Genomic DNA, 56,614 nt, shown 5'->3' with positions numbered 1-56,614 from the left:
GCAGGTCACGCTGCTGGTGCGGGGCAACTCGCTGCTGGAGAGGATGGAGCCCTTCGTCGGCGAGATGGTCGCAGACGCGCTGCGGGAGGCCGGGGTCGACCTGCGATTCGGGGCCAACGTCGGCTCCGTGGAGCGCGACGGCGCCCACGGCGAGGTCAGGATCGGCCTCGAGGGCGGCGCCCGGGTGAGCGCCGACGAGGTCCTCTTCGCCATCGGGCGCGCCCCGCACACCGACGACATCGGGCTGGAGACCATCGGCCTCAAGCCGGGCAGCTGGCTGCCGGTCGACGACACCTGCCGGGTCACCGGTGTGGACGGCGACTGGCTCTACGCTGCCGGCGACGTCAACCACCGGGCGCTGCTCACCCACCAGGGCAAGTACCAGGGCCGTATCGCCGGCGCGGTGATCGGCGCCCGGGCCAAGGGCGAGCCGGTGGACGACGCGCCGTGGGGCGCGCACGTCGCGACCGCCGACCACTCGGCGGTGCCGCAGGTGGTCTTCACCGACCCGGAGGTGGCGGCGGTCGGCGTGTCGGCCGCGGAGGCCGAACAAGCCGGCCGGCGGACCAAGGTGGTGGACTACGACCTGGCCCAGGTCGCCGGTGCCAGCCTGTACGGCGACAACTACAACGGCCGGGCCAGGATGGTCGTCGACCTGGACCGCGGCCACCTGCTGGGCGTCACCTTCGTGGGCCCCGGCGTCGGCGAACTGCTGCACTCCGCGACGGTGGCGGTCGCGGGCGAGGTGCCGGTGGAGCGGCTGTGGCACGCGGTACCCGCCTACCCGACGGTCAGCGAGATCTGGCTGCGGCTGCTGGAGACGTACCGCCAGTAGGGGTGGACGGCGCGCTCGTGCGGAGCGCAAAGGGCGGGCGCGGCCCGCAGCGCATCTCCGCGGGGCCTTCGCAGCGCTCGGGGCACCCTGTGCTTCAGGGGAGCCGCATCCCCTGAAGCACAGGGCGGCCACCGGCTGCCTCGGGTACCGTGACTCGGCATGATCGAATCCGAGATCACGATCAGCGAGGATCTGGTCCGCGACCTGCTTCGGGAACAGCATCCGGACCTGGCGGAACTCCCCATCCGCGAGGTGGCGGGTGGCTGGGGCAACCAGATGTGGCGCCTCGGGAACGACCTGGCCGTCCGGATGCAGCGGATGGACAAGAGCCCCGAACCGCAGCTCAAGGAGCGCCGGTGGCTGCCGACCCTGGCCCCCCGCCTGCCGCTGCCGATTCCTCTTCCCATCCGGGACGGTGCGCCGTCCGCGCGCTTTCCCAAGATCTGGACCGTCATGACATGGGTCCGGGGCACGCCGCTGGACCACGGCGCGATCACGCGCGGCGACCACGCGGCCGAGACGCTGGCGGCCTTCCTCAGGGCGCTGCACGTCGAGGCGCCCGCCGACGCACCGGCCGCTTCGGACTTCGGCGAGCACCCCAAGGACTGCACGGAAGGCTTCGAGCACTTCTTCCGGGCCGTGGCCCCCGCCGGTCTCGCCGACGAGATCCGTGACGTCTGGGACGAAGCGGTGGCCGCCCCGGGGTGGGAGGGCGCACCGGTGTGGGTACACGGCGACCTGCATCCCGCGAACGTCGTCGTGGCGGACGGGACGTTGGCAGGTGTCGTCGACTTCGGCGCGGTCTTCGCCGGCGACCCGGCGTGGGACCTCGCGGCCGCCTGGCTGCTGCTCCCCGCGGGCGGCGCCGCACGGTTCTTCGACGGCTACGCGCGGGCGGACGGGGCGGCGGTGCGACGCGCGCGCGGACTGGCCGCGATGAAGAGCCTGTTCCTGATGTCGATGGGTGAGAACGGGGACCGCGGTCTGCCCGGCGGCAAGTCGAACTGGGGGCCCGCGGGCAGGTCCGCACTCGATCGTGTCCTGAAAGGCCTTTGACGCCGGCAGTGAGGGATCGACCGGACCTCCCTGACGGCGACGAGGACGTGGCCCGTCCGAGGGATGTCGTGGCCGTCCGAGGGATGTCGTGGCCGTCCGAGGGATGTCCGCCCGTGTGACCCGGCCGGGCGACGGCACCGCAGGCACCGGCGGCGGCAGCGGAGTTCAGTGCTCCCGCCGGGTCGGCTGCTTCGTGACGGCCTGGCGGGGCGCGGTCATGTCGAGCAGCACGACGGCGTCGTGTTCCGGGGTGCCCGGGGTGGTGACGTACACGCCGAGGCGGTGCCCCGGGCTGCCTTCGAGCTGCATGCCCTGGAAGTCGAGGGTGATGTCGCCGACCTGGGGATGGTGGAAGGTCTTCGGCTTGCGGGCGTGCAGGCGCCGGTTGACCTCGTAGCGGTCCCAGAGCTTGGCGAAGTCGGGGCTCTTGAGGAGGAGTTCGCCGACGAGGCCGGCCAGGTCCGGCGCGTCGGGGTCGGTGCCGGCCAGGGCGCGCAGCCGGGCGACGCAGCCGGCGATCTGGGTGTCCCAGTCGGCGTAGAGGTCGCGGGCCGCGGGGTGGAGGAAGAGGAAGCGGGCGAGGTTGCGCTGCTTGGCGGGCCAGTCCTCGATGCCGGCGTAGAGGGCGAGCGCACCGGGGTTGTGGGCGAGCAGGTCCAGGGTGCGGCTGGTGACGTAGGCGGGGCTGGGGCGCAGGCTCTCCAGCAGCAGCCTGGCCTGGGCGCTCACCGTGCGGCTGGGGGCGGACGGCGGTTCCGGGGCGTGCCGGGCGGCGCGGATCACCAGGTCCCGCAGATGGTCGCGCTCGTCGGTGTCCAGCTTCAGGGCCCGGCCCAGTGCGTCGACGACGGCGAGGCTGGGGCGGGTCTCCCTGCCGCGCTCCAGGCGGGTGTAGTAGTCGATGCTCACACCGGCCAGCGCCGCGACCTCCTCGCGGCGCAGGCCGGGGGTGCGACGGACACCGGCTCCCGGGCTGAAGCCGACCTCGGCCGGGGTGATCTGCGTGCGCCGGGCGCGCAGGAACCGGCCCAGCTCGGTACCGTCACCGTCGTTGCGCTGCTGCTCTGCCATGACCACCAGTGTGGCCCCGGGGCGCCCGGTGTGCTCGCGCCGAGAGGGGCCCTGCCACACCCCCGCTGCCGCTCCCCGGAACAGCCCGCCCTGCCGGGCAGCAGGCGGATCAGGGACGGTGGAGGAAGGGGACGTCCGCTTCCTTCGGGACGAGGCGCGGAGGGCCCGGCCGAGGTCCGCGGGCCGACCGGCGGCCACGGCACCGAGCCGGGGCGCCGCACGCCGGACGACAATGACCAAACAGAAAAGAACAGAACGGATGCAACAGGTATGAAGCACATCACACTGCGTGACCTGGAAGTCTCCCGTATCGGGCTGGGGGCGATGGGCATGTCCCAGGCCTACACCGGCGCCGGCACCGACGACGCGGAGTCCGTGCGCACCATCCACCGGGCCCTGGAGCTGGGCGTCACCTTCATCGACACCGCCGAGATCTACGGCCCCTACACCAACGAGGAACTCGTCGGCCGCGCCCTGAAGGGGCGGCGGGACCAGGTCGTCCTGGCCACCAAGTTCGGCCTCGTCTCCCACGCGGGCGACGGTCCGCACCACGCCGACTCCCGCCCGGCCAACATCCGTACCGCCGTCGAGGGTTCCCTGCGGCGCCTGGGCACCGACCACATCGACCTGTATTACCAGCACCGCGTCGACCCCGGCACCCCGATCGAGGAGACCGTCGGCGCGCTGGCGGAGCTGGTCGCCCAGGGCAAGGTCCGCCACATCGGCCTGTCCGAGGCGGGCCCCGACACCATCCGCCGCGCCCACGCCGTGCACCCGATCACCGCGGTGCAGTCGGAGTACTCGCTGTTCACCCGCGACCCCGAGGCGCGAGTGCTGCCGGTGCTGCGTGAGCTGAACATCGGCTTCGTGCCCTTCTCGCCACTCGGACGCGGGTTCCTCACCGGCGCGATCCGCTCCACGGACCAGTTCGATCCGAGCGACTTCCGCGCCGACAACCCCCGCTTCGCCGAGGAGAATTTCGCGCACAACCTGCGGCTGGCCGACCAGGTCGCAGCCGTCGCCGACCAGGTGGGTGCCACCCCCGCGCAGGTCGCGCTGGCCTGGCTGCTGGCGCAGGGCGGCGACATCGCCCCCATCCCCGGCACCAAGCGGGTGCACCGGGTCGAGGAGAACGCCGCTGCCGACGCGGTGGAACTCAGCGCCGACCAGCTCGCCGAACTCACCGGTCTGCCCCCGGCCGCCGGTGACACCCACAACGAGGCCGGTATGCGGATGATGGAGCGCTGACCGGGCCCTCCTGCGGCCTTTTCGCACCTCACGACCTATCGGGAGAACCCGTGCAGCACGTCACCTTGAACAACGGCGTCCGGATGCCGATCCTCGGCTTCGGCGTCTACCAGATCCCGCCCGAGCAGACCGAGCAGGCCGTCACCGACGCCCTCGCCGCCGGCTACCGCCTCCTGGACACCGCCGCCTCCTACGGGAACGAGGAAGCCGTCGGCCATGCCGTCAAGGCAAGCGGGATCCCGCGCGAGGAGCTGTTCGTCACCACCAAGCTGTGGGTCCAGGACGCCCCCGCGCAGGACAACACCCGCCGCGCCCTGGAGACCTCGCTGACCAAGCTGGGCCTGGACCACATCGACCTGTATCTGATGCACCAGCCCTTCGGTGACGTCTACGGCCAATGGCGTGCCATGGAGGCCGCGAACCGCGAGGGTCTTGCCAAGGCGATCGGTGTCGCCAACTTCCACCCGGACCGCCTGCTGGACCTGGTCTTCAACAACGAGATCACCCCCGCGGTCAACCAGATCGAGACCCACCCGTTCTTCCAGCGCACCACCGACCACGACCTCATGCGCGAGCACGGCGTCCAGCACCAGGCATGGGGCGGTTTCGCCGAAGGCAGGAACAACCTGTTCACCCATCCCGACCTCACCGAGATGGGCGAGGCGCACGGGAAGTCCGCGGCCCAGGTCGTGCTGCGCTGGCTGATCCAGCGCGACATCGTCACCATCCCCAAGTCGGTCAGCCCCGACCGGATGGCGCAGAACATGGACGTCTTCGACTTCAGCCTCACCGACGGCCAGATGGCCCGGATCGCCGCCCTGGACACCGGCACCACGCTGTTCTTCGACCACCACGACCCCGAGATGGTCACCTGGCTCAGCAAGCGCCGCCTGGCCGGTTGAGCCCGCACATCCACAGGGCCCCGGCCCCGGCGCCGGACGGCGGCCGGTTCCGGGCCGGTCGTGCCGCACCCGGGGCGCCGCCGGCGCCCCGGGACGTGCGGCGTCAGCTCGCGGCGAGCTGCGGGTAGAGAGCGGACGGGTCGGCGGCGAGACCTGCCTTGACCTGCTTGCTGAGGTCGTCCGCGAGCACCTCGTGCAGCCCGGCCTCGACGCCGTCGAGCGCGGTGCGTGCCACATCCGCCGGGTCCAGCTTCGGCGCGGTGACCGCGGCCGTCATGTCGGTGTCCATGTAGCCGACGTGCAGCGACGTGACCTGGGTGCCCTGCTCTGCGAAGGCCACCCGCAGCGCGTTGGTCACCGACCACTCGGCCGACTTGGCGGCGGAGTAGGCGGCACTGCCGGGCAGCGTGACCCAGGACAGGACGGACAGCACGTTGAGGATCGCGCCGCCGCCGTTGCGCGCCAGGGCGGGCGCGAAGGCCCGGCTGACGTCCAGGGTGCCGAGCACGTGGGTCTCGAACTCCGTGCGGTAGGCGTCCAGTTCGCCGTCAAGGATGGCCGCCCCCGTGGAGCTGCCGGCGTTGTTGATCAGCAGGGTGACGTCCTGGGCCCGCGCCGCCGCGGCGCGCACCGAGCCGGGGTCGGTGATGTCGAGGGCGATCGGTACGGCGCCGGGGACGCGTACCGAGTCGGGGTTGCGCGCGGCTGCGTAGACCTTGGCCGCGCCGGCGTCGAGCAGCGCCTTGACGAGCTGCTCTCCGAGGCCGCGGTTGCCGCCGGTGACGAGTGCGACTGCACCGTTGATCTTCATGGGGGAGGTCCTTCTTCAGAGGTGTGGCCGTGCGGCCGAGCGGTAGGAAACCGATCGGTTTCCCCGAGCGTAAACCGATCGGTTTCCTTTGTCGAGTCCGAGCGGTACCCTCGACGCATGGCCACCACAAGGGAGCAGTCACCGCCACGCGCGGAGCCTTCGGCCGCCGCGAAGGCGTCGTCGCGGGAGCGCCTGCTCGACACCGCGTCCGCGCTCGTCTACCGGGAGGGCGTCGGCACCGGCATCGACGCCCTGTGCAAGGCGGCGGGAGTCTCGAAACGCTCGATGTACCAGCTCTTCGCAGGCAAGGACGACATGCTGGCCGCCGCACTCGACCGCGCGGCGCCCGGCTACCAGGCGCTGCTGCTGCCGCCCCCCGACGCCCCGGTGACGGCCCGTGCCCGGCTGCTGTACGTCTTCGAGCGGCTGGAGGAGGCCGCGCTCTCGCCCGACTACCGCGGCTGCCCGTTCCTCGCCGTGCAGGTCGAACTCAAGGACCCTGAGCACCCGGCGAGCGCGGTGGCCGCCCGCGGCAAGCAGGTGCTCACCGACTTCTTCCGCGCCGAGGCCGCCCGCGGCGGCGCCGCCGACCCGGGCATGCTCGCCCGCCGGCTGACGCTGGTCTTCGACGGCGCCAGCGCCAGGGGCGGAATCGGCGCCGACACGCTGGAGGGCCTCGCGGTCACGACGGCCGCGGCGCTCATCGATGCGGCAGGGATCACAGGCTGAGGTTCCCCTCGGGGCCGCGGACGGGGTCGGCCGCGGGATCCGAGGGGCGGCGAAACGGGCGGAAACCAGCCCGAGCCGGTCGTAAGGTACGCCCCCCCCGGCGGACCCGGCGTCCAGCATGCGGTCAGCCGTTTGACCGGCTTCGGCCGCGCCGGTTACGTTGCGCGGCATGCAGCGGACCACACACCTGACGACGCGGGGTCATGTCGACCTCAAGCGCGTGTGCTCCGCCGCGTGTCACCAGGTCTGACAGCACCGCTCCCGCGAGGAGCGCCAACGGGGGTGCCCGCCCCGCCGGTCGAGCACCGGTGCGGCTCCCGGTAGGCCCCGCCGCCGTCGAAGACCTGGAAGGCAACCGTGGTAGTCCTGCCACCGTCCGACCGCCGTGACACCGCCCCGCCGCCCCCGACCCCGCTGCGCCGCGCCGATGTCCGGCACCCCGCCGGCCGGCCCCGCCGCCACTCGGCGGCCGGCGCCGTGCTCAGCGCCATCCTCGACCACGGCCCCGTGGCCCGCAGCACCGTCGCCCGGCTGACCGGCCTGTCGCCCGCGGCGGTCAGCGGGCACTGCGCCCAGTTCCTGGCCCGCGGGCTGATCGGCGAGAGCCGGGAGACGGCGGGGCCGAGCGGCCTGGGCCGTCCGCACATCCCACTGGAGATCGAGACCGGCCGCTACCTGGTGGCCGGCGCGCACATCGCCGTCGCCCACTCCACCCTGGCGCTGATGGACCTGCGCGGCCGGATCGTCGCAAGCGACCGCAGGCCGCACCACGGCACCGACCCGCAGCAGGTGCTCGGCGCTCTCGCGGCCCGGCTGCCCCGGCTGCTGGCGGCGCACGCCGGCGGCCGTACGGTGCTGGGGCTCGGCGTCGCGACGGGGCAGTGGGTCGACCCGGACGCCGGGGTGATCGTGGACCATCCGCGCCTCGGCTGGCGCGATGTGGCGGCCCGTGAGTTCCTGACCGCGGCCACCGGGCTGCCCGTGCACGTCGACAGCCACTCCCGGGCGCTGGCCAGGGCCGAGCAGCTGTTCGGCGCGGTCGCCACCCGGGGGAGCGCCGTGCTGCTCTTCGTCGGGGCGGTCGTGGACGCCGCGTTCGCCACCACCGACGGGGTGCACCGCGGTCCGCGCTCTGCGGCGGGCAGCGTCGCCCATCTGCCGGTCGGCCCGGACACGGACGGCGGTGCGCGCCCCGCAGAGCCCTGCGCCTGCGGCACGCCAGGCTGCCTGCAGTCCGAGGTGTCGGAGCCCGCGCTGGTGCGGCAGGCCGCGGCCCGCGGCCTCGTGGTCGCCGACTTCCGTACCCTGCTCGACCTGGCGCTGGCCGGCGAGCCGCGTGCGGTCGGGATCTTCCGGCGGCGGGCGCTGCTGGTGGGCAGGGCGGTCGCCCTGCTGCTCGACATGTTCGACCCTGAGGTCGTGGTCGTCGTCGAGCCGGGCGCCGGGCGGCTGACGGAGTGTCTGGGCGTGCTGCGTGCCGAGGTCGCCGCCCGCTCCTGGGTCTGCGACGACCCGGCGCGCGCGGTGGTGCCGAGCAGCTTCACCGGCTCGGTGCTGCCCGTCGCGGGCGCCGCGGTGGCACTGGGCGCGCTCTACGCCGATCCGCTCGGCCCGTGGCCCGCGCTGCCCGCCGTCTGCTGACGAGCCGTCAAAAGGCGGCCACGCGCCGATATCAGACTTAATTCAGGCAGTTGCATTGTTGACCCGGACAGAACCCGGACGCGAGAATGGAATCATGAACGGTAAGCAGCGGAATCCGGAGCAGGCGCCGACCCAGGCGCGTTCCTTCCGCACGCCCACCGTGCCGGCCCGCGACACCGCCCGGCACGCGTGTTGTCGTTGCCGCAGCGCCTCCGAGTCGTGTCGCCCCTGCCGAATCCGCAAGGGTGCCCGCCGGGCCTTGTGATTTCCGCCGGATTCCTCCGGCCCTTCGTTCCACCTCTCATTCCCACAGTGATCAGCCGCGCCCGCAGAGCGCCGCACAATGCCGTGCGGCCCGTCGACGCGGTGCTTTGTGCTGCGCACGCCGGGATACCACCCACGCAGATCGGGGGAGACGTTGACCATCACCGTGCCGTCGCTTCCCGCAACGGGCATCGCCCCTGAGCGGTTCAAACAGATATTCCGCAACCACCCCGCGGGCGTGGTCGTCGTCACCGTGGACGCCGGCCGCGGCCCCGCCGGCTTCACCGCGACCTCGCTCACCTCGCTTTCCCTCGAACCGCCGCTGGTCTCCTTCGGCATCGGCGCCGGCGCGTCGTCCTGGCCGCACGTCGAACGGGCAACGGGCGCCGTCGTCAACTTCCTGGGCGCCGACCAGGAGGAACTCGCCAGGACCTTCGCGACCAGCGGCATCGACCGCTTCGCCGCGCCCACCCGGTGGCGCCGGCTGCCCGGGGGCGACCCGGTGCTCGACGGGGTGACCGGCTGGCTGCGCATCGACATCGAGCAGATCGTGCCGGCCGGCGACCACCGGGTGGTGATCGGCCGGGTCCAGGAGTCCTGGTCCGCCGGCGCCCGCAGCCCGCTGCTCTTCCACGACGGCGGATACCACTCCCTCTGACCGGTCCACACCCGCCACCACTTCACCCGACCAGCGACCGGATGACGATTCCGGCCTCTCCCCAGGAATTCACCATGACCACCAGCCCAGCCGCCCGCACGGTCCCACGCCGGTCCTTTCTCGCCCTCGCGGGCGGCGCCGCTTTCCTCGCCGCCTGCTCCCGGAATTCGAGTGCGTCGATCGACAGCGTCCCGACCCGCGCACTCCCCTCGGGTGCACCACCGCCCGGCACGAAACTCGCGATATCCATTCACACCTCGCAACTGCAGCTGGCCGAATCAGGGCTGGACAGAAAACTGCCGTTCACGGTCTCCAGCTGGCCGAATCTCACCGCGGGACCCGATGTGATCCAGGGATTCCGCGCCCATTCCATCGACCTCGCGAGCAACGCCGGAATTCCGCCGATCCAGGCCGAGGCGATCAAGGTCGGCGCCAGGATCGTCGCGGTCCAGAGCCGCGACCACCCGATCTACAGCTTCGCGACCGCTCCCGGCTCCGGCGACGCCATCGCCTCGGCGAAGGACTTCCGCGGCAAGAAGATCGCCTTCTCGCAGGGCCAGGCCCAAGGCGTGGTGGTGCTGCGCGCCCTCAAGGAGGCGGGCCTGAAGAACTCCGACGTCAAGCTGATCGCGCTGCCCAGCACGCAGTTCCTCACCGCACTCCAGTCCCGGCAGGTCGACGTGGCGCCGCTGGGCGAGCCGTCGCTGACCAAATACCTCGGCCAGTACGGCAAGGACGGCGCCAGGGCGGTCACCACCGACGTGGTGGACCTGCTGGCTGTCCTGTGGGCGCCCACCGAGGTCCTCAACGACGACGCGAAGGTCGCCGCCATCCGCAGCTTCATCCCGTTGTGGGCCAAGGGCGTGGTGTGGGCGTGGGAGAACACCGACCAGTGGATCAAGACCTACTACGTCAAGGACCAGGGCGTGACCACGGCGGACGGTGAGCGCATCGTCTCCTCGCTCTCGCAGCCGCAGTTCCCGCGCAGTTGGGACAAGGCCATCGCCTGGGAGCAGGAGACGGCCGACCTGATGGCCGAGGGCGGCTTCGTACCGAAGATCAAGGCCGAGACGTTGTTCGACCGCCGTTTCGAGGGCCTGGCGTCGCAGGCGGTACCGGCGAAGTACCAGGTGGCGTCATGACCGACATCCTGTCCAGGGCGCCGGCGGCCGAGCCGGCCGTGAAGGACCGCGTCCTGCCCGCGAAGGCCGCACCCGCCGGGCGTGTCGCGACCGCCGCGACCGGCACCAGGCGCCGGCTCGGCCCGGGGAAGGCCGTACCCTTCGCCCGGCTGACCGGCCCCGTGCTGGTGGTGGTCATCTGGTGGGCGGCCTCCGCCACCGGCTACCTCGACCCGCGCATCCTGTCGGGACCCGGCACCGTCGCCTCGACGGCGGTCGACCTGATCAGGAGCGGCCGGCTGCAGAGCAACGTGGCGGTCTCGCTGCAACGCGCCGGTTTCGGGCTGCTGTTCGGGGTGCTCGCGGGCGTCCTGCTCGCGGTGGCCGCGGGCCTGAGCCGCGCCGGCGAGTACCTGCTCGACGGCACCCTCCAGGTCAAGCGGGCGATCCCGTCGCTGGCGCTGCTGCCACTGATGATCCTCTGGCTCGGCATCGGCGAGCAGATGAAGATCACCGTGATCGCCCTCGGTGTCGCGGTCGTCATCTACATCAACACCTACGCCTCGCTCACCGGTATCGACCGCAGATACGTCGAACTCGGCGAGAGCCTCGACCTCACCCGGGTGCAGTTCGTCCGCAAGGTGGTGGTCCCCGGCGCGCTGCCCGGCTTCTTCGTGGGGCTGCGCCTCGCGGTCACCGCGTCCTGGCTGGGCCTGGTGGTGGTCGAGCAGGTCAACGCCACCAAAGGCCTCGGCTACATGATGTTCCAGGCGCAGCTGTACGCCCAGTCCGACGTGATCATCGTCGGCCTGGTGGTCTACGGAATCTTCGGCTTCGTGTCGGACGCGCTCGTGCGCGCCGCAGAACGGAGGGTGCTGTCATGGCGACGCACGCTGGCGGACTGATCGCGGAACGCCCAAGGCCGCGTGCCGAGGCCGCCGTCCGCACCACCCGTCTGGTGCGCTCCTTCGGCGACCGGGACGTCCTGCGGGAACTCGACCTGACCCTGGGGCAGGGGGAGTTCACCGCGCTGCTGGGGCGCAGCGGGTCCGGCAAGTCCACCCTGCTGCGCGCGGTCGCCCGGCTCGACCACGGGGTCGCGGGGTCCGGCGAGCTGAGCGTGCCCGAGCGGGTGTCGCTGTCCTTCCAGGACTCCCGGCTGCTGCCCTGGCTGCGGGTGCTGGACAACGTGGTGCTCGGCGTGCGCGGCAGGGACGCCAAGGAGCGCGGTACGAAGGCGCTGGCCGAGGTGGGCCTCGAAGGTCGGGAGCGCTCCTGGCCGCACGAGCTGTCCGGTGGCGAGCAGCAGCGCGCCGCACTGGCCCGCGCCCTGGTACGCGACCCCGAACTGCTGCTGGCCGACGAGCCGTTCGGCGCTCTGGACGCGCTCACCCGGATCAGGATGCACGACCTCCTGCGCGAGCTGTACGAGCGGCACCGTCCCGCCGTGCTGCTGGTCACCCATGACGTGGACGAGGCCGTGGAACTGGCCGACCGCGTCCTGGTCCTGGAGGACGGCCGGATCGCGGTGGACCTGGCGATCGACCTGCCGACGCCGCGCAGCCGCCGCGACCCGCGCTTCCAGGAGTATCGCGACACGCTGCTCGCCGCGCTCGGCGTGCACCACCAGGACACCTCCGCCCTGCCGCACCGCGAGGTCCCCTCCACCGACCCCGTGCATCCGCATCCGGGACCGGCCCCCGTCCCCGCCGCCGCGCCCACCGGCCTGCCGTACAAGGAGAAGAACCCCCATGACCCGCAGGACTGACCGCAAGCCGATGCACCTGAACGCGTTCCTGATGTCCGTCGGGCACCACGAGGCGGCCTGGCGGCTGCCGGAGAGCCCCGCCTCGGGCGGCACCGACCTCGCGCACTACCGGAATCTCGCGCGGATCGCGGAGCGCGGCAAGCTGGACTCCCTCTTCCTCGCCGACAGCCCGGTGCTGATGGGGGACCCGGGCCGCCGCCCCGCCAACAAGCTGGAACCCACCGTGCTGCTCACCGCGCTCGCCGGCGTGACCGAGCACATCGGCCTGATCGCCACCGCGTCCACCAGCTACAACGAGCCGTACAACCTGGCCCGCAGGTTCGCCTCCGTCGACCATGTCTCCGGCGGGCGGGCCGGCTGGAACATCGTCACCACCGCCGGCGCCGACGCGGCCCGCAACTTCGGCCTCGACGACACCCCGCTGCACCGCGACCGCTACCTGAGGGCGGCCGAGTTCGTCGACGTCGCGACCAAGCTCTGGGACAGCTGGGCCGACGACGCGGTCGTCGCCGACAAGGAGTCCGGTGTCCACGCGCTGGCCGACAAGGTGCGGAAATTCGACCACCGGGGTACGTATTTCCGGGTGGACGGACCGCTGAACGTGCAGCGCTCCCCGCAGGGCTACCCGCTGCTCGTACAGGCAGGCTCCAGCGAGGACGGCAAGGACTTCGCCGCCCGCTACGCCGAAGCGGTCTTCACCGCCCAGCAGACGCTGGAGGAGGCCGTCGCCTTCTACAAGGACGTCAAGCAGCGCGCGGTCGGCTTCGGCCGCGACCCGGAGGGCATCAAGATCCTGCCCGGCATCGTGCCCGTCATCGGCGACACCGAGGAGCAGGCGCGGGCGCTTGACGACGAACTCGACCGGCTGATCAGGCCCGAGTACGCGGTGCGGCAGCTGTCCAAGACGCTGCGCGTCGACCCGGCGAAGCTGGAACTCGACAAGGAGCTCCCGGCGGAGATCCCCACCGAGGACGAGATCGAGGGCGCCAAGAGCCGCTTCACCCTCATCGTGGAACTCGCACGGCGCGAGCGGCTGACCGTACGGCAGCTGATCGGCCGGCTCGGCGGCGGGCGCGGCCACCGCACCTTCGCCGGCACCGCGGAGCAGGTCGCCGACACCATCGAGCACTGGTACGACGCGGGCGCCGCCGACGGCTTCAACATCATGCCCGCGGTCCTGCCCTCGGGGCTCGAACTGTTCGTGGACCGGGTGGTGCCGATCCTCCAGGAACGCGGCCTGTTCCGCACCGAGTACACCGGAAGCACCCTGCGCGAGCACTACGGCCTGCCGCGCCCCGCCAACCGCCTCTTCGACACCGCGGACACCGCCGATACCCCCGGCGCCGGCCACCTGGGCATCGCACTCACGGAGGTTTCGTGACGGACTGTAGAACGACGACCTCCGGGCCGGCCGCCGCGGCGGCCGGCCCGGCCGTGCCGCCGCCCGGCTGGGTGCGCAGGCTGGGCGGCTACTGCCTGCGGCACCGGGGCGACCTGCTCGCCGCCTTCACCGGCGCGGTCGTCGCCGCGGTCGCCACCGCCGTGCTGCCGCTGGTGCTGCGGCACGTCGTCGACACCGTCGCGAGCGGCGCCGGCGGCTCGCTCGGCTGGTGGATCGCCCTGCTCGCCGGGCTCGGGGTGCTGCGCTTCGCTGCCGGCCACGCCCGCCGCTACCGGGCGGGCCGGCTGTCGCTCGGGGTGCAGTACGACCTGCGCAACGACGCGTTCGCGGCACTCCTGCGGCTCGGCGGGTCCCAGCAGGACGACCTGCGCACCGGGCAGATCGTCAGCCGCTCGATCTCCGACATCACGCTGATCCAGACGCTGCTCCAGTTCCTGCCGAACATGACGGGCAACGCCCTGATGTTCCTGGTCTCGCTGGTCTTCATGGCGCTGCTGTCGCCGCTGCTGACCGTGGTGGCACTGGTCGTCGGCCCGCTGCTGTGGCTGATCGCCATGCGCAGCCGCAAGGACCTCTTCCCGGCGAACTGGCACGCCCAGCAGGAGGCCGCGGAGGTCGCCTCCACCGTCGAGGCGGCCGTCACCGGGGTCCGGGTCGTCAAGGGCTTCGGACAGGAGCAGCGTGAACTGGCGGGCCTCGAAGGCAAGGCCCGCCGGCTGTTCTCCTCCCGGCTGCGGGTGGTGCGCTACACCAGCCGCTACACCCCCGCGCTCCAGGCAGTCCCCGCGCTCGGCCAGGTCGGGGTGCTGGCGCTGGGCGGCTGGCTCGCCCTGCACGGCAGGATCTCGCTCGGCACCTTCCTGGCCTTCACCAGCTACCTCGGCTCCTTCGTCACCCCGGTCCGCCAGGTCGCCACCCTGCTCACCGTCTGGCAGCAGGCCAGGGCGGGCACGGAACGCGTACTCGAAGTCATCGACGAGGCCCCGGTCATCACCGACGCGCCGGGCGCCGCCGACCTGCCCGCGGGACCGCCCGCACTGAGCTGGCAGGACGTCACCTTCGGCTACGGCAAGGGGCACGAGCCGCTGCTGCGCGGCTTCACCCTCGACGTCGCGCCCGGCGAGACCGTGGCCCTCATCGGACCGGCCGGCTCGGGCAAGTCCACCGCCGCCGCCCTGCTGCCGCGGTTCTACGACGTCGCGTCCGGCTCGGTGCGGGTCGGCGGCACCGATGTACGCGACCTGCGGCTCGACTCGCTGCGCGGCGCCGTCGGCTATGTCTTCGAGGAGAGCCTGCTGCTGTCCGACACCGTGCGGGCCAACATCGCCTACGGCGACCCCGATGCCAGCGACGAGCGGATCGTACGGGCCGCGCGCATCGCCCGCGCCGACGAATTCGTCGAGGGGCTTCCGCACGGCTACGACACCGTCGTCGGCGAGCAGGGCCTGACCCTCTCCGGCGGTCAGCGGCAGCGGGTCGCGCTGGCCCGCGCGCTGCTCGGCGACCCCGCCGTGCTGGTGCTCGACGACGCCACCTCCGCGATCGACGCCCAGGTGGAGTCCGAGATCCACGCGGGGCTGCGGACGGCGACCCGCGGGCCCACCACGCTGATCGTCGCGCACCGCAGATCCACCCTCGAACTCGCCGACCGCATCGCGGTGCTGGACGGCGGCCGGGTGGTCGACACCGGGACGATGGACGAGCTGCGGTCGAGGTCCGCGCTCTTCCGCAGCCTGCTGTCCGCCGCCGACGTCACCGAACAGGCCGGCGGCGCAGAGCGGCCCGCCGTCCAGGACCGCGACCCGGCCGAATACCTGCCCGCGGCCGACGACGGCACCGCGCCGCCCGCCGTCACCGCCGGCCTGTGGCGGCGTACCGGCGCGACCGCCGACCTGCGCAGCGACGACGCCGACCTCAAGGCCGCGCAGGCCATGGCGCTCAGCTCGGCCACCGCGGGCCGCGGCCGCGGCGGACCCGGCGCCGGGGTGCTCAGCTCGGCGCCGCCCACCCCCGAACTCCTCGACGGCCTGGCCAGGATGCCGCTGCCGGACGGCGACCCCGATGTGCCGGCGGCGGAGACCAGGGCCGCCGACCCGCGCTTCGGACTGCGGGCGCTGATCCGCCCCTTCCGGCTGCCGCTGCTGCTCGGGCTGCTGCTGGTCGCCGCGGACGCCGTCGCCCAGATCGCGGTGCCGATCCTGGTCAGACACGGCGTGGACGACGGTGTGGCCCGCCACTCCGGCACGGCCCTGCTGGCCGCGGCCGGCGCCGCCGCAGCCGTCGTCGGCGCCGACTGGCTCATCGGTGTCACCCAGACGCGCACCACGGGACGTACCGGCGAACGGCTGCTCTACACCCTGCGGGTGAAGACCTACGCACAGCTCCAGCGGCTCGGCCTCGACTACTACGAGCGCGAGCCCGGCGGCCGGATCATGACGCGGATGACCACCGACGTGGACGCGCTGTCCGGCTTCCTCCAGACAGGCCTGATCACCGCGGTCGTCAGCCTGCTGACCGTCGTCGGCGTGCTGGTCACCCTGCTGGTCGTCGACGCAGGACTGGCCGTGGTGCTGCTGTGCGTACTGCCGCTGCTGATCGGCGCCACCGCGCTCTTCCGGCACCACTCCGTGCCCGCCTACCACGAGGCCAGGGAGCGCATCAGCGCCGTCAACGCCTGCCTCCAGGAGAACGTCACCGCCATCCGCGTCACGCAGGCCTTCCGCCGCGAGGACCGCAACACCCGTGACTTCGCCGCGCTCGCCTGGGCCTTCCGCGACTCCCGGCTGCGCGCGCAGCGCTACATCGCCACCTTCTTCCCCTTCGTGGAGCTCCTGGGGGTCCTGTCGACGGCAGCCGTCCTCGCCGTCGGCGCGGGGCAGGTGCGCTCCGGGGCGCTGACGGCCGGCACCCTGATCGCCTTCCTGCTCTACGTGGACCTGTTCTTCTCCCCGATCCAGCAGCTCTCCCAGGTCTTCGACGGCTACCAGCAGGCCGTGGTCGGCCTCGGCCGGCTGCGGACGCTGATGCAGACCCCCACCGGCACGCCCGCGGCCGCGTCCCCGCTGCCGGTCGCCGAGCTGCGCGGCGAGATCGCCTTCGACCGGGTGTCCTTCGGCTACACGGGCGGCGGCGGCCAGGAGGTCCTGCACGGCGTCTCGCTGCGCATCGCGCCCGGCGAGACCGTCGCCCTCGTCGGGGCCACCGGCGCAGGCAAGTCCACGGTGATGAAGCTCATCGCCCGCTTCTACGACCCCACGTCGGGCGCGGTGCTCGTCGACGGGCACGACCTGCGCGTCCTCGACCTCGCGGAATTCCGCGCCAGGCTGGGGCTGGTGCCGCAGGAGGCACACCTGTTCAGCGGCACGGTGCGGGACGCCATCGCCTACGGCAGGCCGGGCGCCAGCGACGCCGAGGTGGAGGCCGCGGCCCGCGCGGTCGGCGCGCACGACATGGTCGCCGCGCTGCCGCTCGGCTATCTGCAGCCGGTCGGGGAGCGCGGCAGGAACCTGTCCGCCGGGCAGCGCCAACTGCTCGCGCTGGCCCGCGCGGAACTGGTCGACCCCGACATCCTGCTGCTGGACGAGGCCACCGCCTCGCTGGACCTGGCCACCGAGAGCCGGGTCGCCGCCGCGACCGAGGCGCTGACCCGGCGGCGTACGACGCTGGTCGTGGCGCACCGGCTGACCACCGCCGCCCGCGCCGACCGGATCGTGGTCATCGACCGCGGCACCGTCGTCGAGACCGGCACCCACACCGCGCTGCTGGCCGCCCAGGGCCCCTACCGCATGCTCTGGGACGCCTTCCGGCAGACCGGCGCGTCGGCGACCGTCGACGAGCTGGCGCCCGCCGCGGCACCGCACACCGACCCCATCACCGACCATCTCGTCAACGGGAGAGCACGATGACGCAGTACCGCCCCTTCGGACGCACCGGCGTCAAGGTCAGCCCGCTGTGCCTGGGCACCATGATGTTCGGCCCCCGGGGCAACCCGGACCACGCCGACGCGATCCGGATCATCCACCACGCCCTCGACTCCGGCATCAACTTCGTCGACACCGCCGACGTCTACTCGGCGGGCGAGTCGGAGACCATCGTCGGCAAGGCGCTGGCCGGCGGCCGCAGGGACGACGTCGTGCTGGCCACGAAGTTCCACGGCAGCCTCGGCAGCGACCCCAACGAGCAGGGCAACTCGCGCCGCTGGATCGTCCGCGAGGTGGAGAACAGCCTGCGCAGGCTCGGCACCGACTGGATCGACCTCTACCAGGTGCACAGGCCCGAGCCCGGCACCGACTTCGACGAGACGCTCGGCGCGCTGTCCGACCTCGTCCACCAGGGCAAGATCCGCTACATCGGCACCTCGACGTTCGAACCCTCGGCGATCGTGGAAGGGCAGTGGATCGCCGAGCGCAGGGGCCGCGAGCGGGTGGTGGCCGAGCAGCCGCCGTACTCGCTGCTGGCCCGCGGCATCGAGCGCGAGGTGCTGCCGGTGGCCCAGCGCCACGGTCTGGCCGTGCTGTCCTGGAGCCCGCTGGCCGGCGGGTGGCTCTCCGGCCGCTACCGCAAGGGTGTCGCGCAGCCGGTCTCCAGCCGTTCGGAGCGGCAGACCGCCCGCTTCGACATCGCCTCCGCCGAGAACGCGGCCAAGCTGGCGGCGGCCGATGCGCTGGCCGCGCTGGCGGAGGAGGCCGGGCTCACCCTGGTCCAGCTCGCGCTGGCCTTCGTGCTCCAGCATCCCGGCGTGACCTCGGCGATCATCGGCCCGCGCACCTTCGATCAGCTGGAGGGCCAGCTGGGCGCCGACAAGATCACGCTGGACCGGGAGGTGCTGGACCGCATCGACGAGATCGTGCCGCCGGGGGTGAACCTGTCGGCCCGGGACGCCGGTTACGTCCCGCCGGCCCTCACCGACGCCGCGCTGCGGCGCCGCTCGGCCTGATCCGCCGGCCCGCCCCGCACGGCGGGCCGGCCGTCCGCGTCCGCGCCCGTGTCGTGGGCGGGCGCGGACGGCGGAGCGGCAGGAAAACGCGGGCCTGCGGGCCCACGGTCAGGCCTGCGGGCCCACGGTCAGGCCTGCGGGCCCACGGTCAGGACGATCTTGCCGCGGGTGTGGCCCTCCTCGACCGCGCGGAGGGCGGCGGGGGCCTCGGCGAGCGGGAAGACGCGGGTCACGTGCGGGTCGAGGGCGCCCTCGACGACGAGGGCGGCCACCGCGCCGAACACCTCGCCCGTGCGGACCCTGACGATCGCGCTCCCCCCGAGGTCGGCGGCCAGCGACTTGTCCGCGCCGCTGACCAGCCGCGAGCGGTCGGTGAGCAGGTCGGCCACCTCGCGCAGCGACGCGCCGCCGACCAGGTCGAGCACACCGTCGACACCGGCGGGGGCCACCGCGCGCACCCGGTCCGCCACGCCCGCGCCCGAGGCGACATGGACCGCCCCCAGCGACTCGGTGAAGTCACGCTTGCCCGCGCTCGCCGTACCGATCACGGTCAGGCCCGCGTGCCGGGCGATCTGGGCCGCGGCCACGCCCACCCCGCCGCCGACGCCGTTGACCAGGAGCGTGGCCCCGGCCGGCAGCGAGAGCTGGACGAGCGCGTCGTACGCGGTGGCCGACGCGACCGGCAGGGTGGCCGCGTCCGTCCAGGACAGGGCGGCCGGCTTGTGCGCGGTGCCGTCGGCGGGGAGCAGGGTGTGCTCGGCGTAGCCACCGGTGTCCGTGCTGCCGAAGACCTCGTCGCCGACCGCGAAGCCCTCGACGCCTGAGCCGACCTCCTCCACCACGCCCGCGGCCTCGCTGCCGAACACCGACGGCAGGTCGGTCGGCGGACCGCCCGCCCGCCGGTAGCCGTCGCGCCGCTTCCAGTCGACGGGATTGACGCCCGCGGCCCGTACCGCGATCAGCAGTTGTCCTGGACCCGGCACCGGCCGGGGCAGGTCGGCGAAGCTCTCGGTCTCCGGGCCGCCGAAGGCGGTGTGGACGTAGGCGGTGGACATGGCGTGCTCCTCGGATGTGCGGGTCAGCGGTCGCCGGGGACCTGGAGGAAGTGGAAGAGGGTGTCGCGGCGGCGGGTGAAGCCGAGCGTCTCGTACAGCCGTATCGCGCCGGTGTTCACCGCGGCGGCGTGCAGGAAGGCGGTGTCGCCGCGGGCCGCGATGCCTGCCGCGGTGTGCAGCACCAGCCGTGTCGCCAGGCCCTGGCCGCGGTGCTCCTCGTCGGTGCACACCGCGCTGATCTCGGTCCAGCCGGGCGGCCGCAGCCGCTCCCCGGCCATCGCGACCAGCCTGCCCGCGCGGCGGATGCCGTAGTACGCGCCCATCCCGATCGTGCCGGGCAGGAAGGGGCCCGGCTTGGCCCGCTCGACCAGCTCCAGCATCTCGGGTACGTCCGCGGGCCCGAGCCGCACCGCCTCGGGGTCGTCACCGGCTTCCACCGCTGTCGCGACGAGCTGCACGCCCTGCCCGGACTGGCCGGTCGCCCAGCCCGCGGGCAGGGTCGGCACCCCGGCGATCGCGAACGGGTTCCCCGGGCCCACCAAAGTGGCCAGGTCGGCCCATGACCGCGGGTCCGCCGGGTCCGCGATCGCCACGAAGGGCGACACGTCGGCCCGGTAGCGGGCGGCGGAGCCGAACCTCTCGGCGAGGTGCCGGTGCGGGCCGGTCAGTGCCGCCCAGGCGGCGTTGTCCAGGACGTGCGGGTCGGCTGCGTCCCCGCCGGGACGCGGGTGCGGAGGTTCAACAAGGGTCGACATGGTCGGGAGGCTGCTCCGTTTCTGCGCCGGCCGTGTCGGCGCCCACCCTTGGCAACCCGCGGGGGGCGCGGGAAAATCCCGCTCGCGCGATCTTCCGCCGGTCAGAACCGCAGGCCCTCGGCGAGCAGGGCGAACTGCCGGTCGTAGAGCGCGACCAGGTCCACCTTGCCGTCCCGCTGCACCCAGTGCCGTACCACCGCCGTGGACACCGCGATCAGTGCGGCGGCGGCGCAGTGCACGTCGAGGTCGTCGGGGTCGCGGCCGGTGCGCTCGCTGATCACCGCCGCCACCACGTCCTGGCTGCGCTGCATCTCGTCCCAGGAACGCGCCCGGATCGCCGGGTCGGTGAAGCCGAGCCTGGTCCGCAGCAGCAGTTCGTCGTGGTCGGCGGCGATCAGCTGCCCGAGCGAGTCGGTCAGCGCGTGCCGGATCGACTCGATGATCGGCTCGCCCGGCGGGCGGGCCCGCAGCGCCTCGACGAGCGCGGGGTCGTACTCGTCGCTGAGGACCACGTCCTCCTTGGTGGGGAAGTAGCGGAAGAAGGTGCTGGGGGAGACCTCGGCCGCGTCGGCGATCTGGTCGACGGTCGTCGCCTCGTAGCCCTGGGCGGCGAAGAGGCGGTAGGCCTCGCGCCTGATGGTCTGGAGGGTGCGCAGCTTCTTGCGCTCCCGCAGGCTCAGTTCCGGCGCGGCCGGGGTCTCCTTGGTGGTCATGCGAGAGATTGTCCGTGGTCGGCGGTGGGTGTGGCGACCTCCCGCGCGGACGGGACGGTGCCTGCGGGCTCCGCCGCCTTCTCGCCGTGCTGCGTCCGCGCCGCCCTGGCGGGCAGGAAGAACCCCGCGAGGACGGCCGCGGCCAGCGCGATGGCCGCGCACACCAGCAGCGCCAGGCTCATGCCGTGCACGAAGGCCCGGTGCGCCGAGTCCAGCAGGTCCGGGTCGCGCAACCGGGCCGCCACCGCGTCCGCGGCGCTCACCGAGTCGCGTGCCTCGGCCGCGGCCGGGCGGGGCAGGCCGTCCGTGCCCAGCCTGGCCAGGTAGCCGGCGCTCAGCAGGCTGCCGAGGCCGGCCACCCCGAGCACGCCGCCGACCTGCTGCACGGTCTCCAGCAGGCTGGTGCCCCGGCCCGAGCGTTCGGCGGGCAGTACCGCCATCACCAGGCTGGTCGCGGGCACCACGGCGAGGCCGAAGCCGAAGCCCGTCATGGTCAGCCACAGCGCGGCGTAGCCGTACCCGTCGCTTGCGCCGGTGGCCGCGCCGGCCACGGTGCCCGCGGCGAACACCAGCAGCCCGCACGACACCACGACCCGTGTGCCCAGCCGCGGCACCAGCGTCTCGCCCAGCGTGGCGGCGGCCATCAGCCCGCCGATCAGCGGCAGTATCCGCAGTCCGGTGCCGAGCGCGTCGTGCCCGAGCACCGCCTGCAGGTACTGCGGGACGACGAAGAGGATGCCCATCAGCGCGAAGTTCACGAACACCGCGATCAGGGTGCCCCAGCGGAAGCGCGGATCGGCGAAGAGCCGCAGGTCGACCAGGGGGTGCGCGCACCGGCGCTGCCACAGCGCGAAGGCTGTGAGCAGCACGGCGCCGCCGCCGACGCCGCCCAGCACCTGCGGGCTGCCCCAGCCGTCGTCCGGGACCAGGATCGTGCCGTAGACGAGTGCGGTGATGCCGAGTGCGCTGAGCACGGTCCCCCCGATGTCGAACGGTACGGCCGCGGCGCGGTCCCTGGTCCGGTCGGAGGGCAGCAGCCAGAGGCACGCGGCGAGCGCCAGCACGACCACCGGCACGTTGAACAGGAACACCGAGCCCCACCAGAAGTGGCCGAGCAGCCAGCCGCCGACCAGCGGTCCCACCGGCAGGCCGATCGCGGTGGCCGCCGTCCACACCCCGATGGCCTTGGGGAGTTCGGCGGCGCCGAACACCCGTGGCAGGACGGCCATCGACACCGGCATGATCATCGCCGCGGCCAGTCCGAGCACGGTCCGCACCGCGATCAGCTGTCCCGGCGAGTCCGCCTGGGTGCCGGCCAGTGACGCCAGGCCGAAGAGCGTGATGCCGCCGACCAGGACGCGCTTGTGGCCGTAGCGGTCGCCGATCAGCCCGACCGGCAGCATCGCCACCGAGAGCGCCAGCAGGTAGCCGCCGTTGATCCACTGCAACTGGGCGCTGTCGGCGCCCAGTTCGCCGGACAGGGTGGGCAGCGCGACGGTGATGACGGTGCTGTCGAGGCCGATGATCAGCACGCTCAGCGTCAGGGCGGCGAGCGCCCACCAGCGGCGCGGGGAGTGGGCGAGCGGGGGAGGGGCGGGCACGGGGACGGGCATGACTGCCTCCTGAGAGTCGACTCGTTAAAGACAGTAACTCCCAGGAGGTGCTCGTCTGTCAAATGAAAGTAAGCTTTCAGTTTGCCTTGCGGTGCCCCGACGCCTTCTTCGCCGCCGCCGTCCCCGTCTTCTTGGCCGCCGACTTGGCCGCGGTCTTCTTGGCGGTGCTCCTGCCGCCGGTGGTCTTCTTGGCCGCGGTCTTCTTCGCGGCCGCCTTCTTCGCCGGGCGCTTCCCGCTCCCGCCGCCGCGCTCGCCCTTCGTGCCGAGCTCGGTGACGGTCGCGTGCCGCCCCTCGTCGCCCCGGCTGTCCTTGGCCTGGTCCACCGAGGCCTGGAGCGCCGCCATCAGGTCGACCACCTGGCCGCCGCCGCCCTCGCCGGCCGCCGCGGGCGGCTCGGCGCCTTCCAGCTTCGCCGTCACCAGCGCCTCGACCGCGGCCGCGTACTCGTCGTGATAGGCCGACAGGTCCGCCTCGCCCAGCGCGTCGATCAGGGTGTCGGCGAGTTGCAGCTCGTTGTCGCTGATGTTGACCTTGCCGCGCGGGACCGCGTCGGCCGCCGAGTTCAGCTCGTCGGGCCAGCGAAGCGTCTGGAGCAGCAGGATGTCGTCGCGTGCCGTGATCAGCGCCAGGTGCTCCGAATTGCGCATCGCGAACTTGCCCACCGCGGCCTTGCCCGAGCGGGCCAGTGCCTCGCGCATGAGGACGTACGGCTTGTTCGCGGTCGGTGAGGACGGCGCGAGGAAGTAGGGCGTGTCCAACTGCATCGCGTCCACCGAGGCCGCCTCGACGAAGCCGCTCACCTCGATGGTCTTGGCGGTCGGCAGCGGCAGTGCCTGGAGGTCGGCGTCGGTGACCTCGACCAGCTGGTCGTCCGGGGTCTCGAAGGCCCGGCCGATGTCGGAGGAGGTCAGCACCTCCTCGTCCAGTTCGCAGGTCTTCTGGTAGCGCACCCGGCCCTGGTCGGCCAGATGGATCTGCCGGAAGCTGATCTTGTGGCTGGACACCGCGGATCCGAGCTTCACCGGGATGGAGACCAGCCCGAAGGCCAGGGTCCCGCTCCAGACGCTGCGCATAGCATGTCCTTTTTGTCAGGCTATGGGATCTTTATCGTATGCCGATCACCGAGATCGAGGGCCGCAAGATCAAGCTCAGCCACCTCGACCGGGTGCTCTGGCCGGACACCGGCACCACCAAGGGCGAGCTGCTCCACTACTACGCGAGCGTCGCCGAGGTCCTGATCCCGCACTGCGCGGGGCGCCTCGCCAGCTTCGTCAGGACGCCTGACGGAGTGCAGGGCCAGCGCTTCTTCCAGAAACGGCCGCCCGCAGGTACCCCCGACTGGGTGACGACCGCCGAACTGCTCAGGAGCAGCGGCGAACTCATGCCGCAGGTCCGGGTCGACGACCTCGCCACCCTGATGTGGGCCGCGAACCTCGCCTGCGTCGAGATCCACACCCCGCAGTGGAAGGCCGCGTCGCCCGGCACCGCCGACCGCCTGGTCGTCGACCTCGACCCAGGACCGGACCGTACCGTCGTCGACTGCTGCCAGGTGGCGCTCCTGCTGCGCGAACGGCTGGCCGCCGACGGCATCGAGACCTGGGCCAAGACCAGCGGCTCCAAGGGCCTGCACCTCTACGCGGCGCTGCGGGACGCCGACTCGCGCCAGGCCTCCGCATACGCGCGGCGGATCGCGCAGGAACTCGAGCGCGCGCACCCCGACCGGGTGGTCTCCCGGATGGCCAAGGAGGACCGGGCCGGGCGGGTCTTCATCGACTGGTCGCAGAACTCGGCGAAGAAGACCACGGCGACGCCCTACACGGTGCGGGCGCGCCCGGAGCCGACGGTCTCCACGCCGCTCGCCTGGTCGGAGGTGGCCGACGCGGCCGGCCCCGCCGACCTGGCCTTCACCATCGCCGACGTCCCCGGGCGCATCGCCGCCCACGGCGACCTCCTGGCCCCCCTGCTCGCCGGGTCCGCGGCGGCGCCGCTCCCCTCATGAGGCGTCCGCCGCCCTCCGGCACCGCGGGAGCCCGCGGCGGCCGCGGGCCGTGACGGCATGTCACCCACCCGCCGCGGGCGGCACTCGACGTCACCACGGCCGGGCTACCCGCGCGGCTCCCCGTACCAGCGCCAGCCCGTCAGCCGCTCGCGGCCCGGCAGGGCGGTCCGCCCGGTCGACCACAGCAGCCCGGGCCACGGCTCGGCGTCGGCGGGCGCGTCGGGGAAGAGCCGGTGCAGCGTCCTGGCACACAGGCCTGCGGGCGGCTCGAAGGGCAGGCCGAGCCCCGCGGTGATGTCGCGGGTGTGGACCAGCGTCTCGACCACGCCCATCGCCGCGAAGCCCTCCGGGTCCGATGCGCCGAAAACGTGGTGCGCCCGTGCCTCGGGGGACGCGGTGCGGACCATGGCGGTCAGCAGTCCGCCGCAGCCGTCCAGCACCTGCATCAGGCCCGCGACTCCCTCGCCGCGGTCCACGAAGATCGTGGACGCGGGCCCGCCCGGGGTCTCCCGGCGCCAGGTGACCGGCACATGGGTGGTCAGCGGGGGCACCCGCGGGGCGAGTTGGAGCGCGTACGCGAACAGGTCGTCGGCCAAGTGCTCCGCGGTCTGCCACCCGGTCCACTCCAGGTCGCCCGCCGCCGAGTCCCAGGCGCTGTCGGGGACTTCGCGCAAGGCGGTCACCGACAGGTGTACGGCCAGGTCGACGTCGTCGGCGGTCACGGGCCCCGGGGTGTGCTCAGCTGCGGATGTCATGCCCGGCACCGTACAACCCGCGGCGCCACCGGCCGCCGGTCAGTGCCCGGTGGCGAAGACCCGCCGGGCCGCCACCGCCGCTCCGCCGCGCGCCCACGCCTCGAAGGGCAGCGGCCGCACGACGAGGTCGCAGTCGGCGGCGGCGCCGAAGGCCTGGGCGCGGAAGGCCTCGCGGACCGCGTCGGCGAACAGGTCGTAGGAGGCCACACCCTCACCGGAGATGATGATGCGCTGCGGGCCGACGAGGTTGGCGACCGAGGCCATCGCGAGGCCGAGCGCGCGCCCGGCGCGTGCGAAGACCTCGCGTACGGCCGGGTCGCCGGCGTGCGCGCGCCGGACCGCCGCCGCCATGGTCAGGTCCGGGTCGCCGGTGGCCTGCCTGGCCTGCTCGGTGATCGCGTGGGTGGCGGCGACGGCCTCCACGCACCCGGTGTTGCCGCAGGTGCAGACCCGGTCGCCGCCGACCGGCAGATGCCCCGCCTCGCCGGAGACGCCGTACGCCCCCGACAGCACCCGCCCGTCGACGGCGATGCCGCAGCCGATCCCGGCCCCCACCGTGACCAGGGCGAACGACGAGAGACCCGCGCCGGCACCGAACCACTGCTCGGCCACGGTCAGCGCGCGCACGTCGTTCTCCACCACCGCGGGCACGCCGGTGGCCGCCTCGACCAGCCGGGCCAGCGGTACCTGCCGCCAGTCCAGGAACGGCGAATACTGCACGATCCCGGTCCGCGGGTCGACATCGCCCGCGAGGGTGACACCGATGCCGTGCACCCCGCCAGGCGACTCGGCGCCTGCCGCCGCCTCCGCCCCGCCGGCCCCGCGCAGCCGGCCCACCATCCGGGCGACCGCCCGTACGGTGCTGTCGACGTCCCGCGAGGTCAGCGGGGCGCGGCGGGCGGCGATGGGGGCCGCGGTCAGGTCGGTGAGGACACCGATCAGCTCGTCCGCGGTCACCTTGACCCCGACGAAGCGCGCGCGTTGCGCCCGCACGGCCATCGGCGTCGCGGGCCTGCCACTGGTCCGCTCCCCCTCCGCACGGCCCAGTTCGGCGATCCAGCCGTCGGCCAGCAGGGGAGCGGAGACCTTGGTGACCGCCCCGGGGGACAGGCCGGTGCGCCGCCCCAACTCCGCGCGGGTGAGGGGGCCGTGCACCAGAAGCGTCCGGAAGACCAGGGCTGCGGCGGGCGGGCGGCCGACGGGCGTCATGCCCGCGACCTTACCTTTCCACCGGAAACCGAGAGGGTCCGCCACGGCCTGCCCGCAAGACCCGGATGCCGCGCAACCTGCGGGATCGCCTCCAGGCATATGTTGACCATGGAAGGAAAGTCCGCCTAGATTCGGCCGAACCCGAGGAAAGGACTGCGCCATGCAGAACGCCACCGCACGGACCGTCTCCCTGCGTGCGGCGGGCACCGCCCTGGTCGTCGAGTTGACGGAGCCGGTGCCGCGTGTCCTGCACTGGGGCGCCGACCTCGGCGAGCTGTCCGACGCCGACACCGCCGCGCTCAGCCTCACCGCGGAAGCCGCGGTCCTGAACAACTCCATCGACCGGCCGCGCCGCTTCACCGTGTGGCCCACCGAGGCCGACGGCTGGTCCGGCACCCCCGCCCAGGAGGGCCACCTCGCGGGCGGCGCCGCCGCGCCCGGCCCCGTGCTCACCGGCAGCACCCACCGGGAGTCCGCCGCGGGCGGCGGCGAGATCGTCCTCGCGATGACGGACGGCACGACAGGACTCGACATCACCGTCACCTACCGCCTGGAGCCCTCGGGCGTGCTCGGCGTCACCGCGGACCTCACCCGCAGCCCTGACGCCGGCCCCGAACCGTACGACCTGACCCGGGTCACCACCCTGCTGCCGCTGCCGGCCAGGGCCACCGAGGTGCTGGACTTCACCGGCAAGTGGAGCCGGGAACGCCAGCCGCAGCGCCGCCCGCTCGGCCACGGCAGCCATGTCCGCGAGGTCCGGCGCGGCAAGCCGGGCCTGGACTCGCCGTACCTGCTGACCGTCGGCGTCCCCGGCTTCGGCTTCCGGGACGGCGAGGTGTGGGGCGTGCACGTCGCCTGGAGCGGCGACCAGCGCTACCTGGCCGAACAGCTCCCCGAGGGCGCGGGCGTCCACGCGTCGGTCCTCGGCGGCGGCGAGCTGCTGCGCTCCGGCGAGATACGCCTCGCCCCGGGCGCCACCCACCGCACCCCGGTCTGCCACTTCGCCTGGTCGGCGGACGGCCTCGACGGTCTCGCCGACCGCTTCCACACCCTGCTGCGGGACCGGCCGGGCCATCCGAGCACCCCGCGGCCCGTGGTGCTCAACAGCTGGGAAGCGGTCTACTTCGACCACGACCTCGACCGGCTGCGCAGGCTCGCCGACCGGGCCGCCGAGGTCGGGGTCGAACGCTTCGTGCTGGACGACGGCTGGTTCACCGGCCGCCGCGCCGACGACGCCGGGCTCGGCGACTGGCACGTCGACCCCCGGGTGTGGCCCGAAGGGCTGTCCCCCCTGGTCGACCACGTCCGCGCCCTCGGCATGGACTTCGGGCTGTGGGTCGAGCCGGAGATGATCAACCCCGACTCCGACCTGGCCCGCGAGCACCCGGACTGGATACTCGGCCCCGCCCGCGGGCTCGGCCCCTCCTCCCGCAACCAGTACGTGCTGGACATCTCGCACCCCGGGGCCTACGCCCACCTCCTGGACCGGCTCGACACGCTGGTCGGCGAGTACGGCATCGCGTACCTCAAGTGGGACCACAACCGCGAGCTGCACGAGGCGGTGCACGCCCCCGGCGACCGGCCCGCGGGACACGCCCAGGTCGAGGCGTTCTACCGGCTGCTCGACGCGCTGCGCGAGCGGCACCCCGCACTGGAGATCGAGAGCTGCGCCTCCGGCGGCGGCCGGATCGACCTGGGCGTGCTGTCCAGGACGGACCGGGTCTGGACCTCCGACTGCAACGACCCGGTGGAACGCCAGGCCATCCAGCGCTGGACCGGCCAGCTGCTGCCGCCGGAACTCATCGGCGCCCATGTGGGAGCCGCCGAGAGCCACACCACGGGCCGGGTCACCGCCGACACCTTCCGGCTGGCCACGAGCCTTTTCTGCCACCCCGGGATCGAGCAGGACCTCACCGCGTGCTCCCCGCAGGAGCTGGCTGCGATCACCGCCTGGACCGCCCTCTACCGCGAACTGCGCCCGCTGCTGCACACCGGCAGGCAGGTCCGAGCCGACCTGCCGGGCGACGCCACCCTGCTCCACGGTGTCGTTGCCGCCGACTCGTCGGCCGCGCTCTACTGCTGGGCGCGGGTGGCCACCTCCCCCGAGGGGCAGTCGGGCCGGGTGCGGCTGCCGGGTCTCGCGCCCGACACCGGCTACCAGGTCCGGATCCGTACCGACCTCGGACTGCCGTCACTGCACCAGACCGCGGGGCCCGCGTGGTTCACCGCGGCCCTCGAGGACTGGGTGCCGCTGCCCGGGGCGGTGCTGGCCGGGGCGGGGCTGCCGATGCCGACGCTGAACCCGGGGCACGCGCTGCTGGTCGAGGTGCGCGAGGCCTGACCTGGCGGGGCGGGTGCGGGGGCCGGACCGGCCGGGCCCGGCCCGGGGGCCAGGTCCGGGTCCCGGCACCGTCCCGTATATGGTCCGTTCGGCCCACCCTGGCTGCGGTGGCACAGCGCACTGGCCAGGGTGCTGAACCAGGGATCCGTGCCGGGGGTCCCGACCGGACGACGGGACCAGGAGCGCACCCGATGGACCTCAGCAGCACCGTGGACAGCCTGATGGACGGCCTCACCGCCGACCTCGTCCGGCTGGCCTCGATCCCGTCGATCGCCTTCCCCGGCCATCCGCGCTCCGAGGTCGTCAGGGCGCACGACCTGCTGGTGGAACTGCTGCGGGACGCGGGGGTCGGGCACGTCGAGAGCCTCGACCTGCCCGACACCGCGCCGGTCATCTACGCCGAGGTCCCGCCGCCTGACCCCGGTGCCCCGACGGTGCTGCTCTACGGCCACTACGACGTCCAGCCGCCCGGCGACGAGTCGCTGTGGCTGTCCCCGCCCTTCGAGCCGACCCCGGTCGAGGGCGGGCTGCGGGCCCGCGGCATCGCGGACGACAAGTCCAATGTCATCGCCCACCTGGGAGTGCTGCGGGCCTACGGCGGCCGGCCGCCCACCGGGCTGAAGATCGTGCTGGAGGGCCAGGAGGAGTACGGCAGCGCCTTCGACGACCACCCGCCCACCGACCCCGAGCGGTTCGCCTGCGACGCCATGGTGATCGCCGACATGGGCAACCTGCGGCCGGGCACCCCCACCTTCACCACCGGGCTGCGCGGTGTCGCCGAGGTCGTGGTCGAGGTACGCACCCTGGCCGAGGCCCGGCACAGCGGCGGGTTCGGTGGCGCGGCCCCCGACGCGCTGCTCGCCCTGGTCCGCGCGCTGGCCGGGTTGCACGACGAGCACGGCGACGTGGCGGTGGCGGGTCTGCGCCGCGACGAGTGGGGCGGGGTCTCGTACACCGAGCAGGAATTCCGCGAACTGGCAGGAGTGGCCGACGGGATGCCGCTCATCGGCAGCGGCGGTCTGGGGGAGCGGCTCTGGAGCGGGCCGGCGATCACGGTGATCGGCCTCGACGCCCCGGCCGTGGACGGTGCCGCCTCCGCGGTGGTCCCCTACGCACGCGCCAAGCTCAACCTGCGCGTGCACCCGCGGCAGGACCCGCGGCAGGCCACCGACGCGCTGGTCCGGCATTTGCGTGAACACCGGTCGTACGGGATCGAGTTGACGGTCACGCCGATCGACGCCGGCCCAGGCTTCGAAGCGGCCGTCGAGGGTCCCGCCTACCGCGCGGCCCGTATCGCGCTGCGTGAAGGCTGGGGCAGCGAGCCGCAGTTCGCGGCGAGCGGCGGCTCCATCCCGCTGGTCAACGGGCTCGCCAAGGCCGCGCCGCGGGCGGAGGTGCTGCTCTTCGGCGCGCAGGACAGCATGTGCAACCTGCACGCCCCCAACGAGCGGGTGCTGTTCTCGGAGTTGCGCGGCGCGGTGATCGCCGAGGCGGCCTTCCTCCGCGAATACGCCACGGCTTTCCGCGCGGCGGCCGGCCCGCGGTGAGCGGCCGGTGATCCGGCGGGGGCGGACCCTCCGTCCGGCGGCCGCTTTCCATGCTTTTCCTCCCGTTGTGCGGATTTGTCGCACGCTCTGCAATTGCCACCTGCCCGTGCACGCAACGAATGCAATTGCATCGGGAATTGCAGCCGCAGTTGCCGGGTAGAGGGGTGTGTGAGCGCCGCGATCCGCGGTGCCGAAGCGACTGATGTGCCGGGTGGCTCAGGAAGAGGCGATGCCCCGTGGAGCAGCGGATCGTCAATGGAGTGCAGGCCAGCAGTATTTCAGGGGTGGAATGGATCAAGAGTGGCCGCAGCAACCAGAGCGGCAACTGCGTCGAGGTGGCCCGACTGCCCGGCGGGGGCGTGGCCTTCCGCAATTCCCGCCACCCCGAGGGCCCGGCTCTGGTATACACGCAAGCAGAGATGACCGCATTCGTCGAGGGCGCCAAGGACGGCGACTTCGACGCTTTCACGGTGTGAAGCCCGCCGTTTGACGTCCAAGGGGCGAAGTGCGGGCTTCGCGGTGCAATACTGGCCCGGCCAGTATGACTCGGGAGCCCGCATGTCCGCTCAAGCGCAGCCCGTATCGCCGTTACCACTGTTCGAACGCCGCCCCGACATGGGAGCGCGGGCCATGTCCCGGGTGCTCGGCAACTACCTGCGGGCCCTGCGCGAGAGCCGCGGGTGCAGCCCGGCCACCGCGGGCAGCCACATCCGTGCCCACGCCTCGAAGATCAGCCGGATGGAGACCGCCCACGTCTCCCTCAAGGCACGCGACGTCGACGAACTGCTGCAGCTCTACGGTGTCTCCGAGGTCGAGCGCGCCGAGATCGCCGGCCTGGTGCAGCGCGCCGCGGGCCCCGACTGGTGGCAGCCCTACGGCGAGATCGTCCCCGACTGGTTCCAGGCGCTCATCGGTCTTGAGCGGGACGCGCACCTGGTGCGCACCTACGAGACCCAGTTCGTACCCGGCCTGCTCCAGACGGTCGCCTACGCGCGGGCGGTGGTGCAGAGCGGGCACCGGCTCGCCCCCGCCGAGGAGAACGCGCGGCGGGTCGAGCTGCGGCTGGAGCGGCAGCGCCGGATGGCCGAACCCGGCGCGCCCGTGCTGTGGGCACTGATCGACGAAGGAGTGCTGCACCGCCCGGTCGGTGGCAAGGCCGTGATGCGCGAGCAATTGCAGCACCTGCTCGACGTCCTGCGCCGGCCCGGCATCCGGCTCCAGATCGCCTCGTACTCCGCGAGCGCCGCCGCCACCCCGGGGGCCGCCGTGACCTATCTGCGATTCGCTCAGGGCTTCCTGCCCGACGTGGTGTACCTGGAGCACATGACGAGCGCGGTCTACCTCGATCGCCTCGACGACGTCGACCGCTACCGCGCCGCACTCGACGAGCTCAGCGCGCTGGCGGCGACTCCCGCCGAGAGCCGGTCACTTCTGGAAGACGCCCTGCGCCGCTACCAGTGACACGCGCGCGGGCGGAGCCCCGGCCGGCGTGGCGCCCGCCGGGGCGGCGGCAGGTGGTCAGCCGACGATGCGGCCGACGCCGCCGAACTCGATCCACTCCATGCTCGGCTGCTTCGGCACCAGGTCCGTGTCCGGGCGCCAGGTGGAGACCTCCACCAGGCCGGGCTCCAGGATCTCGGTGCCGTCGAGGAAGCGGGCGACGTCCTGCTCGCGGCGGACCTCGCCCCAATTCCCGCCGGTGCTGCGGTCCATGAACTCGGTGACGCCCCGCCGGGTCTCCTCGTCCTCGCTGACCAGCTGGCACACCACGAGGAAGCTGCCGGGCGGCACCTTGGCCGCCGCCCGCCGCACCACGTCCGCCGGGTCGTCCCTGTCCGGGATGCAGTGCAGCACCGAGACGAAGAGCACCGCGACCGGCTCGTCGGTGTCGATCAGCCGCTTGACCTCGGGGTGCGCCCAGATCGTCTCGGTGTCGCGCATGTCCGCCTGGATCACCGCGGTGTTCTCGTTCTGCTCCAGCAGCGCCCGGCCGTGCGCCAGCACTATCGGGTCGTTGTCGATGTAGACCACCCGGGAGGCGGGGTCGATCCGCTGGGCCACCTCGTGGACGTTGTCCTGTGTCGGCAGGCCGGACCCGTGGTCCACGAACTGCCGTATCCCGTAGTCCTCGGCGAGGCGGCGTACCACCCGGCGCAGGAACGACCGGTTGTTCAGGGCGAGGATCTTCGTGCTCGGAACCTGCTTGAGCAGTTCTTCCGTGGCCGCGCGGTCCGCGGGGTAGTTGTCCTTCCCGTCCATCAGGAAGTCGTACATGCGGGCCACGCTCGGCACCGTCACGTCGATCTTGTCCGTCAGTGGTGCGTCCCCGTCGTCCATCGGGTTCCTCACGGCATCGTCGGCCAGGCTCAGGCGAGTTGGGAGTGATCTGGAGCACTCCATCCTAGGCACCCCGAGGGTCACGGTCGAGACCGCGACCGGCAACACCGGCCCCAGCCGCCCCGCCGCCGGATAGGCGCCGGTCAGCGCCCGGCGGCCAGCCACCCCTCGAAGGTGGTCGTGCCGCGCGGCCCGTCCGCGGTGGGCAGCAGCCCGCCGCCCGCCATCGCCCGCCCGGTCGCGCCCGGCATCCGCAGTGGCAGCACCAGCCGGCGGCTGCCCCTCGCCTTCAGCAGCTGCCGCGCCATATCGGCCATCTGCTCCTCGCGCGGCCCCGCGAGTTCCGGGGCCATGCCCTGCGGCGGCGCCACCGCAAGCCGGACCAGCTCCGCCGCCACCTCCGCCACCGCGACGGGCCGGGTGAGCATCCTCGGCACCACCGCGACGGGCCCTGGCGCCAGTGCGAGCACCTGCCCGGCGAACTCGTGGAACTGCGTGCACCGCAGCACCGTCCACGGCACCCGGCTCGTCGCGAGCAGCTCCTCCTGGCGGCGCTTGCCCTCGTAGTAGCCGAGGTCCACCCGGTCGACGCCGACGATGGACAGTGCCACGTGGTGGCGCACCCCGGCCCGCTCCTCGGCGGCCAGCAGGTGGCGGCCGACCGCGTCGAAGAACCTGAACGAGGCCTTGCGCCTGGCGGTCTGCACATTGGTCACGTCGATCAGCGCGTCCACCGACACCAGGGCGCCGTCGAGGTCGGTCGCGGTGGCCAGGTCGACACCGCGGGAGCGGGCCAGCACCACCGGCTCGTGCCCTGCGGCGACCAGCTCGTCCACCACGTGCCGCCCGGTCAGCCCCGTTCCGCCCGCCACAGCCACTCGCACAGTCCCGGCTCCTCTCGCCGTACCGGCCGCGTCGGTCACGGCCTCGACGGGCAGGGCGGGGGCCCGCCGCAACAGGGCGGGCAGGCATCCCGTACGGCCCCTTACGGCAGCATAAGCACGGATTCCGCCGGTGCGGGATTCCCGGCACCGCGGCATACGGGCGGCAACGGGAAGCCGGACAGCGGCCGCACCGGTGGCGATCGTGCGATGCCCGCCAGGGCTCAGCCGGTGACCGGCAGCGCGTTGTACGCCCGCGCCACCACCGCAGGCGCCTGCGCCGCACGGGCTCCGGCAGGCCACCGCAGGGTCACCTCGCGCGACTCGCCCGGCAGCAGCCACAGGCAGTTGTCGTCGGCCAGTGCGGGGAGGGCCGGTCCGCCGGACCGCGGTGCGGCGAGCGACAGCCCTACCATCGCGGCCGGCGATGTGCCGGTGTTCGCCACCGTCGCGGCGACCGCCGCGGGTCCCGCCGGGCGGGAGTCCACCGACAGCCGTACGTTCGGCAGGCCGTTGAGCGAGCGCATGTCCGTCGGTGTGCGGTAGCGCCAGTAGTCGTTGGCCGACAGCAGGGCCCCGTCGGCCCCGGTCAGCCGCAGGCGCAGCAGGTGGGTGGCGGGCAGGGCGCGGGTGAAGGGTACGGCGAAGGCGTCGGTGACGCTGCCGGCCGCCAGGTCGGCGGCGCTCAGGGAGGGGCCGCCGATCGGCCGCCCGCCGAGGTCGTACAGCTGCGCGGCGACCGTCGCGCCGCGCAGCGCCGCCCCGGTGTGGTTCGCTGCCAGCACCGTGCCGTCCGCCGGGTCCGCCTGGACGTGCACCGGTTCGCAGCCCTTGCGGGCGCCGTAGTAGGCCCCGCTCATGTCGAGGCCGTGCCCGCAGACGGGCCACACCGCGGTGTGCAGCGCGGGATGCGGCAGCGCGGGGGGCAGGGCGCCCGCGCCGCGCCACATCCGGTTGTTCCAGGCCTCGAACATCGCGCGCATGCTCTCGTAGTCGACGAACTGCCCCTTGCGGCACAGTTCCTCCGCCGACGCCGAGGTGCCGAGGCGGTCGCCGACCGCCCTGTGGTAGGTGTCGCCGTGCCGTCCGCCCGTGCCGCCCAGCCCGCCCGACCTGCCGCTGCGCGGACTGACCCGGGCTGTACGCACCGGGACCGCCGCGGAACCGGGTCTGCTGAGGGACGTCGGGTTCTTCGGCATGTGCACCGCTCCGTTCGGAAATGAGAATGAGGGTGGTGAAGGGGACGGGACGACGGGCAGGGACGGCTGTGACAAGGGGGGATGACACGGAATGTGCTGGACTCCGCCCGCCCCGGGGGATGGGCGCGGGCGGAGTCTGACAACGTTGCCACATCGTATTGACAACGTTGCCAACGCGCAGTCTGCTCTGCCACGCGCGACAGTTCAAGCCGATCAGGTGAATTTACCCCGGTCCGTGACCGGTCCGACACGGACATGACGACGGGGGCCGACGGCCGCCGCCGCCGACCCCCACCGCGGGTGGGCCTCCCGGTCAGCCGACCGGGTAGCTCACCACGTCCACCGGCACCGTGGCGGTGCCCTGCGCCGCCGCACCATGGTCGTTGATCACATGGTCGATCACGCCGGCGCCGTTCAGCGACACCGTCAGCAGGTCGTGGAAGAGCACGCCCTTCCTGACCGGCGCCTCGAAGCTGTGCGACACGTGGATCGTCGGGTCGACGTTGAAGAAGCAGTAGCTGCCGAGACCCCAGCCCTCGTGGTGCCGGACCGAGTCCGCGACCTTGTACGCCGCGTAGCCGTCGACACCGTGGTGGCGGTAGGCCGCCTGGTTCGGCGGGTCGTACGGCAGCTCGTTCTGGAACATGATCGTCCGGCCGCGGTCGCCGTTCCAGACCACGTTGTACTTCTGGAAGTGCTCCACGAACAGGCCGGTGGCCAGCACGTTTTCCCCGTTGACCACGACGCCGGACTCGGCGGTGTTCACCGTCCAGCCCACCCCGCTGCCATGGTCGGCCCGCCACGCCCAGATGTGGTCGAGCAGGACGTCGTCGCTGTCGACCACCAGCGCGGTGCCGGTGCGGCCGGGGCCCGCGCCGCCGATCCGGAAGAAGACGTCCTGCACCGACGTCGGGTCCTGCGGGTCGCTGCGCCGCCCGCGGCCGCTGCCGATCTCCAGCAGCGACCGCGACTCGGTCTCGCCCGCGTCGAAGAGCAGGCCGGCGATCCGCACCCCGCGCACGTCGTCCACCCGCATGGCCACCGCGCCGCCGACCGGGGTGAGGGTGGCGAAGCCCAGGCCGAGCACCACGGTGCCGGCCCACTTGACCTTGATGGTGCCGGTCAGCTTGTAGATGCCCGGTGTCAGCAGCAGGTGCTTGCCCTGCGCCAGCGCCTTGTTGATGGTGCGCACCGAGTCGGACGGCTTGGCGACGAAGAACTGCTCGATCGGGATCGAGCTGCCGGGCGTGTGGCCCGCGCCCCAGGTCGTGCCCGCGCTGTCGTGCCGCAGCGCCGGCAGGAAGACCCGGTAGCGGCCGGTCGCGTCGACGTAGAGGAAGGGCTTCTCACGGCTGACCGGAGTGGTCGGCAGCGTGGTGTACGGCGGGTCGGGGAAGGACTGCTCGGGGGCGCCGGTCACCCCGGAGAAGACCTGGTTCCACACGCCGTTGGACCAGCCGCCCACCGAGCTGTCGCGGGTCAGCCACTGCTGCTGGGAGGCGTTGACGACCTGGCCGTCGACCATCGAGTCGGCGATGAAGCCGCCGCTGGAGAAGCCGCCCTGCCGGGGGAAGAGGAAGAGCTGCCCGCGGATGTGCACCCGGCGCAGCGGCGCCGCCTGGGACACCGCCCACCAGCTGATGCCGTCGGTCGGTTCGACCGCGAGGTTCTCCGCCGAGCGCCAGAAGTTGGTCAGCGCGCTGTCGCCGCCGCCCGGCTGCGGCTGGCCCTCGACGCGGACGGCGCCCCTGACGGTCACGTCGTCGGGCGACAGGCCGAGGCCGGCGATCGAGGTGTAGTAGCCGAGCTGCGCGTCGACGTCGTAGCTGCCCGGCTTGAAGAGGAACGCGAAGCGACCGGTGCCGAATTCGCTCGTGACCTGCTGCTGGGCGGCGGCGTCCAGCGCGGCCTGGATGTCCTCGGCCGGGGTGGTGGGGTCGAAGACCCGGACGTTGGGCCCGAAGTCCGGCTCCGCGGGGGCGTGCGCGCGCCCCGGCCCGCCGCTCGCGGCCGCGGGGCTCGCTGCCGCCGCGAGCGGTACCGCTGACGCCAGGGCGGCCGTGGCGATGAACGAACGCCGGCTCAGTGCGCTGTCCGCGGGAGCGGCTTGCGTTTCCTGGTCGGGGAGTTCACTGCCTGCGGCCCTGAACGAAGACATGAGCGATGACCACCTTCTACCACCTGAAGCCGGTAGCCCTACGGTTTGTGGGCGACGTGAGAGCGCTCTCTCGCAGACGTACCCTGAGGCTGTCCGTGGCGTCGTGTCAATATCTGTGAGAGCGCTCTCTTCCGGTGCTGGCCACGCCCCTCCCAGTCGCAACATCCGCCACGGCGCGGCCTGTCCGCGACTCTCCCGCCGAGCCTGCCGCGCACTCGCCCCGGAGCCCGCGGTGAAGGCTTCGCGAGGCTGTGAACTGCGGCGATGCGACGGCAGGGACCGGCGGCGCGAGCGCGGCGAGCGCCGCAGGAAGGGCGCGCGGCGGGTGGGCGGCGCGCGATTACGGTGTCGTAACTGTTGCGTGTGCGTCAGGTCGCGGCGTGCGGCGGGGGAGTCGCGCGGCTGCCTTCAGGCGCCCGCGGTGACGGCCTTGAGCTCGGCGAGCGACCCGCGGATGAGCTGCGTCAGGTCCTCGTCCTGCGGGCCGTCGACCCAGCGCTCGAAGGCGATCCTGAAGACCGCGGTCCCGGCCTCCGCGGCCAGGCTCGCGGCCGGCTCCGGCACCCCCCGCGCGCGGAGCGCGCCGGCCGTCGCGGCGGAGAGCCTGGCGAGTTTGATCAGCTCGCGCTCCTGGAGTTCGGGGTTGGCCGCGATCACGGACTGGCGCCGCAGCGAGTGCGGGCGACGGTCGCGGAAGAGGTCGCCGACGGTGTCGAGGCCGGCGGCGACCGCGTCGATCGGTGCCGCCTCGCCGGGGGCGCCGGCGACCGCGTCGACCAGGGCCTGCTGGAGCATTTCCGAGCCGGAGAACAGCACTTCGCGCTTGTCGGCGAAGTGCCGGAAGAAGGTCCGCTCGGTGAGCCCCGCGCGTTTGGCGATCTCCGTCACCGTGGTCGGCGCGAAGCCCCGCTCCAGGTAGAGCTCCAGTGCGGCCTGCTCGAGGCGGCCCCGCGCGTTCGGCTCCCATCGACCCATGGCGCCGATTCTACGTGATGGCAGTGGCTGACATCGCCTGCTACGGTTGATGTCAGTAGCTGACATCAACCGTCCGTGCGGCAGAACCGCGGCCCGGGCGGCCGGCTCACCCATTGCCCGCAACCGGAGGTCTCTTCCCATGCGTGTTCTCGTCACCGGCGCGTCCGGCTGGATCGGCTCCGCCGTCGTACCCGAACTCATCAGCGCCGGCCACCAGGTCGTCGGCCTTGCCCGCTCGGACGCCGCGGCCGACACCGTCGCCGCGGCAGGGGCCGAGGTGCGGCGCGGCACCATCGACGACCTCGACACGCTGCGGCGTGCGGCGGACGCCTGCGACGGCGTGATCCACCTCGCGTTCCAGCACGACATCGCCTTCTCCGGGGGCTTCGAGGCCGCGGCCGAGACGAACCGGCTGGCCGTCGAGGCCTTCGGAGAGGTGCTCGCGGGCTCCGGCCGGCCGCTGGCCATCGCCTCGGGGACGCTCGGGCTCGCACCCGGCCGGGTGCTGGTCGAAGGCGAAGGGCTCGGCGCAGAGGCGCCGGAGGTGGCCGGCGGCCCCGGCCTCCGGCTGGCCACCGCGCGGGCGACCGTCGCCCTCGCGGCTCGCGGGGTCCGCTCCTCCGTCGTGGGCCTCGCGCCGTCGATCCACGGCGAGGGTGACCACGGCTTCGTGGCGGCCCTCGTCGCCATCGCCCGCGACAAGGGCGTCGCCGGCTACGTCGGCGACGGCTCCCAGCGCTGGCCCGCGGCCCACCGGCTCGATGCCGCACGGCTGTTCCGCCTGGCGATCGAGGCGGCACCCGCGGGATCGGCCCTGCACGGGGTCGCGGACGAGGGGGTGCCGATGCGCGCGATCGCCGAGGTGATCGGCCGCCACCTCGGCGTCCCCGCCGCCTCCGTCGCGCCCGAGGACGCGGCCGCGCACTTCGCCTGGCTGGCACACTTCGTCTCCCTCGACAGCCCTGCGTCGAGCGCGCACACCCGCGAGCTGCTGGGGTGGCAGCCGACGCAGCCGGGACTCATCGAGGACCTCGAGAAGGGTCACTACTTCCGGTAGGCGGCGGCCGATTCCGGCGGCGGGCCGTCAGCGCCCCGCGGCCTCCGGCGGGCGGGGCGCCGCGGCGGCGCGCCACGGGTGGTGGCCGGGTGGCCCGTGGTGGGGTCGGTGTCCTCCGGGCGGCGGCGTCGTCCGCGCGGTGGTGGCCGGGTGGCCCGTGGTGGGGTCGGTGTCCTTCGGGCGGCGGTGTCGTCCGCGCGGTGGTGGCCGGGTGGCCCGTGGTGGGGTCGGTGTCCTTCGGGCGGCGGTGTCGTCCGCGCGGTCGGGCAGCGGTCCCCGCCGCGGCGGTCAGGGACCGGGCGGCCTCGTGCAACCCGCGGGGAACGGCCTGACCCGCCGGGCGCGATCCACCGGGGGACCCGGGCCGCGCGGACCCCTCCGGGCGGCGATCACCCGCCCTCCGGGCGGGCAAGCCTCACGGCCGGTCGGGCGGCTGCTCGCTGTGCGCCTTGATGCCCTGCGCCTCCAGTGTGAGGTAGCGGCGGATGGTGCTGCCCGCCAGCAGCCCGATCGGCCAGGCGAGGACACCGGACTGCTCCATCGTCAGGGTGAGCCTGGTGCGCTCCCCGTCAGCTTCCAGCAGGTGCGAGCCGGTGGAGACGACACCGGGCGCCCGCGACTCCCAGTCGAAGGCGACGCCCTCGTCCAGCCGGGTGACCGTCCACACCGCCTTGCGGAGCCTGGGCTGGCGGATCTCGAAACGCGCGCCGACCGCGGGCCGCGGGCCGTCGAGGCCCCGCACGGACGTCATGGAGGCCGTCAGGTCCGGCCACTTCCCGACGTCGGTGAGCACCTGCCACACCCGCGTGGCGGGAGCGTCGACCGTCAGTGCGTACGAGTAAGTCGGGGGCACGATGCACTCCTTCGAACCGGTGCCGGGTCACCCTACTGCTTGCATACCGTCGGAAGGTGGGCTCCGGCGGCGGGCACCGGCCGCGCGTGGGCCCGCCGGTAGCGGCCGGGCGCCATGCCGCACCACCGCTTGAAGGCGTGGGCGAAGGCGAATTCCGAGGTGTAGCCCACCTGTTCCGCGACCGAGGCGAGCGGCAGCGTGGAGTTCGCCAGCAGCCTGGCCGCCAGCGTCATCCGCCACCAGGTCAGATAGCCCAGCGGCGGCCGCCCGGTCAGTGCGGCGAAGCGGCGGGCGAAGGCGGCCCGCGACAGGCCGGCCTCCCGTGCCAGCCGCTCGACGGTCCACGGCGCGGCGGGAGTGCGGTGCATCGCGCGCAGGCCGGCCGTCACGGGCGGGTCGTTGAGCGCTGCCGCCCAGCCGGTGGCCGCGTCGCCCCGCAGCGGCGCGTCGTCGTACCACGCGCGCAGCACGTAGGGCAGCAGCGCGTCGAGCAGCGACGGCACGATCGCGTCCGTGCCCAGCCGCGTCCGCTCCAGCTCGCCGGCCAGCAGGCGTACGACCGCGGCGGGTTCCGGGTGTCTGGCGGGAGCCGCCCGCAGGTGGACCAGGTCGGGCAGCTCCGCGAGCAGCGGGTGGGCGCGCTGCGGGTCGAACCGGTAGGCCCCGCACAGGACCAGCGTCGCGGGGCCGTCGCCAGGCGCGGCCGGACGCGGTCGTGAGAAGGGCGGTGTGCCGGGCTCGCGGGGCGCCCCCGTCACCGGGGTGCCGGGGCTGTCGGCCAGCACATGGCCGGTGCCGTGCGGCAGGAACACCACGTCGCCAGGACCGACGGCCACGGCCTGCCGCGCATCCGCGCCCGGCCGCAGCACGCATCCGCCGCGCAGCACCACCTGGATGCCGGCGGCCCCGTCCGCCGGTGCGAACTCCTGCGCCCAGGACCCGTGATGGCGCACCGGCACCGACCGTGGTCGTCCGGTACGCATCGCCGCGATCACATCGCTGAGTACGTCCACGCAGTGACGCTACCCAGGGACAAGACGGACACGCATGAGGGCGGCACGGAGGAGTACGGCCCGTCTCCCGCGGCGGCCCGGTGCCGCCCCGGGCCCGGTGCACGCGGCCGGCCTGGCGGCTGTCGCGGCCCAGCTCTTGACTTTGCGTCAACCGCCGGTAGCTTCTTGGTGCTTAACCGGTACAGCGATCGGTCGCCATCCGGCTCCGCTGTCGCCTTCTCAGCCTTCCTGTCAGGGAACGTCCGGACATTCCGAGGAGAATGCATGAGACTCCCAGCACGACGCACATGGCTGGCGGCCCTCGCCGCGGTGACCACGGCACTGATGATGGCCCTGCTCGTCGTCGCCGCCCCCGGCCCCGCGCGGGCCGCGGGCACAAGCTTCGTCCAGCGCTGCGGCACGCACTTCTGCGTCGGCGGCAAGACCGCCTACTTCGCCGGCGCCAACTCCTACGACCTGTTCACCTTCGGCAGCGGCTCGGGTGACACCGAGACGCAGTACATGGACAAGGCGGCCATCGACAGCGAGATGGCGAACATGGCATCGGACGGCGTCACCGTCGTCCGCACCTGGATGTTCGACCACGAGAGCTGGCACGGCTTCGAGCCCGCCAAGAACACCATGAACGAGCAGGAGTGGGCCGAGTTCGACTACATCCTGTACTCGGCGGCGCAGCACGGGCTGCGGGTCGTCCCCGCGATGGAGAACTACTGGACCGCCTACGGCGGCATCAACACCGTGCTCGGCTGGGAAGGCGTCTCCACCGCCAACCCGGGGAACTTCTTCGACCCCGCCAAGTGCGCGGGCTGCCTGGCCGACTACGAGTTCTACGTGGGATACGCGCTGAACCGGGTCAACCACTACACGGGCGTGGCGTACAAGAACGACCCGTCGATCTTCTCCTGGGAGCTGATGAACGAGCCCCGCTACCAGGACGAGACCCCGGCCGAGAACACCGCGGGCACCGTCTTCCGTGCCTGGGAGGACAAGGTCGGCGCCTACATCAAGAACATCGACCCCAACCACATGGTCGACAACGGCATCGAGGGCCAGGGGAGTTCGTACGGCTACGGCAGCGACAACGGAGTCCCGTACACCTACGAGTGCCAGTCGCCGGTGATCGACTTCTGCTCCGCGCACATCTACCCGACCGAGGGCTGGGCCAACCTGTCGGTGAGCGCCACCCAGGCGCTGGTGGCCAAATACATCACCGACGCCCACACCGGTGCGGGAAAGCCCTTCTTCCTGGGGGAGTTCAACACCTCCGCCGGCACCCGCACCACCTACTGGCCTGCCATCTACAGCACCATGGAGGCGGGCAACGGCGACGCCGACGCCTTCTGGTGGTACATGAACAGCGGCAAGGACGGCAACTACGGGGTGATGCACGGCGACGCGGCGCTGACCTACTTCACCGCGCACTCCAACGCCGACAAGGCCAAGAGCGGCGGTACGACGACACCGACCACGCCTCCGACCACCCCGCCCACGACGCCTCCCACCACGCCCCCGACGACCCCTCCGACCACGCCTCCCACCACCCCGCCGACGACCCCTCCGGCCGGTGCGTGCTCGGTCCACTACGACATCAGCGACTGGGGCAGCGCCTTCAACGCGAACGTCACCATCACCAACGGCGGCGCCGCGCTCAACGGATGGTCCCTGGTGTTCGGCTTCCCCGGCGGCCAGAAGATCACCAACATCTGGAACGCGGTGCAGACCCAGAGCGGCAAGCAGGTCACCGCCACGAACGCTCCATACAACGCGGTCGTCCCGGCCGGCGGCACGGTCTCCTTCGGATTCAGCGCGAGCTCGACCGCCGGCACCAACGGGGTGCCGGCCGCCTTCACCCTCAACGGCAAGGCCTGCACGGTGTCCTGACTCCAGGGCGGCGCCGGACGGCGCGCCACGGCCCCCCGCTGCCGTCCGGCAGCGGGGGGCCGTACGTATGGACGGGCGGACGGCAACGCACCCTGCGGCAGGGGGACTTACCCGGTTCAGCTTCCCGATATCCGCGGGCGACCGCCCGTTGACGCCGCCGACTCGGCGCCGGGAGTATGGGAGCGCTCCCATACCCCCCACGTCAAGGAGCCTTCCATGCGCCGACCCGCGCACTCCCCACGACCGCCGCGCAGACTGCTCGCGGCTCTCGCCACCGCCGTCGCCGCGCTGCTCGTCGGAGTGCTGACGATGCTTCCCGCACCCGCGGCCACCCCGAACGCGGCCCAGGCCGACGTCGTCGGCAATGCCACCCACTTCGACGGCCTCGGCCAGCCCTACGGCGGCTGCGGCATGCCGCAGTCCGAGCTGGACTCACCGGACTTCGTCGCGCTCAACGTCTTCGACACCCCGGGCGACTACGCCGCCCACTCGCGTCCCGTGCCCCCCGCGCAGAGCTCGATCATCGGCGCGTGGGACAACGGCCACAACTGCGGGCGCTGGGTGCAGGTGACCATCGGCGACTACTGCAACGGCACCAACGACGGCGCCCCCGGCCAGGCCTTCTGCCGCAACGGCGGATGGACCCAGGACTCCTACAACGGCGCCACCCTCACCATGCTGGTCGCCGACAGCTGCGCGGACGCCAACGCCTGGTGCAGGGACGACCCGAACCACCTCGACCTCGACACCGCCTCGCTCGGCCACTTCACCCGCAACGGCACCGCGGTGACCGGGCTCGCGGACCACTGGAACAACCGGCACGTGTCCTGGAGCTACGTGCCCGCCCCCGGCTACACCGGTGACATCAAGATCGGATTCCTCCAGGGCGCCCAGCGCTACTGGGGCGCCATCTCGGTCTCCCACCTGCCCGACGGTGTGCACGGCGTGGAGTACTACTCCGCCGGCGCCTGGCACGAGGCCCAGATGAACAGCGACATGGGCCAGTCCTTCATCCTGGTCCCGACCACCGAGGGCGGCACGGACTTCCGCATCCGGGTGCGGGACGTGAACGACAGCTACGTCTTCGGCGGCCGCACGTACGACTTCTCGCTGCCCTCCGCCTGCTCGGGCACCTGCTCGCAGCCGTACACCGGCGTCACCTACACGACGTCGGGCGGCGGTACGACGACGCCGACCACGCCCCCGACGACCCCGCCCACGACGCCTCCCACCACCCCGCCGACGACACCCCCGACCACCCCGCCGACCTCCGGCACCGGCGGCTGCACCGCGGCCGTGCACGTCACCAGCTCCTGGTCGGGCGGCTACCAGGCCGATGTGACGGTACGCAACACCGGCACCCGGCAGACCACCGGCTGGGCCGTCAAGCTGACCCTTCCGTCGGGTGTGCGGATCAGCAATGTGTGGAACGCGGCGGTCGACTCCTCGGCACCCGCCACCACGCTGCGCAACGTCGCCTACAACGGCACGCTCGCCCCGTCGGCAAGCACCTCGTGGGGCATGACGCTCAGCGGTTCCGACCAGAATCTCGGGACCCCGGCCTGCACCGCGTCAGGGTGACGGTCCACGGACCGGTGTGAACCGCGGTACCTCTTCGGCGCGCCCCGTGCGATCACCTTCCGTGATCGTCACGACAGGTGACGCCGGACGGCCGTCCCGGCGCTGCGTACGGGACGGCCGTCCGGCGTGCGCCCGTGCTCCCGCGCCCCGCCCTACCCGGGCCGCGACCTCCGTTCACGACCGGGCGATCGGTGGCCGGCCGGTCGAGGGCGTCCACGGATGACGGAGCAGAAATGGCGGGCTGCCCAGGCCGACCATAGCTTCGAATCGCGCGTGCACCGCCCCCTCGGGGAAGGGGCGTTGGCCGGCGCAATCCGAATCAGGTACCGGGACCCGTCAACGGCGCTGTCGCTCTGCGGGTCGAGAAAGGCAGGTCAGGGCGATGCTCGTTCGTCACAGCAGGTACATCGCGGGAGTCATGACGGTCGCTGCGCTCGGAACGGGGGCCGTGATGGCTCCCGCGGCCCACGCGCAGCAGGGTGTGCAGCCGGTACGCGAGGGTGAGTCGATCCAGGCGGCGGTCGACGCGGCCGCCGAGGGCGGCACGGTCCTGGTCATGCCCGGCACCTACCGGGAGAGCGTGCAGATCACCAGGAACGTGACCCTGCGCGGCATGGGCGCCGGCCGGGTCACGATCACCGCCCCGGCCGGCCAGGGCGCGCAGGCGGCCCCGGCCGCCCCCGGCACCGCACCGGCCGCGGCGCCCGCCGCACCGGACCCCTCCGCCCCTGCGGCCGGCAGGCCGATGGCCCCGCAGGGCAGCGCGCCCGCCGCCCCCGAGGCAGGCAGGCCCGCGGCCCCCGCCGCCACGCCGGACGGCACGGCGCCGGCCGCCGCGCAGGCCGAGACGGGCACGACGGCCATGCCGGCCCAGACCGGTACGGCCACCACGCAGGCGGCCGCGAACGCCGACACCGGAACGGCCACCACCGCCACCATGACCCAGGCGGCGTGCGCGGCGGCCGGGCACGGCATCTGCGTCACCGGCGCCGACGGCCACCCGCTGACCGCGGTCCGCATCGAGTCGATCTCCGTCGTCGGCTTCCGCAAGAACGGCATCGACGTGTCGGGGACCGACCGCATGGTCGTCCGCCGGGTGGAGGTCAAGAACAACGGCGAGCAGGGCATCAGCCAGGAGAAGTCCACCCGTGCCGTGCTGCGGGACAACGAGGCGGTCGGCAACGGCCAGTCCGGCATCTTCGTCGCCAACTTCGTCAACGCGGAGGGCGGCGCCCTCGACACCCGCGGGACGGTGGTCGCCGGCAACACCCTGACCGGCAACCGCATCGGCGTGACGATCCGCCGGGCGCGCGTGCTGACCGTCGAGAACAACACCGTCACCGGCAACTGCGGCGGCGTCTTCGTCGTCGGCGACGAGAACAGCCCGAAGGCCGGCGACCTGGACATCAGGCAGAACCGGATCACCGACAACAACAAGTTCTGCGCCTCGAACGGCCGGCTGCCGGCCATCCAGGGCACCGGCGTGCTGCTCACCGGCGCCGAGGACACCCGGATCACCGGCAACACCATCACCGGCAACTCCGGCACCTCGCCGATGTCCGGTGGAGTCGTGCTCTTCCCGAGCGAGGTCGGCGTGGCCAACCAGCGCGACCAGGTCAGCGGCAACACCCTGTCGGGCAACAGCCCCGCCGACCTGGCCGACCGCGACACCAAGGGGTCGGGCAACACCTTCAGCGCGAACTCCTGCAGCGTCTCCGAGCCGGCCGGCCGGTGCTGACCGGACGGTACGCCGGCCCGCCGCGCGCACCCCGGCCCCGTCCGATCCCGCCCCCGACCCGGCATGACCAGAAGGGCCGAGCATGACCATGACCCAACCGGCCGCGGCGCCCGCGGCCACCATGCCCGCGGCAGCCCCCGCGCCGCCGCCCCACGCTCCCGACCAGTCCGCCATGCGGATGCGCGAGCTGGTGTTCGGCGCGGCCTGCGCGGCCGCGATCCGTGCCGCCACCCGGCTCGGCGTCGCCGACGCGCTCGGCGAGGAGCCCGCCACGGCGGAGGAGCTGTCCGCCGCGGTCCGCGCGGAGCCCCGGCCGCTCGACCGGCTGATGCGGGCCCTGACCTGCTACGGCGTCTTCGCCGAGCAGGCCGACGGCCGCTTCGTGCACACCGGCATGTCCCGGATGCTGCGCGAGGACGCACCCGACTCGCTGCGCAACATCGCCCTGTGGTGCACGGAGCCGTGGACCTGGGAGGCCTGGCCGCGGCTCGACGACGCCGTCCGCACCGGTCAGGACGTCTTCGCCGACCTGCACGGCAAGCGCTTCTTCGACTACCTGCACGACGACGCGCCCGAATCGGCCGCGGTCTTCGACAAGGCGATGACCCGCTCCAGCATGCAGTCCGCCCGCGATGTGGTGGACAGCCTGGACATGACCGGCATCGCCACCGTCGCCGACATCGGAGGCGGCCAGGGCCACGTGCTGGCCGGCCTGCTGGACAGGCACCCGGCGCTCCGCGGCACGCTGCTCGACCTGCCCAAGGTCGTCGCGAACGCCGACCCGCGGCTGCGTGAGGGCGGTGCGCTTGCCGAGCGCGCCACCCTGCTGCCGGGCGACTGCCGGCGGGAGATCCCGGTCGACGCTGACCTCTACATCATCAAGAACATCCTCGAATGGGACGACGACAGCACCCGCAGGACGCTGCGCAACGTGGTCTCGGCGGCCCGACCCGGCGCCCGGGTGCTGGTCATCGAGAACCTGGTGGACGACAGCGTGTCGATGAGGTTCACCACCGCCATGGACCTGCTGCTGCTCCTCAACGTCGGCGGGCAGAAGCACACCAGGGAGAGCCTGGTCGCCCGGATGACCGAGGCGGGCCTCTCGGTCGGCGAGGTGCGCCCGGTCAATCCGTACCTGCACGCTTTCGACAGCACCGTCCGCGGCACCTGACGCCGCGACTGCGGTACGCAGCCGACGGCCGGCCCGGTCATCCGGGCCGGCCGTCGCCGTGCGTGCGAGGTGCCCGGCGCACCCTCAGGCGCGTCGGGAGGAGGTCAGATGGGCGAAGACCACCACGTTGTCGGTGTAGTCCTTCTTGGACCTGTCGTAGCTGCCGCCGCAGGTGATGATCCGCAACTGGGGGTCGGGGGTGGGGCCGTAGACCCGCTGGTCGGGGAACTTGCCCTTGGAGAACATCTCCACCGAGTCGACGGTGAAGGTCGCCACCGTGCCGTCCGCTCGGGCGATGTCCGCGGTGGCACCCGGCTTCAGCAGGCGCAGCAGCAGGAAGACCGCGGGGCCCGTCTTGGTGTCGACATGTCCCGCCACGATCGCCGGGCCGCGCTCGCCGGGCGTCGGGCCCTCGGCGTACCAGCCCACGAGGTTGGTGTCCGCGGCGGGAGGCGCGTTGAGATTGCCCGCGGCGTCCAGGTGCAGCGGAGTGAAGGGGGCGTCCACGGCGAGGCTCTTGATGGTCAGCCGGGTGGGGTTGGAGTGCGGCAGGCCGACCGGGGCGGTGCTCGCGGGCGCCGGCCTCACGGACGGCGCGACCGCCGCTCTGTTCGGCGGGTTGCCCGGTACGGTGCCGGTCGCGATGGCGCTCGGCGGCGCGGCCGCGGAGGGCGGCGGACCTGGCAGGCCCGTACCCGAGGAGTCGACCGAGTTGTAGATCATCAGGGCGCCGAGGGCCGCGGAGGCGACCGCCCAGCGCAGCACGCGCGTGCGCGGGTCGGACCTGGCCTCCGCCGCGCCGGCGGGAGGCGGCGGGTACTGCTGCGACATGGGGCGATGCCTTTCATCGGCTCGCGGACAATGCGGGGCGGCACGGAAGCCGAATCCGCCGTGGCCACCGCCGCGGGAAGCGGCGGTGGCCACGGCAGGAGACAGCGTGGAACAGGTTCAGCGGGCTTTCAGCCGTTCACCGAGCGGATCGGTGTCAGACCGCGAGGCCGCCGGCCGGGGTGCGGCGACGGCGCATCGCCACCGCACCGGCGCCGAGGCCGCCGAGCAGCAGGACGGAGCCGGCCGCCATGCCGCCACCGGACAGCGCCATGCCGCCGCCACCGGTGTGCACGCCGCCGTGCGGCTGCTTGCCGTGCCACGAATTGCCACCCTCCTGCTGGGCGGTGGCGTCGTCGGAGGAGGTGCTGTCCTGCGAGGCGCTGCTGTCGTGCCAGGAACCGCCTTCGTGCGCGGTGGCGGAGCTGTCGGCGCTGCTGTCGGCGGCACCGGTGGAGGACGAGTGGTCGGAGGAGGAGTGCGACGAACCGTGGCTGCTCGGGTCGTACGCGTTGACGGCACCCGTCGCGTGGGCGGCCGGGGCGGCGATGGCGAGGACTGCGGAGAGAGCAGCTCCGGCGAAGAGGGTGCGGGCAGTGCGCATGGTGAGGGTTTCCTTCCGCCGCGCGTGCGTCGGCTGACAGGCAATCAGCCGAAGGAATCGCAGTAGCGACGTTCTCACCGTCAGTCATGTGCGAGGGGGGCGCCACCGGAGAGGGCCGCAAGGGGGCGTCCCTTGCGCCCTCCGGGTGGCCGGCTGCTCCGCACGGGGGACTGCGATGCCCGGCCGGCCGTCAGCGGCTGCTGCGCTCCCAGCGGTAGAACTCCCGGGCCATGGCGTCCTTCGGGGACCGCCAGGTCGCCGGGTCATAGGCGCTGACGTGCGACGACAGCCGCTCGCTGATGTCCTTGAACTCCGGGTGCGAGGCGTGCTCGGCCACCGCGGGCCCGGGCGGCCCGTCGGCCTCGATCAGATGGAAGTAGAGGTCGCCGAACTGGAACAGGCTGCGGCTGCTCACCCCGATCAGACGCGGCAGCTCGCCGCGGTCGGAGTCGGTGAAGACCTCGGCGATGTCGTCCGCAGAACCGGGTGCCATACGGGCGACGATCAGAGCGCGGTGCACGGTTGTCACGTCCTCTCCTGCTTGCGCAACGGGGGGAGGCCCGGGCAGGTGAGTGCCCGCCCGGGCGCGGCATCAGTTGGGGACGGAGACCTGCTCGCGGGCGCGCTGCTCGATCTTGTCCCTGATCAGCTCCAGCTGGACCGCGGAGTTCGCGTTGATCCTGGCGGTCATCCCGGCGTCGTCCACCGGGGCCTCCGGCTTCATCGCGAAGTCCTGGACCCATCGCATCCGGGTGCCGCCGGGGACCTCGTGGTAGCTCCAGAAGATCTCCATGAAGTCGAACGGCCCGGTCTCCACCCGCCGGGCGGTGACGGTACGGGTCTCCGGGACCGGCTCCCGCTCGGACACCCAGCTCCACACGGTGCCGTTCTCGTCCGGGTGCATCGTCAGCCGGAAGGTGGTCTTGCGGCCCTGGCGCTCCAGGATCTCCACCGACGCGTACTCGCTGAACAGCTGCGGCCAGTGCTCCAGGTCGTTCGTCATGTCCCAGACGAGGTCGAGCGGGGCGTTGACGGTGATCTCGTTCTCGGTGTGCGCGGCCATGGCTCAGGCCCTCGCCTTCAGCACGTCGTTGACGACGTCGAGCAGCTCCCGGGGGGTCCGGCAGGCGTCGGCGTCGGCGGGGATGGTGGCGCCGTGCTCGTTCTCCAGCGCCCCGACGATGCCGAGCAGGCCCAGCGAGTCGAGGCCGAAGTCGGCAAAAGGCGTGTCGGACTGGAGCTCCAGGTCGGCAGGGCCGACGATGACACCGGCCCTGCGCTCCATCAGCGAGGCCAGTTCCGCGTAGGTGAGTTCGGTGTGCATGAGCGGCTCCTTACGAGGAGGTGGAGTGGTGCGGGTGGGGGACCTGCGGTGGGGCGGTCAGGGACGGGCGTCGGCGCCGTGCCGCAGCACCAGTGCCGAGTTCGAGCCGAGCAGCCCGCGGCTGAGCACCAGTGCGGTGCGCAGGTCGGCCGGCCTGGCGTGGCCGGTGACCAGGTCGAGGCCGTGGCTCACGTCCGTGACGTTCGGGGTGGGCGGTACGGCGCCGTGCTCCATGGCGAGCACGGCGGTCGCGGTGTCGAGCGCCGAGGCACCGCAGTAGGCGCGCCCGATACCGGTCTTGGGCGCGGTGACCGGGACCCTGGCCGCGTGCCGGCCGAGCACGTCGGCGAGGGCCAGCGCCTCGGCGCGGTCGGCCGCGGGCACGCCGAGCGCGTCCGCGAAGACCACGTCGATCTCCTCGGGTGCGGCGCCGGCCTCGTCCAGCGCGCCGCGGATCGCGTGCGCCAGGCCTTCCCGCGACGCCGCCCAGTCCGCCGACCCGGTGAAGGTCGCGGCGTGCCCGGCGATCACCGCCCGCGCGGTGACCCCGCGTTCGCGTGCCGCCACGGCCTCTTCGGCGACGAACATCGCACCGCCCTCGGCGGGGACGAAACCGCAGGCGCGGTCGGTGAACGGCAGATACGCCCGCTGCGGGTCGGCGGCCGTGCTCAGCTCCGGGTACCCCAGCTGGCACACGATCGAGTACGGCGCGAGCGGTGCCTCGGTGGCGCCCACCACCATGGCGTCGGTGCCCCGGCGGATGTTGCGGGCCGCGTGGGCGAAGGCGTCGAGTCCGCCGGGCTCGTCGCCCGCGACCACGCCGCAGGGGCCCTTGAAGCCGCCGCGGATGGATATCTGGCCGGTGCTGGCCGCGTAGAACCAGGCGATGGACTGGTAGGGGCCGACGAACCGCGGTCCGCGGCCCCACAGCTGCTGGAGTTCGCGCTGGCCGAACTCGCCGCCGCCTGAACCCGCCGCGGTCACCACGCCGATGGCGAACTCGCCGGCGCCGGCCGCGTCCAGTGCCGCGTCGCGCAGCGCCATGTCGGCGGCGGCCATCGCGAAGTGGCTGAACCGGTCGGTCTGCACCAGGAAGCGCTCCTCGACCACCGTCGACGGGTCGAAGCCGTGCACCTCGCCCGCAACGGCCAGCGGCAGGTCGCCGCAGCCCTCCCGGGTGACGGGGCCCAGCGCGCTGACACCCTCCCTGGTCGCCTTCCAGTAGGCGTCGGCGCCGATCCCTGTGGGCGCGATCACCCCCATTCCGGTGATCACCGTACGGCGCTCGTCCTGCTTCCTCGGCTTGGCGTTCATCGCCTCGCCTCCTCCCGGTCGAGGACCACGGCGGACTGGAAGCCGCCGAATCCGCTGCCGACGGACAGCACGGTGTGCAGCGGCATCTCGCGTGCGGTCCTCGGCACGTAGTCGAGGTCGCACTCGGGGTCCGGCGTCTCGTAGTTGGCGGTGGGGGGCACCACACCGTGCTCCATCGCCAGTGCGCAGGCGGCCAGTTCGATGGCCCCGATCGCGCCGAGGGAGTGGCCGACCATGGACTTGATCGAACTCATCGGGGTCCTGCGGGCGTGCTCGCCCAGCGAGCGCTTCACCGCCGCGGTCTCGTGCCTGTCGTTCTGCTTGGTGCCGGAGCCGTGGGCATTGACGTAGTCCACGGCGGTGCGGTCGATGCGGCCGTGCGCCAGTGCACGGTCGATGGCCCGCGACATCTCCAGACCCTCCCGGGTCAGACCTGTCATGTGGTGGGCGTTGCCGAACGAGGCGTAGCCCTTGACCTCGCAGTAGACCCGGGCGCCACGGGCCCTGGCGTGCTCCAGCTCCTCCAGGATCAGCACCGCTCCGCCCTCGCCGAGGACGAAGCCGTCCCGGTCGGCGTCGAAGGGGCGGGAGGCGTGCTCCGGGTCGTCGTTGTTCGGCGAGGTCGCCTTGATGGCGTCGAAGCAGGCCACCGTGATCGGCGAGATCGGCGAGTCGGACGCGCCGGCGATGCAGATGTCGGCCCGGCCCTCCTCGATGCTCTGGAAGGCGTAACCGACCGCGTCGAGCCCTGAGGTGCAGCCGGTGGAGACCGTCTGCACGGGCCCGTGCGCGCCGACCTGCTCCGCGACCTCCGCGGACAGCGCGCTGGGGGTGAACGCCCGGTGCAGATGCGGTGCGGCAGGCCGGTGGTCGACGTCCCAGCGGTCGCCGCCCGAGCTGACCAGGGCGTAGTCCTGCTCCAGCCGGGTGGTGCCGCCGACCGCGGTGCCCAGCGACACCCCGATCCGCCAGGGGTCCTCGACCCGCGGGTCGAGCCCCGCGTCGTGCAGTGCCTCGTCGGTCGCCGCCATCGCGAACTGCACGTAGCGGTCGGCGCGGGACAGCCGGACGGGGTCGAGGCCGCAGGCGGCGGGGTCGAAGTCGCACTCGGCAGCTATTCGCGACCGGAAGGCGGAGGCGTCGAAGCGGGTGATGCCCCGGGTCGCCGTCCGTCCGGACGTGAGCAGGTCCCAGAAGGCGGGAACGCCCACCCCGCCGGGGGCGACGACGCCGACCCCGGTCACCGCCACCCGCCTGGTCATGAGACCGCCCCCGCCGCTTCCGGCGGCCGGCTCGCGCTCGGCCGGGCGCCGTCCGCGACCAGCGGATTGCCGGCCGCGTCCTCGGTGTCGACGTGGCCCAGTTCCGGGCGCGGTGCGAGCGGGCCGAGGTGGAAGACCATCCGCGCCTGGCCGCCGCCCACGTTGCGGAAGCGGTGCCGTACGTCCTTGGGGATCAGCAGCCCGTGGTCGGCTTTCAGCTCGTACGCCTCACCGTCGAGGTCGACTTCGAGGTCGCCCTTGACGACGAAGACGAACTCCTCCGAGTAGGGGTGGTAGTGCTCGGCGATGCGCTCGCCGCGCTGCAGGATCGCCAGGCCCATGAAACCGCTGGTCGATCCGCTGAGGGTCGGGGTGAGCATGGCGCGCAGATCACCGCCGCGGCGCCGGTTGGGCTCGATCTCGTCCACGTGCACGATTCGAGGGGGCTGAGCGGTCATGACGGGTGCCTCCTGGTGAAGTCGCACCGGCCGGAGGGGGACCTGCGGCCGGCCCGCGCGTGCGGGAAAAGCGGAAGAGTGGTCACGAGTCCTGTGCGTGGCGGTCGGTGACGAGGGTCATCTCGAGGTGCGCGAGCAGTTCCCTGCGGCCGCTGTCCTCACCGAGGTCGCGGACGGCGCCGGGAAGTTCGAGCAGCCGGCCCAGCTCGGCGGCCAGGTCGCGGTCGGCGGTGCCGGTGGTCAGCGCCAGGTCCTCGTCGTGGGCGGCGGCCAGGTCGATCACGCGCACGACGACGTCGTCGCGCTGGAAGATCGTGCTGCGCACCAGCGAGCCCGTCGGGTCGGCAGCCGCCAGCTCGTCGGACCTGGCCAGCACCCGGGCCGCCGCGGCGCCGCTGCCGCCTCGTACCGGGTAGTGCAGCGCATACCGCCGGACCTGGCCGGTACGGTCGGCCTCGGCCACCGCCTCGTGCACCGCGGGAAGCCCGGCCCTGGTGAAGAACGCGCGGGCCGCCTCCGGGTCGGCCAGGTCGCGCTCCTCCTCCAGGTACGGGTTGATGGCCTCCTCGACCGCCCGCACCTCGGGCTGCTGCGCCACGTGCCGCAGCGCGGCGACCAGGTTGCCGCTCACCTCGACCGCGCGGACCACCCGGTTGCCGTGCATGAACAGCGTCGTCCTGCACAGCCGGGTGGCCGAGTCGACACGGGCGGAGGGGGAGGCGTAGTCGGCGAGCAGCTTGGCGACCTTCGCCTCGCTGCCCGGCTTCACCGTGAAGGTGATCGCGTGCCGGATCCGCCCGTCGCCGGCCCGCTCAGGCCGCGGCGCCCGGTCGCCGGTGTGCCCGGCATCCGAGGTCTCGCGCAGGATGTCGAAGCGCAGCGAGCGGGTGTCGTTGACGCACGAGTGCATGGGCTTGACCATCTCGCGGTGCTCCGGGCTGTCCACCCAAGCCAGGAACGGCTCGGAGCTCTCCCACTCGCTGGTGATCAGCCACTGCGAGGGGTCCTCGATGGACTGGCACAGCTGGTCGCTGACGTGCCCGGGCACCGAGGCGACCTGGCTGCGCAGCAGTTCGTAAGCGTCGAGGAAGCGCTCCTGCGCGCCCTTCTGGATGTCAAGCAGCAGCACCACACGAAGCCGTGCGGCCTCGGTCTTCTGTGCGCCCGCCGCCGCGCCCGCCGTCCCCGGCTGTTCGGACAGGGTCGTCATCTTCCACTTCTCCTTCGACTGCCGATATGCGATGTCGATCACCAGCGGTCCGCGCGCTGCTCGCGGCCGCGGGACGCGGGGACACCGGATCCGCACCGGTGTGCGTTTCCCGCGGCCCTGAGTTCTGATCGTGCTTCGATCCCACCAACGCCGCGAGATCTGCGGTCCATGCGGGCGAATGCGCCGCCAGGACACCGCCGTGCGGCCCCGACCGGGCAAGGAGAGAGCGGGACCGGACGACGGTGTGCCGGGCCCCTGGGCCGTGTCGCATCCGACGGCAGGCCCCAGCCGCACCGGCGGCCGACCGCCGCCGCGCCGTGCCCGTACAGGCTGGAGCAACAGATGCAACCGACATCCGACGACCGAGTACCGGTCCTCATCACCGGCGGGTCCCTGGTGGGGCTGGCCACCTCGCTTTTCCTCGGCCGGCTCGGCGTGGACCACCTGCTGGTCGAGAAGCACGCCGCGACCTCGCACCACCCGCGCGGCCGCGGCAACAACGTGCGCACGATGGAGCTGTTCAGGACCGCGGGCATCGAGCCCGCGATCCGCCGGGCCGCGTCCGTCCTGGCCCCCAACCACGGCATCCTGCAGGCCGAATCACTGACCGGCGACAACCAGCAGTGGCTGTTCCGGGAGATCGACCCGGGCGGCGGCCTTGCCAGGTTCAGCCCGTCCGGGTGGTGCCTGTGCAGCCAGAACGACCTGGAGCCCGTGCTGCTCGAAGAGGCCCGCAGGCTCGGCGGCGACATCCGCTTCGGCGTCGAACTGCGTTCCTTCGAGCAGGACGAGGGCGGGGTGACCGCGGAGGTCCTGGAACGCGACACCGGCAGGACCCGTACCGTACGGGCCGACTACCTGGTCGCCGCCGACGGCCCGCGCAGCCCGGTGCGCACCGCGCTGGGCATCGGCCAGACCGGCGCGGGCGAGCTGTTCCACAACGTCAGCGTCACCTTCCGCGCCAAGCGGCTCGCCGAGGTCGTCGGCGACCGCCACTTCATCGCCTGCTACCTGACCAACCCGGACGCCGACGGGGCGCTGCTGCCCGTCGACAACGAGGCCGAGTGGGTCTTCCACCTGCCCTGGCACCCGGAGCGCGGCGAGCCCCTCGAGGCGTTCACCGACGAGCGGTGCGCCGCGCACATCCGCACCGCAGTCGGGGTGCCGGGGCTCGAGATCGAGATCACAGGGAAGGCCCCGTGGCACGCCGCGGAGCGGGTGGCGGAGCGCTACTGCGACGGCCGGGTGCTGCTGGCGGGCGACGCCGCCCACGAGATGTCGCCGACCGGGGCGTTCGGCTCCAACACCGGTATCCAGGACGGCCACAACCTGGCCTGGAAGCTCGCCGCCGTCCTCGACGGCTGGGCCGGTCCCGGCCTGCTGGAGACCTACGGCGCCGAGCGCCGCCCGGTCGCCGTCGCCACCAGTGCCCGCGCCTCGGAGCGCTCGGCCGAGCACAGCCACCCCGGCTACGACGCCACGCCGGCCGGCGGCAACCGCCAGAGCGGCGTCCTGACCGTCGCGCTCGGCTACCGCTACCAGACGGGGGCCGTCGTCGGTGTCGATCCGCGGCGCCCGGTCGTCCCCGAGGGCCCGCCGGCTCCCCCCGCGGGCCCCGGCGGCACCGGCGGCCCGGTGGTCCCGACCGTGCCGACCTCGCCGGACATGCCAGACGACGCCGGGACCGCGGAGCGTCCCCCCGGCGGCCCGGCCGTCCCGGCCGCCGGGGGCCGCCCCGCGGGACCCGCCGACGGCCGGGCATCCGGCCGTCCCGCGGCGGGCGGTGCGCGGGGGAACGGCCGCTCCGGCGGCCCGGCAGCCGCCGGTGGCGGCGGGCCGCGGCTGTGGCTGGGCGATCCGGGCACCAGGGCACCGCACCTGTGGGTGACCAGGAAGGGCGAACAGCTCTCCACGCTCGACCTGTACGAGCGGGCGCCGGTGCTGCTCACCGGCGCGGGAAGCGCGGCAGGCGAGGCCTGGCACACCGCCGCCGCCCGCGTCGCGGACGACCTCGGCGTGCCGCTCGACCGCTACCGGGTCGGTGCGGATGCGGGCGCCGACCTGGTGACCGAGCCCGGCGCGGACTGGGCGGAGGCGCACGGCACCGGCCGGGACGGCGCGCTGCTGGTGCGCCCGGACGGCTTCGTGGCCTGGCGCGCCACCGGTGCCTGCGCGGACCCGGAGGCCGAACTGACCGCGGTGCTGTGCCAGGTGCTCAGTCTGGCCTGACCCGCGGACGGCACGGAAAGCGGGGGGGGGGGGGGGGGGGGGGGGGGGGGGGGGGGGGGGGGGGGGGGGGGGGGGGGGGGGGGGGCGCGAGGGATGGATGGGTTGTGTGG

At 73.1% G+C, this 56,614-nt stretch carries 49 protein-coding genes (1 of these 49 cut by a window edge); 24 read left to right on the top strand and 25 right to left on the bottom strand.

All coding sequences use genetic code 11. From position 1 onward, the window contains the following. Together ACGFMP_RS33750 and ACGFMP_RS33745 are read left to right on the top strand one after the other, a co-directional pair. Positions 1-835: the 3' portion of a dihydrolipoyl dehydrogenase family protein gene (locus ACGFMP_RS33750; protein ID WP_393677406.1), read on the top strand. Its footprint begins 602 nt before the window's first position; the window shows 835 of its 1,437 coding nt (coding positions 603-1,437); the start codon falls outside the window, past its left edge; the stop codon is at positions 833-835. A 159-nt stretch (positions 836-994) separates the two neighbouring features. Next, the gene (locus ACGFMP_RS33745; RefSeq protein WP_393677404.1) at positions 995-1,891 is read left to right on the top strand and encodes a phosphotransferase; all 897 of its coding nucleotides are present in this window, start codon (positions 995-997) and stop codon (positions 1,889-1,891) included. Positions 1,892-2,056: 165 nt separating this feature from the next. Here ACGFMP_RS33745 and ACGFMP_RS33740 read toward each other — a convergent pair whose 3' ends face one another. Continuing rightward, on the bottom strand, positions 2,057-2,962 hold the full coding sequence (locus tag ACGFMP_RS33740) for a helix-turn-helix transcriptional regulator (protein ID WP_393677402.1): 906 nt from the start codon (positions 2,960-2,962) through the stop codon (positions 2,057-2,059). Positions 2,963-3,232: 270 nt separating this feature from the next. On the opposite strand from ACGFMP_RS33740, the gene ACGFMP_RS33735 reads away from it, so the two are divergent. Next, a complete protein-coding gene (locus tag ACGFMP_RS33735; protein WP_393677401.1) occupies positions 3,233-4,210 on the top strand; it encodes an aldo/keto reductase in 978 nt (325 codons plus the stop codon). A 50-nt stretch (positions 4,211-4,260) separates the two neighbouring features. Beyond that, a complete protein-coding gene (locus ACGFMP_RS33730; protein ID WP_393677400.1) occupies positions 4,261-5,112 on the top strand; it encodes an aldo/keto reductase in 852 nt (283 codons plus the stop codon). A gap of 103 nt (positions 5,113-5,215) precedes the next feature. Here the strand turns inward: ACGFMP_RS33730 and ACGFMP_RS33725 are convergent, their stop codons facing one another. Beyond that, the gene (locus ACGFMP_RS33725) at positions 5,216-5,923 is read right to left on the bottom strand and encodes an SDR family oxidoreductase (RefSeq protein WP_393677399.1); all 708 of its coding nucleotides are present in this window, start codon (positions 5,921-5,923) and stop codon (positions 5,216-5,218) included. Between the two features lie 117 nt (positions 5,924-6,040). Here ACGFMP_RS33725 and ACGFMP_RS33720 point away from each other — a divergent pair, with 117 nt between their 5' ends. The 9 genes from ACGFMP_RS33720 to ACGFMP_RS33680 all read left to right on the top strand — a co-directional run bounded on the left by ACGFMP_RS33720 (position 6,041) and on the right by ACGFMP_RS33680 (position 18,442). Next, positions 6,041-6,652 (top strand): TetR/AcrR family transcriptional regulator, encoded by a 612-nt coding sequence (locus tag ACGFMP_RS33720; protein WP_393677398.1) that lies wholly within the window; start codon positions 6,041-6,043, stop codon positions 6,650-6,652. A 357-nt stretch (positions 6,653-7,009) separates the two neighbouring features. Next, positions 7,010-8,293: an ROK family protein gene (locus ACGFMP_RS33715; protein ID WP_393677397.1), complete on the top strand. Its 1,284-nt coding sequence runs from the start codon at positions 7,010-7,012 to the stop codon at positions 8,291-8,293. Between the two features lie 418 nt (positions 8,294-8,711). Then, positions 8,712-9,215 (top strand): flavin reductase family protein, encoded by a 504-nt coding sequence (locus ACGFMP_RS33710; protein ID WP_393677396.1) that lies wholly within the window; start codon positions 8,712-8,714, stop codon positions 9,213-9,215. 74 nt (positions 9,216-9,289) lie between these two features. Beyond that, the gene (locus tag ACGFMP_RS33705) at positions 9,290-10,357 is read left to right on the top strand and encodes an ABC transporter substrate-binding protein (RefSeq protein WP_393677395.1); all 1,068 of its coding nucleotides are present in this window, start codon (positions 9,290-9,292) and stop codon (positions 10,355-10,357) included. Continuing rightward, positions 10,354-11,241 (top strand): ABC transporter permease, encoded by an 888-nt coding sequence (locus tag ACGFMP_RS33700; RefSeq protein ID WP_393677394.1) that lies wholly within the window; start codon positions 10,354-10,356, stop codon positions 11,239-11,241. The genes ACGFMP_RS33705 and ACGFMP_RS33700 overlap by 4 nt, the downstream gene beginning before the upstream one ends. Then, positions 11,217-12,104 (top strand): ABC transporter ATP-binding protein, encoded by an 888-nt coding sequence (locus tag ACGFMP_RS33695; protein WP_393677392.1) that lies wholly within the window; start codon positions 11,217-11,219, stop codon positions 12,102-12,104. The genes ACGFMP_RS33700 and ACGFMP_RS33695 overlap by 25 nt, the downstream gene beginning before the upstream one ends. Continuing rightward, positions 12,088-13,485 carry an LLM class flavin-dependent oxidoreductase gene (locus ACGFMP_RS33690; RefSeq protein WP_393677391.1) on the top strand — a complete coding sequence of 466 codons (1,398 nt, stop codon included), beginning with the start codon at positions 12,088-12,090 and terminating at the stop codon, positions 13,483-13,485. Before ACGFMP_RS33695 ends, ACGFMP_RS33690 begins: the two co-directional genes overlap by 17 nt. Beyond that, positions 13,482-17,411, top strand: coding sequence for an ABC transporter ATP-binding protein (locus ACGFMP_RS33685; protein ID WP_393677389.1), 3,930 nt, complete (start codon positions 13,482-13,484; stop codon positions 17,409-17,411). Before ACGFMP_RS33690 ends, ACGFMP_RS33685 begins: the two co-directional genes overlap by 4 nt. Then, on the top strand, positions 17,408-18,442 hold the full coding sequence (locus tag ACGFMP_RS33680) for an aldo/keto reductase (protein ID WP_393677387.1): 1,035 nt from the start codon (positions 17,408-17,410) through the stop codon (positions 18,440-18,442). The genes ACGFMP_RS33685 and ACGFMP_RS33680 overlap by 4 nt, the downstream gene beginning before the upstream one ends. A gap of 128 nt (positions 18,443-18,570) precedes the next feature. Here ACGFMP_RS33680 and ACGFMP_RS33675 read toward each other — a convergent pair whose 3' ends face one another. From ACGFMP_RS33675 to ACGFMP_RS33655, 5 genes are all read right to left on the bottom strand, one after another. Then, entirely contained in the window at positions 18,571-19,497 is a 927-nt protein-coding gene (locus ACGFMP_RS33675) for an NADP-dependent oxidoreductase (RefSeq protein WP_393677386.1), read from the bottom strand. Positions 19,498-19,520: 23 nt separating this feature from the next. Further along, positions 19,521-20,252, bottom strand: coding sequence for a GNAT family N-acetyltransferase (locus ACGFMP_RS33670; RefSeq protein WP_393677384.1), 732 nt, complete (start codon positions 20,250-20,252; stop codon positions 19,521-19,523). Positions 20,253-20,353: 101 nt separating this feature from the next. Then, complete coding sequence (locus ACGFMP_RS33665; protein ID WP_393677382.1) at positions 20,354-20,965, bottom strand: TetR family transcriptional regulator; 612 nt, start codon at positions 20,963-20,965, stop codon at positions 20,354-20,356. Beyond that, on the bottom strand, positions 20,962-22,578 hold the full coding sequence (locus tag ACGFMP_RS33660; protein WP_393677380.1) for an MFS transporter: 1,617 nt from the start codon (positions 22,576-22,578) through the stop codon (positions 20,962-20,964). The genes ACGFMP_RS33665 and ACGFMP_RS33660 overlap by 4 nt, the downstream gene beginning before the upstream one ends. Before the next feature lie 76 nt (positions 22,579-22,654). Next, positions 22,655-23,653, bottom strand: a complete 999-nt coding sequence (locus ACGFMP_RS33655; protein ID WP_393677378.1) for a Ku protein — start codon at positions 23,651-23,653, stop codon at positions 22,655-22,657. Positions 23,654-23,691: 38 nt separating this feature from the next. On the opposite strand from ACGFMP_RS33655, the gene ligD reads away from it, so the two are divergent. After that, complete coding sequence (gene ligD, locus ACGFMP_RS33650) at positions 23,692-24,579, top strand: non-homologous end-joining DNA ligase (RefSeq protein ID WP_393677376.1); 888 nt, start codon at positions 23,692-23,694, stop codon at positions 24,577-24,579. Between the two features lie 104 nt (positions 24,580-24,683). Here ligD and ACGFMP_RS33645 read toward each other — a convergent pair whose 3' ends face one another. Both ACGFMP_RS33645 and ACGFMP_RS33640 read right to left on the bottom strand, forming a co-directional pair. Further along, a complete protein-coding gene (locus ACGFMP_RS33645; protein WP_393677375.1) occupies positions 24,684-25,334 on the bottom strand; it encodes a hypothetical protein in 651 nt (216 codons plus the stop codon). Positions 25,335-25,373: 39 nt separating this feature from the next. After that, positions 25,374-26,543 (bottom strand): ROK family protein, encoded by a 1,170-nt coding sequence (locus ACGFMP_RS33640; protein ID WP_393677373.1) that lies wholly within the window; start codon positions 26,541-26,543, stop codon positions 25,374-25,376. A 160-nt stretch (positions 26,544-26,703) separates the two neighbouring features. Between ACGFMP_RS33640 and ACGFMP_RS33635 the strand changes: the two genes are divergently transcribed. From ACGFMP_RS33635 to ACGFMP_RS33620, 4 genes are all read left to right on the top strand, one after another. Continuing rightward, on the top strand, positions 26,704-28,884 hold the full coding sequence (locus ACGFMP_RS33635; protein WP_393677371.1) for an alpha-galactosidase: 2,181 nt from the start codon (positions 26,704-26,706) through the stop codon (positions 28,882-28,884). 191 nt (positions 28,885-29,075) lie between these two features. Further along, complete coding sequence (locus ACGFMP_RS33630; RefSeq protein ID WP_393677369.1) at positions 29,076-30,431, top strand: M20/M25/M40 family metallo-hydrolase; 1,356 nt, start codon at positions 29,076-29,078, stop codon at positions 30,429-30,431. A 236-nt stretch (positions 30,432-30,667) separates the two neighbouring features. Continuing rightward, positions 30,668-30,907, top strand: a complete 240-nt coding sequence (locus ACGFMP_RS33625) for a DUF397 domain-containing protein (protein ID WP_393677367.1) — start codon at positions 30,668-30,670, stop codon at positions 30,905-30,907. A 154-nt stretch (positions 30,908-31,061) separates the two neighbouring features. Next, positions 31,062-31,892: a helix-turn-helix domain-containing protein gene (locus ACGFMP_RS33620; protein ID WP_393677365.1), complete on the top strand. Its 831-nt coding sequence runs from the start codon at positions 31,062-31,064 to the stop codon at positions 31,890-31,892. 57 nt (positions 31,893-31,949) lie between these two features. Here ACGFMP_RS33620 and ACGFMP_RS33615 read toward each other — a convergent pair whose 3' ends face one another. The 5 genes from ACGFMP_RS33615 to ACGFMP_RS33595 all read right to left on the bottom strand — a co-directional run bounded on the left by ACGFMP_RS33615 (position 31,950) and on the right by ACGFMP_RS33595 (position 37,981). Next, the gene (locus ACGFMP_RS33615) at positions 31,950-32,768 is read right to left on the bottom strand and encodes an SAM-dependent methyltransferase (protein ID WP_393677363.1); all 819 of its coding nucleotides are present in this window, start codon (positions 32,766-32,768) and stop codon (positions 31,950-31,952) included. 143 nt (positions 32,769-32,911) lie between these two features. Beyond that, positions 32,912-33,652 (bottom strand): SDR family oxidoreductase, encoded by a 741-nt coding sequence (locus ACGFMP_RS33610; RefSeq protein ID WP_393677362.1) that lies wholly within the window; start codon positions 33,650-33,652, stop codon positions 32,912-32,914. A gap of 221 nt (positions 33,653-33,873) precedes the next feature. After that, positions 33,874-34,848, bottom strand: a complete 975-nt coding sequence (locus ACGFMP_RS33605; protein WP_393677360.1) for a hypothetical protein — start codon at positions 34,846-34,848, stop codon at positions 33,874-33,876. Positions 34,849-35,161: 313 nt separating this feature from the next. Continuing rightward, a complete protein-coding gene (locus ACGFMP_RS33600) occupies positions 35,162-37,006 on the bottom strand; it encodes a coagulation factor 5/8 type domain-containing protein (RefSeq protein WP_393677358.1) in 1,845 nt (614 codons plus the stop codon). Between the two features lie 408 nt (positions 37,007-37,414). Further along, positions 37,415-37,981: a TetR family transcriptional regulator gene (locus ACGFMP_RS33595; protein WP_393677357.1), complete on the bottom strand. Its 567-nt coding sequence runs from the start codon at positions 37,979-37,981 to the stop codon at positions 37,415-37,417. Positions 37,982-38,120: 139 nt separating this feature from the next. On the opposite strand from ACGFMP_RS33595, the gene ACGFMP_RS33590 reads away from it, so the two are divergent. Then, positions 38,121-39,038 carry an SDR family oxidoreductase gene (locus tag ACGFMP_RS33590; RefSeq protein ID WP_393677356.1) on the top strand — a complete coding sequence of 306 codons (918 nt, stop codon included), beginning with the start codon at positions 38,121-38,123 and terminating at the stop codon, positions 39,036-39,038. 415 nt (positions 39,039-39,453) lie between these two features. Here the strand turns inward: ACGFMP_RS33590 and ACGFMP_RS33585 are convergent, their stop codons facing one another. Beyond that, entirely contained in the window at positions 39,454-39,891 is a 438-nt protein-coding gene (locus tag ACGFMP_RS33585; protein ID WP_393677355.1) for an SRPBCC family protein, read from the bottom strand. A 32-nt stretch (positions 39,892-39,923) separates the two neighbouring features. After that, complete coding sequence (locus ACGFMP_RS33580; protein ID WP_393677353.1) at positions 39,924-40,904, bottom strand: AraC family transcriptional regulator; 981 nt, start codon at positions 40,902-40,904, stop codon at positions 39,924-39,926. Positions 40,905-41,168: 264 nt separating this feature from the next. On the opposite strand from ACGFMP_RS33580, the gene ACGFMP_RS33575 reads away from it, so the two are divergent. The 4 genes from ACGFMP_RS33575 to ACGFMP_RS33560 all read left to right on the top strand — a co-directional run bounded on the left by ACGFMP_RS33575 (position 41,169) and on the right by ACGFMP_RS33560 (position 47,275). Beyond that, positions 41,169-42,785, top strand: a complete 1,617-nt coding sequence (locus tag ACGFMP_RS33575; RefSeq protein ID WP_393677352.1) for a cellulose binding domain-containing protein — start codon at positions 41,169-41,171, stop codon at positions 42,783-42,785. A 216-nt stretch (positions 42,786-43,001) separates the two neighbouring features. Then, complete coding sequence (locus tag ACGFMP_RS33570) at positions 43,002-44,366, top strand: cellulose binding domain-containing protein (RefSeq protein WP_393677350.1); 1,365 nt, start codon at positions 43,002-43,004, stop codon at positions 44,364-44,366. A 418-nt stretch (positions 44,367-44,784) separates the two neighbouring features. Then, positions 44,785-46,104 carry a right-handed parallel beta-helix repeat-containing protein gene (locus ACGFMP_RS33565; RefSeq protein WP_393677349.1) on the top strand — a complete coding sequence of 440 codons (1,320 nt, stop codon included), beginning with the start codon at positions 44,785-44,787 and terminating at the stop codon, positions 46,102-46,104. A gap of 121 nt (positions 46,105-46,225) precedes the next feature. Then, positions 46,226-47,275 (top strand): methyltransferase, encoded by a 1,050-nt coding sequence (locus tag ACGFMP_RS33560; protein ID WP_393677471.1) that lies wholly within the window; start codon positions 46,226-46,228, stop codon positions 47,273-47,275. A gap of 84 nt (positions 47,276-47,359) precedes the next feature. Here ACGFMP_RS33560 and ACGFMP_RS33555 read toward each other — a convergent pair whose 3' ends face one another. From ACGFMP_RS33555 to ACGFMP_RS33515, 9 genes are all read right to left on the bottom strand, one after another. After that, the gene (locus tag ACGFMP_RS33555) at positions 47,360-48,106 is read right to left on the bottom strand and encodes a class F sortase (protein WP_393677347.1); all 747 of its coding nucleotides are present in this window, start codon (positions 48,104-48,106) and stop codon (positions 47,360-47,362) included. A gap of 154 nt (positions 48,107-48,260) precedes the next feature. After that, a complete protein-coding gene (locus tag ACGFMP_RS33550) occupies positions 48,261-48,707 on the bottom strand; it encodes a hypothetical protein (protein WP_393677345.1) in 447 nt (148 codons plus the stop codon). Between the two features lie 190 nt (positions 48,708-48,897). Then, a complete protein-coding gene (locus ACGFMP_RS33545; RefSeq protein ID WP_393677469.1) occupies positions 48,898-49,227 on the bottom strand; it encodes a TcmI family type II polyketide cyclase in 330 nt (109 codons plus the stop codon). Between the two features lie 72 nt (positions 49,228-49,299). Beyond that, complete coding sequence (locus tag ACGFMP_RS33540) at positions 49,300-49,770, bottom strand: SRPBCC family protein (protein ID WP_393677344.1); 471 nt, start codon at positions 49,768-49,770, stop codon at positions 49,300-49,302. Between the two features lie 3 nt (positions 49,771-49,773). Continuing rightward, positions 49,774-50,031: an acyl carrier protein gene (locus tag ACGFMP_RS33535; RefSeq protein WP_033175910.1), complete on the bottom strand. Its 258-nt coding sequence runs from the start codon at positions 50,029-50,031 to the stop codon at positions 49,774-49,776. 57 nt (positions 50,032-50,088) lie between these two features. Next, positions 50,089-51,345 (bottom strand): beta-ketoacyl synthase N-terminal-like domain-containing protein, encoded by a 1,257-nt coding sequence (locus ACGFMP_RS33530; RefSeq protein ID WP_393677342.1) that lies wholly within the window; start codon positions 51,343-51,345, stop codon positions 50,089-50,091. Beyond that, positions 51,342-52,607, bottom strand: a complete 1,266-nt coding sequence (locus ACGFMP_RS33525; protein WP_393677340.1) for a beta-ketoacyl-[acyl-carrier-protein] synthase family protein — start codon at positions 52,605-52,607, stop codon at positions 51,342-51,344. The genes ACGFMP_RS33530 and ACGFMP_RS33525 overlap by 4 nt, the downstream gene beginning before the upstream one ends. Next, positions 52,604-53,065: a cupin domain-containing protein gene (locus ACGFMP_RS33520; RefSeq protein WP_393677338.1), complete on the bottom strand. Its 462-nt coding sequence runs from the start codon at positions 53,063-53,065 to the stop codon at positions 52,604-52,606. Before ACGFMP_RS33520 ends, ACGFMP_RS33525 begins: the two co-directional genes overlap by 4 nt. A gap of 82 nt (positions 53,066-53,147) precedes the next feature. Further along, the gene (locus ACGFMP_RS33515; protein ID WP_393677337.1) at positions 53,148-54,275 is read right to left on the bottom strand and encodes a SchA/CurD-like domain-containing protein; all 1,128 of its coding nucleotides are present in this window, start codon (positions 54,273-54,275) and stop codon (positions 53,148-53,150) included. Between the two features lie 342 nt (positions 54,276-54,617). Here ACGFMP_RS33515 and ACGFMP_RS33510 point away from each other — a divergent pair, with 342 nt between their 5' ends. Continuing rightward, positions 54,618-56,504: an FAD-dependent oxidoreductase gene (locus ACGFMP_RS33510; RefSeq protein WP_393677335.1), complete on the top strand. Its 1,887-nt coding sequence runs from the start codon at positions 54,618-54,620 to the stop codon at positions 56,502-56,504. Positions 56,505-56,614 lie beyond the last annotated feature (110 nt).

The sequence above is a fragment of the Streptomyces sp. NPDC049040 genome, assembly GCF_043197715.1.
In the GTDB taxonomy this organism is placed as follows: domain Bacteria; phylum Actinomycetota; class Actinomycetes; order Streptomycetales; family Streptomycetaceae; genus Actinacidiphila.
The sequence above is the reverse complement of the archived record's forward strand: the minus strand, read 5'-3'. Positions and strand labels throughout refer to the sequence as shown.

Excerpts from the sequence above, each read along its gene's own strand:
- ACGFMP_RS33745 (WP_393677404.1), top strand. The coding sequence starts at position 995 with ATGATCGAATCCGAGATCACGATCAGCGAGGATCTGGTCCGCGACCTG.
- ACGFMP_RS33740 (WP_393677402.1), bottom strand. The coding sequence starts at position 2,962 with ATGGCAGAGCAGCAGCGCAACGACGGTGACGGTACCGAGCTGGGCCGG.
- ACGFMP_RS33735 (WP_393677401.1), top strand. The coding sequence starts at position 3,233 with ATGAAGCACATCACACTGCGTGACCTGGAAGTCTCCCGTATCGGGCTG.
- ACGFMP_RS33725 (WP_393677399.1), bottom strand. The coding sequence starts at position 5,923 with ATGAAGATCAACGGTGCAGTCGCACTCGTCACCGGCGGCAACCGCGGC.
- ACGFMP_RS33720 (WP_393677398.1), top strand. The coding sequence starts at position 6,041 with ATGGCCACCACAAGGGAGCAGTCACCGCCACGCGCGGAGCCTTCGGCC.
- ACGFMP_RS33705 (WP_393677395.1), top strand. The coding sequence starts at position 9,290 with ATGACCACCAGCCCAGCCGCCCGCACGGTCCCACGCCGGTCCTTTCTC.
- ACGFMP_RS33700 (WP_393677394.1), top strand. The coding sequence starts at position 10,354 with ATGACCGACATCCTGTCCAGGGCGCCGGCGGCCGAGCCGGCCGTGAAG.
- ACGFMP_RS33695 (WP_393677392.1), top strand. The coding sequence starts at position 11,217 with ATGGCGACGCACGCTGGCGGACTGATCGCGGAACGCCCAAGGCCGCGT.
- ACGFMP_RS33690 (WP_393677391.1), top strand. The coding sequence starts at position 12,088 with ATGACCCGCAGGACTGACCGCAAGCCGATGCACCTGAACGCGTTCCTG.
- ACGFMP_RS33680 (WP_393677387.1), top strand. The coding sequence starts at position 17,408 with ATGACGCAGTACCGCCCCTTCGGACGCACCGGCGTCAAGGTCAGCCCG.
- ACGFMP_RS33675 (WP_393677386.1), bottom strand. The coding sequence starts at position 19,497 with ATGTCCACCGCCTACGTCCACACCGCCTTCGGCGGCCCGGAGACCGAG.
- ACGFMP_RS33670 (WP_393677384.1), bottom strand. The coding sequence starts at position 20,252 with ATGTCGACCCTTGTTGAACCTCCGCACCCGCGTCCCGGCGGGGACGCA.
- ACGFMP_RS33665 (WP_393677382.1), bottom strand. The coding sequence starts at position 20,965 with ATGACCACCAAGGAGACCCCGGCCGCGCCGGAACTGAGCCTGCGGGAG.
- ACGFMP_RS33660 (WP_393677380.1), bottom strand. The coding sequence starts at position 22,578 with ATGCCCGTCCCCGTGCCCGCCCCTCCCCCGCTCGCCCACTCCCCGCGC.
- ACGFMP_RS33655 (WP_393677378.1), bottom strand. The coding sequence starts at position 23,653 with ATGCGCAGCGTCTGGAGCGGGACCCTGGCCTTCGGGCTGGTCTCCATC.
- ligD (WP_393677376.1), top strand. The coding sequence starts at position 23,692 with ATGCCGATCACCGAGATCGAGGGCCGCAAGATCAAGCTCAGCCACCTC.
- ACGFMP_RS33645 (WP_393677375.1), bottom strand. The coding sequence starts at position 25,334 with ATGACATCCGCAGCTGAGCACACCCCGGGGCCCGTGACCGCCGACGAC.
- ACGFMP_RS33640 (WP_393677373.1), bottom strand. The coding sequence starts at position 26,543 with ATGACGCCCGTCGGCCGCCCGCCCGCCGCAGCCCTGGTCTTCCGGACG.
- ACGFMP_RS33635 (WP_393677371.1), top strand. The coding sequence starts at position 26,704 with ATGCAGAACGCCACCGCACGGACCGTCTCCCTGCGTGCGGCGGGCACC.
- ACGFMP_RS33630 (WP_393677369.1), top strand. The coding sequence starts at position 29,076 with ATGGACCTCAGCAGCACCGTGGACAGCCTGATGGACGGCCTCACCGCC.
- ACGFMP_RS33620 (WP_393677365.1), top strand. The coding sequence starts at position 31,062 with ATGTCCCGGGTGCTCGGCAACTACCTGCGGGCCCTGCGCGAGAGCCGC.
- ACGFMP_RS33615 (WP_393677363.1), bottom strand. The coding sequence starts at position 32,768 with ATGGACGACGGGGACGCACCACTGACGGACAAGATCGACGTGACGGTG.
- ACGFMP_RS33605 (WP_393677360.1), bottom strand. The coding sequence starts at position 34,848 with ATGCCGAAGAACCCGACGTCCCTCAGCAGACCCGGTTCCGCGGCGGTC.
- ACGFMP_RS33600 (WP_393677358.1), bottom strand. The coding sequence starts at position 37,006 with ATGTCTTCGTTCAGGGCCGCAGGCAGTGAACTCCCCGACCAGGAAACG.
- ACGFMP_RS33595 (WP_393677357.1), bottom strand. The coding sequence starts at position 37,981 with ATGGGTCGATGGGAGCCGAACGCGCGGGGCCGCCTCGAGCAGGCCGCA.
- ACGFMP_RS33590 (WP_393677356.1), top strand. The coding sequence starts at position 38,121 with ATGCGTGTTCTCGTCACCGGCGCGTCCGGCTGGATCGGCTCCGCCGTC.
- ACGFMP_RS33575 (WP_393677352.1), top strand. The coding sequence starts at position 41,169 with ATGAGACTCCCAGCACGACGCACATGGCTGGCGGCCCTCGCCGCGGTG.
- ACGFMP_RS33570 (WP_393677350.1), top strand. The coding sequence starts at position 43,002 with ATGCGCCGACCCGCGCACTCCCCACGACCGCCGCGCAGACTGCTCGCG.
- ACGFMP_RS33565 (WP_393677349.1), top strand. The coding sequence starts at position 44,785 with ATGACGGTCGCTGCGCTCGGAACGGGGGCCGTGATGGCTCCCGCGGCC.
- ACGFMP_RS33560 (WP_393677471.1), top strand. The coding sequence starts at position 46,226 with ATGCCCGCGGCAGCCCCCGCGCCGCCGCCCCACGCTCCCGACCAGTCC.
- ACGFMP_RS33555 (WP_393677347.1), bottom strand. The coding sequence starts at position 48,106 with ATGTCGCAGCAGTACCCGCCGCCTCCCGCCGGCGCGGCGGAGGCCAGG.
- ACGFMP_RS33550 (WP_393677345.1), bottom strand. The coding sequence starts at position 48,707 with ATGCGCACTGCCCGCACCCTCTTCGCCGGAGCTGCTCTCTCCGCAGTC.
- ACGFMP_RS33540 (WP_393677344.1), bottom strand. The coding sequence starts at position 49,770 with ATGGCCGCGCACACCGAGAACGAGATCACCGTCAACGCCCCGCTCGAC.
- ACGFMP_RS33535 (WP_033175910.1), bottom strand. The coding sequence starts at position 50,031 with ATGCACACCGAACTCACCTACGCGGAACTGGCCTCGCTGATGGAGCGC.
- ACGFMP_RS33530 (WP_393677342.1), bottom strand. The coding sequence starts at position 51,345 with ATGAACGCCAAGCCGAGGAAGCAGGACGAGCGCCGTACGGTGATCACC.
- ACGFMP_RS33525 (WP_393677340.1), bottom strand. The coding sequence starts at position 52,607 with ATGACCAGGCGGGTGGCGGTGACCGGGGTCGGCGTCGTCGCCCCCGGC.
- ACGFMP_RS33520 (WP_393677338.1), bottom strand. The coding sequence starts at position 53,065 with ATGACCGCTCAGCCCCCTCGAATCGTGCACGTGGACGAGATCGAGCCC.
- ACGFMP_RS33515 (WP_393677337.1), bottom strand. The coding sequence starts at position 54,275 with ATGACGACCCTGTCCGAACAGCCGGGGACGGCGGGCGCGGCGGCGGGC.
- ACGFMP_RS33510 (WP_393677335.1), top strand. The coding sequence starts at position 54,618 with ATGCAACCGACATCCGACGACCGAGTACCGGTCCTCATCACCGGCGGG.